The organism is Streptomyces sp. AC558_RSS880, from assembly GCF_019049255.1.
In the GTDB taxonomy this organism is placed as follows: domain Bacteria; phylum Actinomycetota; class Actinomycetes; order Streptomycetales; family Streptomycetaceae; genus Streptomyces.
The window spans coordinates 1-56182 of record NZ_JAGMUJ010000004.1 but is presented as its reverse complement, the minus strand read 5'-3'; the positions used below and the strand labels follow the sequence as shown (position 1 = coordinate 56182).

53 protein-coding genes and 3 tRNA genes (1 of these 56 cut by a window edge) are annotated in these 56182 nt (G+C 71.9%); 30 read left to right on the top strand and 26 right to left on the bottom strand.

Features of this window, described 5'->3' with window-relative positions; translation table 11 throughout:
* Positions 1-145, bottom strand: the 5' end (the start) of a protein-coding gene (locus KUM38_RS01570; protein ID WP_374227028.1) for an STAS domain-containing protein. 152 nt of this gene lie to the left of the window's left edge; only the first 145 of its 297 coding nucleotides appear in the window; it begins with the start codon at positions 143-145; the stop codon falls past the left edge of the window.
* Between the two features lie 256 nt (positions 146-401).
* Here KUM38_RS01570 and KUM38_RS01565 point away from each other — a divergent pair, with 256 nt between their 5' ends.
* Together KUM38_RS01565 and KUM38_RS01560 are read left to right on the top strand one after the other, a co-directional pair.
* Entirely contained in the window at positions 402-1082 is a 681-nt protein-coding gene (locus KUM38_RS01565; RefSeq protein ID WP_217127424.1) for an ANTAR domain-containing protein, read from the top strand.
* 64 nt (positions 1083-1146) lie between these two features.
* Complete coding sequence (locus tag KUM38_RS01560; RefSeq protein ID WP_217127423.1) at positions 1147-1305, top strand: hypothetical protein; 159 nt, start codon at positions 1147-1149, stop codon at positions 1303-1305.
* A gap of 310 nt (positions 1306-1615) precedes the next feature.
* On the opposite strand, the gene KUM38_RS01555 is transcribed toward KUM38_RS01560, so the two are convergent.
* The 3 genes from KUM38_RS01555 to KUM38_RS01545 form a co-directional block, all read right to left on the bottom strand.
* A tRNA-Ile gene (locus KUM38_RS01555) sits at positions 1616-1692 on the bottom strand.
* Between the two features lie 177 nt (positions 1693-1869).
* Positions 1870-1942 (bottom strand) — tRNA-Asn (locus tag KUM38_RS01550).
* Positions 1943-1947: 5 nt separating this feature from the next.
* A tRNA-Asn gene (locus KUM38_RS01545) sits at positions 1948-2020 on the bottom strand.
* Positions 2021-2189: 169 nt separating this feature from the next.
* Between KUM38_RS01545 and KUM38_RS01540 the strand changes: the two genes are divergently transcribed.
* The 4 genes from KUM38_RS01540 to KUM38_RS01525 all read left to right on the top strand — a co-directional run bounded on the left by KUM38_RS01540 (position 2190) and on the right by KUM38_RS01525 (position 7789).
* Positions 2190-2495 (top strand): YtxH domain-containing protein, encoded by a 306-nt coding sequence (locus KUM38_RS01540; protein ID WP_217127422.1) that lies wholly within the window; start codon positions 2190-2192, stop codon positions 2493-2495.
* Positions 2496-2555: 60 nt separating this feature from the next.
* A complete protein-coding gene (locus KUM38_RS01535) occupies positions 2556-4010 on the top strand; it encodes an FGGY family carbohydrate kinase (protein ID WP_217127421.1) in 1455 nt (484 codons plus the stop codon).
* A gap of 117 nt (positions 4011-4127) precedes the next feature.
* A complete protein-coding gene (locus tag KUM38_RS01530; protein ID WP_217127420.1) occupies positions 4128-5861 on the top strand; it encodes an ABC transporter ATP-binding protein in 1734 nt (577 codons plus the stop codon).
* Positions 5861-7789, top strand: coding sequence for an ABC transporter ATP-binding protein (locus KUM38_RS01525; RefSeq protein WP_217127419.1), 1929 nt, complete (start codon positions 5861-5863; stop codon positions 7787-7789). Before KUM38_RS01530 ends, KUM38_RS01525 begins: the two co-directional genes overlap by 1 nt.
* 43 nt (positions 7790-7832) lie before the next feature.
* On the opposite strand, the gene KUM38_RS01520 is transcribed toward KUM38_RS01525, so the two are convergent.
* From KUM38_RS01520 to KUM38_RS01490, 7 genes are all read right to left on the bottom strand, one after another.
* Positions 7833-8567, bottom strand: a complete 735-nt coding sequence (locus KUM38_RS01520; RefSeq protein ID WP_217127418.1) for a hypothetical protein — start codon at positions 8565-8567, stop codon at positions 7833-7835.
* A gap of 175 nt (positions 8568-8742) precedes the next feature.
* Positions 8743-9990 (bottom strand): RNA polymerase sigma factor, encoded by a 1248-nt coding sequence (locus KUM38_RS01515; RefSeq protein ID WP_217127417.1) that lies wholly within the window; start codon positions 9988-9990, stop codon positions 8743-8745.
* 106 nt (positions 9991-10096) lie between these two features.
* Positions 10097-12025: a DNA primase gene (gene dnaG / locus KUM38_RS01510; RefSeq protein WP_217127416.1), complete on the bottom strand. Its 1929-nt coding sequence runs from the start codon at positions 12023-12025 to the stop codon at positions 10097-10099.
* Between the two features lie 193 nt (positions 12026-12218).
* Complete coding sequence (locus KUM38_RS01505; RefSeq protein WP_254396520.1) at positions 12219-15149, bottom strand: DUF4157 domain-containing protein; 2931 nt, start codon at positions 15147-15149, stop codon at positions 12219-12221.
* 135 nt (positions 15150-15284) lie between these two features.
* Positions 15285-16550: an FAD-dependent oxidoreductase gene (locus KUM38_RS01500; RefSeq protein ID WP_217127415.1), complete on the bottom strand. Its 1266-nt coding sequence runs from the start codon at positions 16548-16550 to the stop codon at positions 15285-15287.
* A 93-nt stretch (positions 16551-16643) separates the two neighbouring features.
* Positions 16644-17918: a deoxyguanosinetriphosphate triphosphohydrolase gene (locus tag KUM38_RS01495; RefSeq protein ID WP_217127414.1), complete on the bottom strand. Its 1275-nt coding sequence runs from the start codon at positions 17916-17918 to the stop codon at positions 16644-16646.
* Positions 17919-18107: 189 nt separating this feature from the next.
* On the bottom strand, positions 18108-18875 hold the full coding sequence (locus KUM38_RS01490) for a sirohydrochlorin chelatase (protein ID WP_217127413.1): 768 nt from the start codon (positions 18873-18875) through the stop codon (positions 18108-18110).
* 212 nt (positions 18876-19087) lie between these two features.
* On the opposite strand from KUM38_RS01490, the gene KUM38_RS01485 reads away from it, so the two are divergent.
* The 5 genes from KUM38_RS01485 (at position 19088) to KUM38_RS01465 (ending at position 23277) form a co-directional block, all read left to right on the top strand.
* Entirely contained in the window at positions 19088-19792 is a 705-nt protein-coding gene (locus KUM38_RS01485) for a vancomycin high temperature exclusion protein (RefSeq protein WP_217127412.1), read from the top strand.
* 32 nt (positions 19793-19824) lie between these two features.
* Positions 19825-20073, top strand: coding sequence for a hypothetical protein (locus KUM38_RS01480; protein WP_217127411.1), 249 nt, complete (start codon positions 19825-19827; stop codon positions 20071-20073).
* Positions 20070-20471, top strand: coding sequence for a PIN domain-containing protein (locus KUM38_RS01475; RefSeq protein ID WP_217127410.1), 402 nt, complete (start codon positions 20070-20072; stop codon positions 20469-20471). Before KUM38_RS01480 ends, KUM38_RS01475 begins: the two co-directional genes overlap by 4 nt.
* A 113-nt stretch (positions 20472-20584) precedes the next feature.
* Positions 20585-22732: a molybdopterin oxidoreductase family protein gene (locus tag KUM38_RS01470; RefSeq protein ID WP_217127409.1), complete on the top strand. Its 2148-nt coding sequence runs from the start codon at positions 20585-20587 to the stop codon at positions 22730-22732.
* 128 nt (positions 22733-22860) lie between these two features.
* Positions 22861-23277 carry a gamma-glutamylcyclotransferase family protein gene (locus tag KUM38_RS01465; RefSeq protein WP_217127408.1) on the top strand — a complete coding sequence of 139 codons (417 nt, stop codon included), beginning with the start codon at positions 22861-22863 and terminating at the stop codon, positions 23275-23277.
* Here the strand turns inward: KUM38_RS01465 and KUM38_RS01460 are convergent.
* The gene (locus KUM38_RS01460; RefSeq protein ID WP_217127407.1) at positions 23274-23588 is read right to left on the bottom strand and encodes a hypothetical protein; all 315 of its coding nucleotides are present in this window, start codon (positions 23586-23588) and stop codon (positions 23274-23276) included. The genes KUM38_RS01465 and KUM38_RS01460 overlap by 4 nt on opposite strands.
* A gap of 384 nt (positions 23589-23972) precedes the next feature.
* Here KUM38_RS01460 and KUM38_RS01455 point away from each other — a divergent pair, with 384 nt between their 5' ends.
* On the top strand, positions 23973-24509 hold the full coding sequence (locus tag KUM38_RS01455; protein ID WP_217127406.1) for a hypothetical protein: 537 nt from the start codon (positions 23973-23975) through the stop codon (positions 24507-24509).
* 118 nt (positions 24510-24627) lie between these two features.
* Positions 24628-25278: a class F sortase gene (locus KUM38_RS01450; RefSeq protein WP_217127405.1), complete on the top strand. Its 651-nt coding sequence runs from the start codon at positions 24628-24630 to the stop codon at positions 25276-25278.
* Here the strand turns inward: KUM38_RS01450 and KUM38_RS01445 are convergent.
* The gene (locus KUM38_RS01445) at positions 25216-25629 is read right to left on the bottom strand and encodes a helix-turn-helix domain-containing protein (RefSeq protein ID WP_217127404.1); all 414 of its coding nucleotides are present in this window, start codon (positions 25627-25629) and stop codon (positions 25216-25218) included. The two genes, KUM38_RS01450 and KUM38_RS01445, sit on opposite strands and share 63 nt — an antisense overlap.
* A 108-nt stretch (positions 25630-25737) precedes the next feature.
* Between KUM38_RS01445 and KUM38_RS01440 the strand changes: the two genes are divergently transcribed.
* A complete protein-coding gene (locus KUM38_RS01440; RefSeq protein ID WP_217127403.1) occupies positions 25738-26646 on the top strand; it encodes an NAD(P)-dependent oxidoreductase in 909 nt (302 codons plus the stop codon).
* On the opposite strand, the gene KUM38_RS01435 is transcribed toward KUM38_RS01440, so the two are convergent.
* Positions 26636-28192: a PQQ-binding-like beta-propeller repeat protein gene (locus tag KUM38_RS01435; protein ID WP_308408878.1), complete on the bottom strand. Its 1557-nt coding sequence runs from the start codon at positions 28190-28192 to the stop codon at positions 26636-26638. The genes KUM38_RS01440 and KUM38_RS01435 overlap by 11 nt on opposite strands.
* Before the next feature lie 187 nt (positions 28193-28379).
* The gene (locus KUM38_RS01430) at positions 28380-29162 is read right to left on the bottom strand and encodes a TSUP family transporter (protein WP_217127402.1); all 783 of its coding nucleotides are present in this window, start codon (positions 29160-29162) and stop codon (positions 28380-28382) included.
* Between the two features lie 195 nt (positions 29163-29357).
* Between KUM38_RS01430 and KUM38_RS01425 the strand changes: the two genes are divergently transcribed.
* The 5 genes from KUM38_RS01425 to KUM38_RS01405 all read left to right on the top strand — a co-directional run bounded on the left by KUM38_RS01425 (position 29358) and on the right by KUM38_RS01405 (position 35973).
* Positions 29358-30575 (top strand): NAD(P)/FAD-dependent oxidoreductase, encoded by a 1218-nt coding sequence (locus tag KUM38_RS01425; RefSeq protein WP_217127401.1) that lies wholly within the window; start codon positions 29358-29360, stop codon positions 30573-30575.
* Positions 30575-33181, top strand: coding sequence for a nitrite reductase large subunit NirB (nirB, locus tag KUM38_RS01420; RefSeq protein WP_217127400.1), 2607 nt, complete (start codon positions 30575-30577; stop codon positions 33179-33181). Before KUM38_RS01425 ends, nirB begins: the two co-directional genes overlap by 1 nt.
* Positions 33178-33528, top strand: a complete 351-nt coding sequence (gene nirD / locus KUM38_RS01415) for a nitrite reductase small subunit NirD (RefSeq protein WP_217127399.1) — start codon at positions 33178-33180, stop codon at positions 33526-33528. The genes nirB and nirD overlap by 4 nt, the downstream gene beginning before the upstream one ends.
* Before the next feature lie 200 nt (positions 33529-33728).
* Entirely contained in the window at positions 33729-34685 is a 957-nt protein-coding gene (locus tag KUM38_RS01410) for an SMP-30/gluconolactonase/LRE family protein (protein ID WP_217127398.1), read from the top strand.
* A 130-nt stretch (positions 34686-34815) separates the two neighbouring features.
* Positions 34816-35973, top strand: a complete 1158-nt coding sequence (locus KUM38_RS01405) for an alkaline phosphatase PhoX (RefSeq protein WP_217127397.1) — start codon at positions 34816-34818, stop codon at positions 35971-35973.
* Positions 35974-36012: 39 nt separating this feature from the next.
* Here KUM38_RS01405 and KUM38_RS42800 read toward each other — a convergent pair whose 3' ends face one another.
* Entirely contained in the window at positions 36013-36147 is a 135-nt protein-coding gene (locus KUM38_RS42800; RefSeq protein WP_302181152.1) for a hypothetical protein, read from the bottom strand.
* A gap of 280 nt (positions 36148-36427) precedes the next feature.
* On the opposite strand from KUM38_RS42800, the gene KUM38_RS01400 reads away from it, so the two are divergent.
* Positions 36428-36889: an LAETG motif-containing sortase-dependent surface protein gene (locus tag KUM38_RS01400; RefSeq protein WP_217127396.1), complete on the top strand. Its 462-nt coding sequence runs from the start codon at positions 36428-36430 to the stop codon at positions 36887-36889.
* Positions 36890-36920: 31 nt separating this feature from the next.
* On the opposite strand, the gene KUM38_RS01395 is transcribed toward KUM38_RS01400, so the two are convergent.
* Together KUM38_RS01395 and ppdK are read right to left on the bottom strand one after the other, a co-directional pair.
* Positions 36921-37544 carry a hypothetical protein gene (locus KUM38_RS01395; RefSeq protein WP_217127450.1) on the bottom strand — a complete coding sequence of 208 codons (624 nt, stop codon included), beginning with the start codon at positions 37542-37544 and terminating at the stop codon, positions 36921-36923.
* Between the two features lie 233 nt (positions 37545-37777).
* The gene (gene ppdK / locus KUM38_RS01390; RefSeq protein ID WP_374227027.1) at positions 37778-40525 is read right to left on the bottom strand and encodes a pyruvate, phosphate dikinase; all 2748 of its coding nucleotides are present in this window, start codon (positions 40523-40525) and stop codon (positions 37778-37780) included.
* Positions 40526-40897: 372 nt separating this feature from the next.
* Between ppdK and KUM38_RS01385 the strand changes: the two genes are divergently transcribed.
* Positions 40898-42712 carry a CDP-alcohol phosphatidyltransferase gene (locus KUM38_RS01385; protein ID WP_374227026.1) on the top strand — a complete coding sequence of 605 codons (1815 nt, stop codon included), beginning with the start codon at positions 40898-40900 and terminating at the stop codon, positions 42710-42712.
* On the opposite strand, the gene dusB is transcribed toward KUM38_RS01385, so the two are convergent.
* A complete protein-coding gene (gene dusB, locus KUM38_RS01380) occupies positions 42713-43867 on the bottom strand; it encodes a tRNA dihydrouridine synthase DusB (RefSeq protein ID WP_217127394.1) in 1155 nt (384 codons plus the stop codon). It lies immediately after the preceding gene.
* Positions 43868-43974: 107 nt separating this feature from the next.
* Between dusB and KUM38_RS01375 the strand changes: the two genes are divergently transcribed.
* On the top strand, positions 43975-45420 hold the full coding sequence (locus KUM38_RS01375) for an MFS transporter (RefSeq protein WP_217127393.1): 1446 nt from the start codon (positions 43975-43977) through the stop codon (positions 45418-45420).
* Positions 45421-45621: 201 nt separating this feature from the next.
* Entirely contained in the window at positions 45622-45864 is a 243-nt protein-coding gene (locus KUM38_RS01370) for a hypothetical protein (RefSeq protein ID WP_217127392.1), read from the top strand.
* 42 nt (positions 45865-45906) lie between these two features.
* Here KUM38_RS01370 and KUM38_RS01365 read toward each other — a convergent pair whose 3' ends face one another.
* Positions 45907-47289, bottom strand: a complete 1383-nt coding sequence (locus KUM38_RS01365) for a glycine--tRNA ligase (RefSeq protein WP_217127391.1) — start codon at positions 47287-47289, stop codon at positions 45907-45909.
* A 160-nt stretch (positions 47290-47449) separates the two neighbouring features.
* Between KUM38_RS01365 and KUM38_RS01360 the strand changes: the two genes are divergently transcribed.
* From KUM38_RS01360 to KUM38_RS01345, 4 genes are all read left to right on the top strand, one after another.
* The gene (locus KUM38_RS01360; RefSeq protein WP_217127390.1) at positions 47450-48490 is read left to right on the top strand and encodes a metal ABC transporter substrate-binding protein; all 1041 of its coding nucleotides are present in this window, start codon (positions 47450-47452) and stop codon (positions 48488-48490) included.
* Between the two features lie 23 nt (positions 48491-48513).
* The gene (locus KUM38_RS01355; RefSeq protein WP_217127448.1) at positions 48514-49281 is read left to right on the top strand and encodes a metal ABC transporter ATP-binding protein; all 768 of its coding nucleotides are present in this window, start codon (positions 48514-48516) and stop codon (positions 49279-49281) included.
* Positions 49281-50183 carry a metal ABC transporter permease gene (locus KUM38_RS01350; RefSeq protein WP_217127389.1) on the top strand — a complete coding sequence of 301 codons (903 nt, stop codon included), beginning with the start codon at positions 49281-49283 and terminating at the stop codon, positions 50181-50183. Before KUM38_RS01355 ends, KUM38_RS01350 begins: the two co-directional genes overlap by 1 nt.
* Positions 50184-50245: 62 nt before the next feature.
* Positions 50246-50668, top strand: a complete 423-nt coding sequence (locus KUM38_RS01345) for a Fur family transcriptional regulator (protein WP_217127388.1) — start codon at positions 50246-50248, stop codon at positions 50666-50668.
* Between the two features lie 24 nt (positions 50669-50692).
* Here the strand turns inward: KUM38_RS01345 and KUM38_RS01340 are convergent, their stop codons facing one another.
* From KUM38_RS01340 to KUM38_RS01315, 6 genes are read right to left on the bottom strand one after another with little or no spacing between them, the layout of a single operon-like run.
* A complete protein-coding gene (locus tag KUM38_RS01340) occupies positions 50693-51055 on the bottom strand; it encodes a hypothetical protein (RefSeq protein WP_217127387.1) in 363 nt (120 codons plus the stop codon).
* Positions 51052-51582 carry a YcxB family protein gene (locus tag KUM38_RS01335; protein WP_217127386.1) on the bottom strand — a complete coding sequence of 177 codons (531 nt, stop codon included), beginning with the start codon at positions 51580-51582 and terminating at the stop codon, positions 51052-51054. Before KUM38_RS01335 ends, KUM38_RS01340 begins: the two co-directional genes overlap by 4 nt.
* Positions 51583-51614: 32 nt before the next feature.
* Positions 51615-52454 carry an isoprenyl transferase gene (locus KUM38_RS01330; RefSeq protein WP_217127385.1) on the bottom strand — a complete coding sequence of 280 codons (840 nt, stop codon included), beginning with the start codon at positions 52452-52454 and terminating at the stop codon, positions 51615-51617.
* Between the two features lie 39 nt (positions 52455-52493).
* Entirely contained in the window at positions 52494-53240 is a 747-nt protein-coding gene (recO, locus tag KUM38_RS01325) for a DNA repair protein RecO (RefSeq protein ID WP_217127384.1), read from the bottom strand.
* Between the two features lie 21 nt (positions 53241-53261).
* A complete protein-coding gene (locus KUM38_RS01320; protein WP_217127383.1) occupies positions 53262-53477 on the bottom strand; it encodes a hypothetical protein in 216 nt (71 codons plus the stop codon).
* The gene (locus tag KUM38_RS01315) at positions 53474-53683 is read right to left on the bottom strand and encodes a hypothetical protein (RefSeq protein WP_142195460.1); all 210 of its coding nucleotides are present in this window, start codon (positions 53681-53683) and stop codon (positions 53474-53476) included. Before KUM38_RS01315 ends, KUM38_RS01320 begins: the two co-directional genes overlap by 4 nt.
* A 115-nt stretch (positions 53684-53798) precedes the next feature.
* Between KUM38_RS01315 and KUM38_RS01310 the strand changes: the two genes are divergently transcribed.
* The 3 genes from KUM38_RS01310 (at position 53799) to KUM38_RS01300 (ending at position 55745) form a co-directional block, all read left to right on the top strand.
* Positions 53799-54632, top strand: coding sequence for a helix-turn-helix transcriptional regulator (locus KUM38_RS01310; RefSeq protein ID WP_217127382.1), 834 nt, complete (start codon positions 53799-53801; stop codon positions 54630-54632).
* Positions 54614-54892 (top strand): DUF397 domain-containing protein, encoded by a 279-nt coding sequence (locus tag KUM38_RS01305; RefSeq protein WP_217127381.1) that lies wholly within the window; start codon positions 54614-54616, stop codon positions 54890-54892. The genes KUM38_RS01310 and KUM38_RS01305 overlap by 19 nt, the downstream gene beginning before the upstream one ends.
* Before the next feature lie 118 nt (positions 54893-55010).
* Positions 55011-55745, top strand: a complete 735-nt coding sequence (locus tag KUM38_RS01300; RefSeq protein ID WP_217127380.1) for a DUF4328 domain-containing protein — start codon at positions 55011-55013, stop codon at positions 55743-55745.
* Positions 55746-56182 lie beyond the last annotated feature (437 nt).

Below are 56182 nucleotides of genomic sequence, written 5' to 3'. Positions count from 1 at the left end.
CGAACGTCACCTCGGACAGTTCCAGGTAGTACACGGCCTCACCCTCGCGCACCGCCTGCTCCAGCACGCGCTCCCAGATCGTATGCGTGGCCAGGCCGATCTCCCCGGCCGCGCGGACACCGCGGCCGCCCTCCAGTGGGCGCACCGTCAGGCACGGCGCCGGAGTCCCGGGCCCGTACGGCGTCCGGTGGTGATCGCCCAACACCCGTCTCCCCCCGCTCCCGGACCTGCAGGTACCCCGTCGGTTCCCCGCCACTCCCCCGGCACGGTGTGTAGGACGCCGCAGGGTGGGCAGGCGCACCCCCAGCGCAACCGGGACCGTGCGCAGCCTACCGCTCCCGGTGCCGGCCGGACCTCACCCGAACGCCCCGACCCCCCACGAGGACCGACAAGGCGGTGACATGACCTCCATGGCATCCCTCCCTCTTCCCGGAAGGCCGGACACCTTGGTCATAGGCGGTCACACGGACGCGGACCGGGTGCTGCTCACCCCGCGCGGCGAACTGGTCCGCGGGTGCGCCCGGATCCTGGCGGAGAAGCTGGCGCGGCTGCCCGCCGGCACGGCCCGCGTCGACGTGGACATGAGCGGCGTGCACTTCATGGACACGGCGGGACTGGAGTTCCTGGAGGTGCTGCGCGACCACGGCCGGCGGCGGTCGGTGCCGGTCACGGCCACCCGCTGGAACGACCAGCCGCGCCGCATCCTGGAACTCGCCGGCCTCGACACCACGGACCCGCTGCGCTCCCCGGCCCCGGAGGGCGCGCCGTCGCCGACCGTCTCGGCGGTGGCGCTGGAGCGGGAGGAGCGGCTGCACCTGCTCGAGGAGGAGGTCGAGCAGCTGCGCCGGGCGATCGTCTCCCGTCCGGTGATCGACCAGGCCCGCGGCATCCTGATGGCCACGTACGGCTGCACCTCGGACGAGGCCTGGCACATCCTGCGGGAGGCGTCCCAGCTGTCCAACACCAAGCTCCGCGCGGTCGCGGAGGCGCTCACCGCCGGAGCGGAGGCGGAGGGCGCTCCCCCGCCCGAGGAGGTCCGCTCCGCCCTGTCCCGGGCCCTGGCCCGCCGCTCGTCACGATGACACCGGCCCGCGCGGGGTACCCGGCGACGGACGACCACCGGCCCCGTGATCGGGAGGCAGCATCATGAGCGAGCTGAGCGAACACACTCCGTCCCAGGCCGAGGGCGACCGGGACGACGACGAGTGGACCACCCCCGAGGTACCGCACTCGACCCCGTCCCAGGCGGAGGGCGAACGCGACCCGGCGGACGCGCCGACGGCCGGCGACGGGACCGCCGAGTAGCAGCACGGCCGGCGCCCGTCACCGGAGCCGGTCCGCCGGTCCTGTTCCGGGGCGGCGGTCCCTGCGAGGAACGCCGACAGCATGAGACCGTCACCGAACAGGTCCGGTGTGGCGAACGGGCCGGTGAGTCCGGCCCGTTGTCATGGTGGGCACATCCACCGCTTCATCCCGCTCCCGCGGGGTGGCGCCGCCGGACCGTACGGCCGGCTGCGGGGAGCCCCTGCCACGCCGCACCCGCCGGCGGGACGGAGCCCGGCCGGCTTCCTCCGGTGGGGGCCGCCGCCCGTGAGGGCTCGTCCCGCGTAGGTGATGGTGGGGCGGGTGGGACTCGAACCCACGGCCGACGGATTATGAGTCCGCTGCTCTAACCGGCTGAGCTACCGCCCCATAACGGCGTGTCGCGTACATGTGTGCGCGCCGTCTGCCGCAGCATAGCCGCTCATACGATCTCCTGCTTCGGATGGTCGGCTGCGTACGGTCTTCGTGACCATGGAGACTTCACCGAGCCCCGCACGGTTCCCCCGGACATGAAAAAGGACCCCTGCGGGGTCCTCGTTCAGCATGCTCCCCCGACTGGACTCGAACCAGTAACCTGCCGGTTAACAGCCGGCTGCTCTGCCAATTGAGCTACGGAGGACCGAGCTCCCCCGACTGGACTCGAACCAGTAACCTGCCGGTTAACAGCCGGCTGCTCTGCCAATTGAGCTACGGAGGAATGCCTCGTCGCATCGAACGCATCCGCCTGGGTATTCGCCAGGGGGCGCGCGCTCGCTGCGACACATACATTAGCGCAAGCAGGGGGGTGCTCCGCCAATCGGTACTCCCCGGCGCCGTCGCCGCACCGGAAACCTACGCAGACTGGAACAACGGGAAGGGTGGCCGACATGCGTTACCGGCTCACGTTCGTCGCCGGAGTCGTCCTGGGTTACGTGCTGGGCACGAAAGCCGGACGCGAGCGCTACGAACAGATGAAGAGGTCCGCGCAGCAGTTCACGCAGAACCCCGCCGTCCGCAACACCGCGGAGAGCGCGGCGCAGCAGGGCCGCGAGTTCGCGGACAAGGCGTACCACGCGGTCAGCGACAAGGTCGGCGACCGCATGCCCGACTCGGTCGCCCAGCGGGTCCGCACGCTGCGCGAGCGCACCGCCCACGGCCCGGCCGAGGACGACTGGGGCACCAGCAACACGTAACGGCGGAACCTGTGAGCGCCCACGCCCCACCCACCCCTCCTCATACGGCAAAATCGCCGTATGGGGATAGTCGCCGGACTGGACAGCGCGCCAGACTTCACTCGCATCGTCGTCTGTGACACGGACACCGGAGCCGTGCTCAGGCAGGGATACGCCCAGCATCCGGTACAGAGCGCCGACGGCGGTGGCCGTCCCTCCGACGTCGACCCGCAGGCCTGGCTGCTGTCCCTGGGCGAGGCCGCGGGCGGTGGCCTGCTGGAGGGCGTGCAGGCCATCGGCGTCTCCGCGCAGGCGAACGCGCTGGTGCCGCTGGACGCGCAGGGCAACACCGTGCGGCCGGCGATGACCGGCGGCGACAAGCGGGCGCAGGTCGCGGCGGCGGACCTCATCGACGCGTTCGGCGGGCGCGAGGCGTGGGCGCAGGCCGTGGGCTGTGTGCCGGGGGCCGCGCAGCCGGTGACCAAGCTGCGCTGGATGGCCCGCAGCGAACCGGAGAACGCGGCGCGTACCGCCGTACTGCTGCAGGCGCACGACTGGCTGGTGTGGCAGCTCCTCGGCCGGCCGGTGCGGCGCACCACCGACCGGGGCGGGGCCTCCGGCACCGGGTACTGGGCGGCGGCCACCGGCGGCTACCGGCCCGATCTGGTGGAACTGGCGCTCGGGCACCAGGCGATGCTGCCCGAGGTGATCGGCCCGGCGGAGGCGGCCGGTACGACACCGGAGGGGCTGCTGATCTCCGCCGGTACGGGCGAGACGATGGCGGCGGCGTTCGGGCTCGGCATCGGGCTGGGCGACGCGGTGGTGTCGCTGGGCGCGTCCGGGTCCGTGATGGCCGTGCACCCCGAGGCGCTCGTCGACCAGTACGGGATGATCACCTCGCTGGCGGACGCGACCGGCATGCACCTGCCCGTCGTCACCACCCTGAACGCCGTGCGCGCCCTGCGCGGGACCGCCGAGCTGCTCGGGGTGCCCGACCTGGAGAGCCTGTCCGACCTGGCGATGAAGTCGACGCCGGGGTCGCACGGGCTGGTGCTGCTGCCGTACCTGGAGGGTGAGCGCACCCCGAACCTGCCGCACACCGCGGGGACGCTGGCCGGGCTGCGGCGCGAGTCGATGAAGCCGGAGCACCTGGCGCGGGCCGCGTTCGAGGGGATGCTGTGCGGGCTCGGGGACGCGCTGGACGTGCTGCGCGGCCGGGGCGTGGAGGTGCGGCGGGTCTTCCTGCTGGGTCCGGCCGCGGAGTTGCCAGCCGTGCAGTCGGCGGCGCCCGCGCTGTTCGGGGCGCAGGTGGTGGTGCCGCAGCCCGCGGACTACGCGGCGATCGGCGCGGCCCGGCAGGCGGCGTGGGCGCTCGGGGCGTCGCAGGGCACCCTCGATCCGCGCACCCCGCCCGTCTGGCAGGGCCCGGTGGCGCAGGTGCTGGATCCCGGGGAGGACCTGGCGGTGGGGCAGGCGGTGCGCCAGCAGTACGTGTCGGTGCGCGAGCAGACGCATCCGGGGGCGTTCCACCTGTAGCCCGGGCCGGTGCGTCAAGCCGGTGGATTAATTCGGTTGAGGTAACGCGGGTGGAGTGTTCGACGATAGGGGCCACGGGCAACCAACGCCCCCGCCGACCACTCCGAGAGACTCAGCGTGCTCATACGACTCCTGCGGACCCATCTCCGGCCCTACAAGAGACCCATCGCCCTGCTGGTGCTGCTGCAGTTCCTGCAGACCTGCGCCTCGCTCTACCTGCCCACGCTCAACGCGGACATCATCGACAGCGGTGTCGTCGAGGGTGACACCGGTTACATCCTGAGCTACGGCGCCCTGATGATCGCCGTCTCGCTGGTTCAGGTCGTCTGCAACATCGGTGCCGTGTACTACGGCGCCCGGACCGCGTCGGCGCTGGGACGGGACGTGCGCGCCGCCGTGTTCGACCGGGTGCAGTCGTTCTCCGCGCGTGAGGTGGGCCACTTCGGCGCGCCCTCGCTGATCACCCGTACGACGAACGACGTCCAGCAGGTGCAGATGCTGGTCCTGATGACGTTCACCCTGATGGTGTCGGCGCCCATCATGTGTGTGGGCGGCATCGTGATGGCGCTCGGCCTGGACGTCCCGCTGTCCGGGGTGCTGGTCGCGGTGGTGCCGGTGCTGGGCCTCTGCGTGACGCTGATCGTACGGCGGCTGCGTCCGCTGTTCCGGACCATGCAGGAGCGGCTCGACACGGTGAACCGGGTGCTGCGCGAGCAGATCACCGGCAACCGGGTGATCCGCGCCTTCGTACGGGACGCGTACGAGCAGGGGCGGTTCCGGACGTCCAACACCGAACTGACCGATGTCTCGCTGCGCACGGGCAATCTGCTCGCGCTGATGTTCCCGGTGGTCATGACGGTGGTGAACCTGTCGTCGATCGCGGTGGTGTGGTTCGGCGCGCACCGCATCGACGACGGCGGGATGCAGATCGGCGACCTGACCGCGTTCCTCGCCTATCTGATGCAGATCGTCATGTCCGTGATGATGGCCACGTTCATGTTCATGATGGTGCCGCGCGCCGAGGTGTGCGCCGAGCGCATCCACGAGGTGCTGGACACGTCGTCGAGCGTGGTGCCGCCCGTCGCGCCCGTCACCGAGCTGCGCCGGCACGGACATCTGGAGATCCGGGGCGCGGGCTTCCGCTACCCGGGCGCCGAGGAGCCGGTACTGAAGGCCGTCGACCTGGTGGCGCGGCCCGGTGAGGTCACGGCCGTGATCGGTTCCACCGGCAGCGGCAAGTCCACGCTGCTCGGTCTGGTCCCCCGGCTGTTCGACGCGACCGACGGGGAGGTGCTGGTGGACGGCGTGCCCGTGGCGGACGTCGAGCCGCAGCTGCTCGCGAGGACGGTCGGACTGGTGCCGCAGAGGCCGTACCTCTTCGCGGGCACGGTGGCGACGAACCTGCGCTACGGCAATCCGGACGCCACGGACGAGGAGCTGTGGCACGCGCTGGAGGTGGCGCAGGGCAAGGACTTCGTGGAGCGTCTTGAGGGCGGCCTCGACGCGCCGATCGCGCAGGGCGGGACGAACGTCTCCGGCGGTCAGCGCCAGCGGCTCGCGATCGCCCGGACGCTGGTGCAGCGCCCGGAGATCTACCTCTTCGACGACTCCTTCTCCGCGCTCGACTACGCCACCGACGCGGCCCTGCGGGCGGCTCTCGCACGGGAGACGGCCGAGGCGACCGTGGTGATCGTCGCCCAGCGGGTGGCGACCATCCGGGACGCCGACCGGATCGTGGTCCTGGACGAGGGCCGGGTCGTCGGCACCGGCCGGCACCACGAACTGATGGCGGACAACGAGACCTACCGGGAGATCGTGCTCTCCCAGCTGACGGAAGCGGAGGCTGCCTGATGGCGGGGCCCGGAGGACGGATGATGGCCGGGGGCGGCCCCGACCAGCGGACGATCGACTTCAAGGGGTCGAGCACACGGCTGATCGCCCGGTTCAAGCCCGAACGCCTCACGATCCACGGGCTGCTGGCCTGCGTCGTCCTGAGCGTCGGCCTCAGCGTGATCGGGCCGAAGATCCTCGGCGAGGCGACCGACCTGGTCTTCTCCGGCATCGTCGGACGCGAGATGCCGGAGGGCGCCACCAAGGAACAGGTGCTCGACTCGATGCGGGAGCGCGGCGAGGGCGATGTCGCCGACATGCTCCGCAGCACCGACTTCACCCCCGGCGAGGGCATCGACTTCACGGCGGTCGGCAACGTCCTGCTGTTCGCGCTGGCGGTGTTCGGGGCCGCCGGACTGCTGATGGCGGTCGCGACCCGGCTGGTGAACCGGGCGGTCAACCGCACCATGTTCCGGATGCGCGAGGACGTGCAGACGAAGCTGTCGCGGCTGCCGCTGTCGTACTTCGACAAGCGGCAGCGCGGTGAGGTGCTCAGCCGCGCCACCAACGACATCGACAACATCGGGCAGACGCTCCAGCAGTCGATGGGACAGCTGATCAACTCGCTGCTCACCATCATCGGCGTGCTCGCGATGATGTTCTACGTCTCCTGGATCCTCGCGCTGGTCGCGCTGGTGACGGTGCCGCTGTCGTTCGTGGTCGCCACGCGCGTCGGCAAGCGGTCGCAGCCGCACTTCGTGCAGCAGTGGCGCTCGACCGGCACCCTCAACGCGCACATCGAGGAGATGTACACCGGGCACACCCTGGTGAAGGTGTTCGGGCGGCAGGAGGAGTCGGCGAGGAAGTTCGCCGAGGAGAACGACGCACTGTACGAGGCCGGGTTCAAGGCGCAGTTCAACAGCGGCGTCATGCAGCCGCTGATGTTCTTCGTCTCGAACATCAACTACGTGCTGGTGGCGGTCGTCGGCGGCCTGCGGGTCGCGTCGGGCACGCTGTCCATCGGTGACGTGCAGGCGTTCATCCAGTACTCACGGCAGTTCTCCATGCCGCTGACGCAGGTCGCCTCGATGGCGAACCTGGTGCAGTCGGGTGTCGCCTCAGCGGAGCGGGTCTTCGAACTGCTCGACGCCGAGGAGCAGGAGGCGGACGCCTCACCGGCCGAGAAGCCCGAGCGGTTGCGCGGACGGGTGGCGCTGGAGCACGTGTCGTTCCGGTACGACCCCGAGAAGCCGCTGATCGAGGACCTGTCGCTGACGGTCGAGCCGGGTCACACGGTGGCCATCGTCGGCCCGACGGGCGCCGGCAAGACGACTCTGGTGAACCTGCTGATGCGGTTCTACGAGGTGTCCGGCGGGCGGATCACGCTCGACGGGGTGGACATCGCCCGGATGTCCCGGGACGAACTGCGCGCCGGGATCGGCATGGTGCTGCAGGACACCTGGCTGTTCGGCGGCACCATCGCGGAGAACATCGCCTACGGTGCGGCGCGCGAGGTCACCCGGGAGGAGATCGAGGAGGCGGCTCGGGCGGCGCACGCCGACCGGTTCGTCCGGACGCTGCCCGACGGGTACGACACGGTGATCGACGACGAGGGCAGCGGGGTCAGCGCCGGTGAGAAGCAGCTCATCACGATCGCCCGGGCGTTCCTGTCGGACCCGGTGATCCTCGTCCTGGACGAGGCGACGAGCTCCGTGGACACGCGTACGGAGGTGCTGATCCAGAAGGCGATGGCGCAACTGGCGCACGGGCGGACGTCGTTCGTGATCGCGCACCGGTTGTCCACGATCCGGGACGCGGACACGATCCTGGTGATGGAGAACGGCGCGATCGTCGAACAGGGCGCGCACGAGAAGCTGCTGGCGGCGGACGGGGCGTACGCCCGCCTGTACAAGGCGCAGTTCGCCCAGGCGGTGGCGGAGGTCGACTGACGCGCGCGTCCCGGGCCGGTCCGGGGACGCGCGCGTCCCCGGATCAGCCCGTGCCCGCTGCCTCCGTCAGCTTCTTCAGCTGGGCGGTGATCACCTCGTCCGGGGCCTCGCCCGCCTTCTTGTTCGCGACCGGGCTCTTCCAGCTGAAGACGGCGACGTGGGGGCCGCTGCGCACCACCTGGCACCAGTGCGCCGTGCCGGACAGCTCCCGCTGGTAGGCGACCGCCTCGTCGCCCGGGCCGGGGTCGGGGTCGGCGAGGGCGGTGACGGTCGGGTTCAGGCCCATGTCGTCCTCGTACCCGGTGCAGCCCTTCGCCGCCTCGCGGACGCGGGTGAGGAGTTCCTCGGCGTCGGCCGCCTTGGCGTAGGCGTACAGCGCGATCTCGGTTTCCTGGATGTCCGTCTTCGGGTGGACGGAGCGGGCCGCCGCCGCGGCCGGTGCCGGTTCGGGTGAGCGCAGTCGGATGTCCTCGATGGGCTGGCAGGCCGCCGGGTCGGCCGGTTTGCCCTTGGTGCCGAGGACGGTGCCCTGCTTGAAGACGGTGAAGGTGTAGTCGGGCAGGTCCGCCTCGGCGACCGCCGCGCTCTCCAGACCGGCCGCGTCCAGCGGGCCGCCGCCCGCCTTCCCCTCCGAGGTCCCCTTCCGCGAGCTCTCGGCCGCGGCATCGCTGCCGCCGTCCGTGGACTCCTCGTCGCCGCCTCCGCAGCCGGCCAGCAGGGCCGCTGCCGCCAGCATCGCCACGGCCGCCGGAACCCGCCGCAGTCCGTCCACTCGCATGCTCACTCCTCAGACACCTGTGCCCGGCACGTCGGTACCGAGGTCACATCCAGGGAGACGGTGGCAGAACACAACGGGTGCGGCGTCAGTGAAAAGACGTATAACCCCTACGCATGCGGCCAGTTGAAGGGCGGGGGCCGTTCCGTCGAGGCGTCGCGGCAGCCGCGCGGCGCAGTCAGTCCAGGTAGCCGCGCAGCTGGTCGGCGAAGGCGTGGTCGCGGAGCTTGTTCAGCGTCTTGGACTCGATCTGCCGTATCCGCTCGCGGGTCACGCCGAAGAGGCGGCCTATCTCCTCCAGCGTGCGCGGACGCCCGTCGACGAGGCCGTAGCGGAGCTGGACGACCTTGCGCTCGCGTTCACCGAGGGTGGAGAGGACCGCCTCCAGGTGCTCCTTGAGCAGCAGGAACGCGGCCGACTCGACCGGGCTCGCGGCGTCGCCGTCCTCGATGAGGTCGCCGAGCGCCACGTCCTCCTCCTCGCCCACCGGCGCGTGCAGCGACACCGGTTCCTGCGCGAGCCGCAGCACCTCGCCGACCCGCTCGGGCGGCAGGTCCAGCTGCGCGGCGACCTCGTCCGGCGTCGGCTCGTACCCACGCTCCTGCAGCATCCGCCGCTGCACCCGCACCACCCGGTTGATGAGCTCCACCACGTGCACGGGCACGCGAATGGTCCGGGCCTGGTCGGCCAGCGCCCGGGACATGGCCTGCCGGATCCACCACGTGGCGTATGTCGAGAACTTGTACCCCCGCGCGTAGTCGAACTTCTCCACCGCCCGGATCAGCCCGAGGTTCCCCTCCTGGACCAGGTCGAGCATGGTCAGCCCGCGGCCCACGTACCGTTTGGCGACGGACACGACGAGCCGCAGGTTCGCCTCGATCAGCCGCCGCTTGGCCATCCGGCCCATGACGACGAGCCGGTCCAGGTCGACGGCGAGCCGGCTGTCCAGATCGGGGGTGAGCCGCAGCTTCTCCTCGGCGAACAGCCCCGCCTCGACACGGCGGGCGAGCTCGACCTCCTCGGCGGCGGTCAGCAGCGGGATGCGGCCGATCTCGCGCAGATACTGGCGGAACAGGTCCGAGGAGGGGCCGCCGGTCTCGGTCCGGACCGGCGCGGGCGGTTCGGCGGGTTCGGCCGGTTCCAGAGCCTCGGCCGGGGGTTCGGCCGGCTCGGGCGGGGTCTCGGGGTGGTGCGCGGCGCGGCTCTGCGCGGGCATGGCGGCGAGAACGCCGGCGTCGGGCTGGGTGAGGGTCTGGGTCTGCACGGGGGCGACCTCCAGGATGATCGCTGCCGGGGGGTGGGGCAGCGGTACTTCGGGGACGGAATCGGCGGCCTCGCCGCTGTCCGTCCCGTACGCGATGAGCGGACCCGCGGATGTCCGGGACCCGTCGGTGACGGATCGGCCGCGCTCCGAGGACTCAGGCACCGGGTCCAGTGTGGGGTACGACACATCGTCCCCACGAGGGGCGTGCGATGACTTTTTGCGTCCGGTCGGTGACCGGCCGATTACCCGGGCCCGCCCCCGGCCGCCCTCACAGCGCGGCCGCGCCGTGCTCCCGCAGGGCCTGGTCGTACTGCTGGAGGACCCACAACTCGTTCTGCACGGCGGCCAGTTCACTCGGGTCGCCGTGGGTGCTGAGCCGGGTGAGGCGGCTGGCGACATCACTGATGCGGCGCTCGACCGCACGGCGCCGGACGGTGACCAGCTGGGCGCCCGCGTAGGTCTCGTCGACCTCCTTGACGCCCCGGTGCAGCATGATCGCCTCGACGGCGAGTTCGGTGACCATGGCGCGGACGGTGTCGTCGGGGGCCGCCTCGCGGACCCGGATCAGGTACTCCTGCGGGTCCTGGGTGCCGTACTCCGCGCCGCCCGCGTCCAGGATCGCCTGGCGTACGGCCGCGTAGGGCGGGGCGGTGAACTCGTCGACGCCGTACGCGTCGAAGGCCGGGGAGACCAGCTCCGGGCGCTGGAGGGCGAGCTTGAGCAGTTCGCGTTCGGTGGCGAAGACCGGGTTGCGGAGGTTGAGGGCGGGGCCGCGCGGGGCGGCCTGGGCGGTGGCGTACTGCTGGGGACCGCCGCCGCCCCCGCGCTGCCGGTGGTCCGGCGCCGGGCCCTTGCCGCCGCGTTCGCGGGCCCAGCGGGCGAGCTGGGCGACCCGCTTGACGACGAACTGGGTGTCGAGGATGCCGAGCATCCCGGCGAGCTGGACGGCGACCTCGTGCTGGGCGCCGCTGTTCTTGATGCGGGCGACGATCGGGGCGGCCTCGTCGAGGGCGGCGGCGCGGCCGGCCGGGGTGTCGAGGTCGTAGCGGCGGACGATCTGGCGGAGGGCGAACTCGAAGAGCGGGGTGCGGGGTTCGGCCAGGTCGGCGACGGCCTCGTCGCCCTTGGCGAGGCGCAGGTCGCAGGGGTCCATGCCGTCGGGGGCGATGGCGATGTAGGTCTCGGCGGCGAACTTCTGGTCGTCCTCGAAGGCGCGCAGGGCCGCCTTCTGGCCGGCCGCGTCGCCGTCGAAGGTGAAGATCACGCGCGCGCTGCCGTTGTCCATGAGCAGCCGGCGCAGGATCTTGATGTGGTCGCCGCCGAAGGCGGTGCCGCAGGTGGCGATGGCGGTCGTGACGCCCGCGAGGTGGCAGGCCATGACGTCGGTGTAGCCCTCGACGACGACCGCGCGGGACGCCTTCGCGATGTCCTTCTTCGCCAGGTCGATGCCGTAGAGGACCTGGGACTTCTTGTAGATCGCCGTCTCGGGGGTGTTGAGGTACTTGGGGCCGGTGTCCGCCTCGTAGAGCTTGCGGGCGCCGAAGCCGACGACGTCCCCGCCGATGTCGCGGATGGGCCACATCAGCCGGCCGCGGAAGCGGTCGATGGGGCCGCGGCGGCCCTCCTGGGAGAGGCCGGAGAGGATCAGCTCCTTGTCGCTGAAGCCCTTGCCGCGCAGGAAGCGGGTGAGGTGGTCCCAGCCCTGCGGGCTGTAGCCGACGCCGAAGTGGACGGCGGCGGCCTGGTCGAAGCCGCGGTCGGCGAGGAAGATCCGGCCGGTGTCCGCCTCGGGGGAGGTCGCGAGCTGTTCCGCGTACCACTCGGCGGCGATCTTGTGGGCCTCGACCAGGCGGATGCGCTCGCCGCGCTGGTGGGTGGGGTTGTACCCGCCCTCCTCGTAGCGCAGGGTGATGCCGGCCTGTCCGGCGAGGCGCTCGACCGCCTCCGAGAAGGAGAGGTGGTCGATCTTCATCACGAACGTGATGGTGTCGCCGCCCTCCTGGCAGCCGAAGCAGTGGAAGAGTCCCTTGCTCGGGCTGACCTGGAAGGACGGCGACTTCTCGTCGTGGAAGGGGCAGAGTCCCTTGAGGTTCCCGCCGCCCGCGTTGCGCAGCTGGAGGTACTCGGAGACGACGGCGTCGATCGGGACCGCGTCCCGAACCGCCTTCACGTCCTCGTCATTGATCCGTCCAGCCACGCGTAGATTCTACGGGTGCGCCAGGACGTCTCCGGGGCGTGGAGCGCCCCGGAAGGGACGCGGAGCTGTGACATGGGCGGCTCCGCCACGTGGGCGCGACCGGCCACGACGGCGCCGCGGCCGCGACGGACGGAGGGATCTCCGAGGAGGTCCCCGGTGTCGTACGCGGTCTTCGGACCGGTCCGGCGCGCCCTCACACCTCCGTCGCGTAGACGTGCTCGTACCAGTCGCTGCCGCCGTTCGCCGGATTGTGACCCGGGTCGTGCCTCCACTCGCTCCTGTCCACCCTGAAGCTCGCGCCCGGCATGAGCAGGACCTCCGACTCGTCGCCCTGGTAGTGGTGGAAGGGTTCGACGTCACGGCCGTACTTCCCGGTGAGCGTCAGCTCCAGGAGGATCCGGTGCGTCTTCGTGCCGGAGACCCGCTGGCCGCGCATGAAGCCCAGCGCCACGTCCTCCCTCCTGCTGGTGCTGTCGAAGGAGCTCGTGAAGACGGAGCCCGGCCGGTAGTTCAGCGCGGCCTGCTTGCCGAGCCGGTAGACCGACTCGTCCCCGCCGAGGTTCCAGTCGCCGCGGAAGACGGTGCCCCTGACGGGAGGCAGCCGGTTCAGCGCCTCCACCGTCATGTCGGCGTGCATCTTGAGCTCCTCGAAGAGCACGGGGGCGATGACCTCGATGCGCGCGTCGATGACAGCCATCGCCGCCTTCTTGGCCACCGGGTCCGTGCCCCAGGCGGCCGCGAGCTGCGGCCCGATCACCAGATCCTCCTCGAGGGTGGCCACCGACTCATGGGCGCTGTCCTGGGCGGCCCAGCTGAGCTGGCTCTTGATCTGCCGCAGTGAGACGGCCTCGGCGCCGGCGGTGGCCATGCCGACGGTGCCGTACGGCGCGTACCCCTCGGGCAGCAGCCGGCTGCGCACCACCGCGTTGATCATCTGGTGGGCACCGCCGGTGTACGCCTTCAGCGCGGTCGCGTGGGCGGGCTTGAACTTCTCCGCGACGGCCTCGGTGGAGGCGCCGTTGTTGTCCGCCTTCCACTGGGCGATGCTCGGCGTGGGCACGGTGTCGCCCGCCACGAAGGCGTTGTACTTCCCCAGCGCCTCGCCGGCCGCGAGCTCGCCGGGTTCCATGAAGCCGCTCGCCGCGGGGTCGGTCGCACGCGGCTTGTTGGCCTCGGCGAGGTACATCAGCTCGTGCGGGAACTGTCCGTCGACGCAGACGTTCCGCCGCAGCTCCTCCTCCGTGAAGGGCGCGATGTTCTGGTACATCAGCGCCGCGCCCCTGCCCGCCCGGGCCGCGGACTCGCCCGGCCCCTTGACCCCGGCCGCCCAGGAACCGCGCAGGATCTCGTAGAGCGAGTGGTCCCAGGACGGCAGCATCCAGCCCATCACGGCCATCCGGTAGTCGAAGACGTCCACCCCGGGCACGTTGATCCACTGGAAGGTCTTGAGCATCCGGGTCGTGGTCCCGGACATGCCGGCGACGGTCGGGATGCCGCGCGCGGCGTTCTCCTTCGGCCAGGACTCGTTCTGCTGGATCTCCCAGTAGGCGGTGCCCTCGTCCCAGGGCAGCTTGTCGTCCATACCGGGCTTGCCGGCGAACGCCAGCTCGCGCGCGCTGAGCGGGGCGCCGCGGTCCGCGTAGTCGCGGGGGGTCTTGCGGTTGGCCTCCTTGTCGGCGTCGCTTCGCTTCTTGCGCGGGCTCTGGCTGCTGATCATTTCGCGGGTGTCGCCGACGAAGGTCTCCGGGGCCGACTGCCACAGCAGGTTGCCCAGCGCGTACGGGTCCTTCTCGTAGTTGTAGCCCTTGCCCACGAGGTTCGCCGCGGCCCACATGGGCAGCCGGGACCAGCCGTTGAGGAACGCGGAGTGCTTCTTCAGTTCCTCCTCGTTCATGCCGAGGGTCGACGCGAGCTGCGGCTTGGGTCCGATGATGCCGTTGAGGATCTTCTTGAGCGAGAGTTCCGCTCCCTGGTTGTAGTAGGCGGCGTTGTAGACGGCCGTCATCAGCTCACGGAGGTTGCCGTCCCGGGAGAAGAAGTCCTTGATCTGGTCGGTGGTCATCCCCTCGCCCACCTGCCCGGCGCTCGTCCTGTCGTTCTTGAAGAACGCCTTGTTGGCGAGTGCCGGGTCCTTGTGCTCCGCGTGGGCGTAGGCGATGAGCAGCTGCTTGAGCCGGTTCACGGTCTTGCGTGCCGCGTCGAGCGCCCTCGGATGCCTGAAGGAGTAGGCGCCCAGCCGCTTCTCGAACTCCTCGGCCGACGCCTGCCAGTCCGTCTTCGCGTAGTACTGGGCGTGGTCGAAGGGCGCCTCGCCGCCGGCGCGCTGTACGGCGATCTCCCCGTCGGAGTGGGCGGGAGCGGCCGCCGCCCGCTGCACGGGCGCCGCCTCGGTGGGTGCGGGACCGGCCAGGACACGGCGGGCGTTCTCCTCCGCCGCGCGTTCGAAGCGGTCGGAGGGGTCCGAGACCCTGAGCCCCGAGCCGTTGTCGGTGCCCGCGACCGGCCCCTGACGCTGCTGGATGACGTGCGTCAGCTCATGGGCCAGGGTGTGCCGGTCCGCACCGCCGGCGCCGATGACGACATGGCTGCCGGAGGTGTAGGCGCGGGCCCCCACCTCGGCCGCCGAGCGCTGGGCGGCCGCCCCGGTGTGCAGCCGCACGTCGGAGAAGTCGGCGCCCATCCGCGCCTCCATCTCCGTGCGGACCGCCCCGTCCAGCGGCCGTCCGGCGGCGCGCAGCACGTCCGGCACGGACGAACGCTGCACCGGCGCGGACTCGTCGTGACCGCAGGAGGGCCCGTGCGCGTGGCGCTGCACGGGAGCGGGGTCGTCGTGGCCGCGGGAAGGGCCGTGCGGGGGACGCCCGACCCGCCGCTGCCGCTCCAGCGCCTGGACGACGGCGGCGTTGCCGGCCGCGCGCTGCAACGCCAGCAGCTGCCCCGTGACCGCCGGGCCACCGGACCCGGCCGGACCCACCGGTGCGGTGAGTCCGATCGGCCCTGCGGATCCGGAGGACACCGCCGGGCCGGAGGACACCGCCGGACCGGCGGCGTCGGCCGCGCGTGCGGCAGCGGGCGCGGTCCGGGCAGGACGAGCGGCGGTGTCCTGCTGGTCTCGTGAACGCATGCTCCGATCATCGGCCATCCCACCCCGGGGGTTCCAGGCCTCACGCTCCCGAATTCACTTGCCCACGGCGGGACTTGTGCCGCACCCGGACCGCCGGCGAACCTGCCGGAAAGATTCGGGAACCGTACGGGAACACTAGGCGCCGACGTTCTCCAACGGCATGTGCGGATCCGCCAGCGCCTCCGTGTCCACCCGCGCGCCGGAGCGGATCAGCCTCTGGATCGGATCCGTGACATCCCACACGTTCACGTTCATCCCCGCGAGCACGCGCCCCTCCTTCACCCAGAACGCGATGAACTCGCGCTTGCCCGCATCGCCCCGGATGACCACCTGGTCGTACGAGCCGGGCGGCGCCCATCCCGAGTACTCCATCCCCAGGTCGTACTGGTCGGTGAAGAAGTACGGGACGCGATCGTAGGTCTCGTCCCGCCCGAGCATCGAGCGGGCGGCGGCCGGTCCGCCGTTCAGCGCGTTGGCCCAGTGCTCCACCCGCAGCCGCGTGTCGAAGAGGCCGTGCGGGAAGGACGCGACGTCGCCGGCCGCGTAGATGTCGGGGTCCGACGTCCGCAACCGCTCGTCGACGAGGACGCCCCCGCCGGCCGCGCGGTCGGCGAGCTCCAGTCCCGCCGCCTGCGCGAGGGAGACCCGCGGGGCCGCGCCGATCGCCGCGAGGACGGCGTGCGCGGGGTGCTCCTCGCCGTCGTCGGTGCGGGCGGCGAAAACCATGCCGTCCTGACCGGTGATCTCGGTGAGCGTGGCACCGAAGTGGAAGCGGACGCCGTGCTCGCGGTGCAGCTCGGCGAAGAGCTGGCCGAGCTCGGGGCCGAGGACCGAGTGCAGCGGGGTCTCGCCGCGGTGGACGACGGTGACCTCCGCACCGTACTGGCGGGCCGCCGCCGCGATCTCCAGGCCGATCCAGCCGGCGCCGGCGATCACCAGGTGGCCGTTGTCGCGGCCGAGGGAGGTCAGGACGCCCCTGAGGCGTTCGGCGTGGGCGAGGCGGCGCAGATGGTGGACGCCCGCGAGGTCCGTGCCCGGGATGTCCAGGCGGCGGGGCTCTGCGCCGGTGGCGAGCAGCAGTTTGTCGTAGCGGACGACGGTGCCGTCCTCGCCGAAGCGGACGGTCTTCGCGGTGCGGTCGACGGCGTCGACGGTCTGGCCGAGGTGCAGTTCGATGTCGTGGCGCGCGTACCAGGCGGGCTCGTGGACGAAGACGCTGTCGCGTTCGTCCTTGCCGAGGAGGTAGCCCTTGGAGAGGGGCGGACGCTCGTAGGGGTGGTCGCGTTCGTCGCAGATCAGTATCACCCGGCCGGTGAAGCCCTCCGCTCTCAGCGTCTCGGCCGCCTTCGCGCCGGCCAGGCCGCCTCCGACGATGACGAATGTCTGATCCGCGTCGACCACGTCGTTGCCTCCTCGTAAGGGTGTCGCCACCTGCGAGCGTCCCGCACTCGGGGTGTTGCCGGAAGGGGGAGTGCCCCGATCAGGCCATACAGCTCATGCCTGCCCCGTGAGACGGGCGTGAAGCGAGCGGGCCGAGGCGTCGGTGAGCGACGCGATCTGGTCGACGATCACCCGCTTGCGGGCGCGGTCGTCCGGAGCCCGGTCGAACAGGGTGCGGAACTGGGGGTCCAGGCCGTCGGGGGCGCGGGCGGTGAGCGCCTCGGCCAGTTCGAGGACGACGATCCGCTGGTCGGCGCGGAGCAGCTCCTGTTCGGCGCGCTGCATGACGTACCGGTCGGCGACCGCCTTGAGGACCGCGCACTCCATGCGGGTGCTGCGCGGTACGACCAGCTCGGCACCGTACCGGGTGAGGCGCCCAGCCCCGTACGCCTGGCGGGTGGCGCCCTCGGCCGCGAGGCAGAAGCGGCCGATGAGCTGGCTGGTGGCGTCCTTGAGGCGGGCCTGGGCGACCGCGGTGCCGTCGTAGCCGTGCGGCCACCACTCCTGGTCGAGGAGGCGGTCGAGGGCCTCCGCGAGTTCTTCCGGGTCGGTGCCGGCGGGGACGTACCGGCCGACGGCGACGGCGAAGACGGCTTCCCGCTCCGGGGCGGCGTGCAGGCAGTTCGGGTCGATGTGGCCGGCGTGCAGACCGTCCTCCACGTCGTGCACCGAGTAGGCGACGTCGTCGGACCAGTCCATGACCTGGGCCTCGAAGCAGACGCGGGTACCGGGGGCGCCCTCGCGGACCCAGTCGAAGACGGGGCGGTCGTCCTCGTAGACCCCGAACTTCGGGGAGGCCGGGTCGGTGGGGTGGGCGCCGCGGGGCCAGGGGTACTTGGTGGCGGCGTCGAGGGCGGCGCGGGTGAGGTTGAGGCCGACGGAGCCTTCGGGGGTGAACCGTTTGGGTTCGATGCGGGTGAGGAGGCGGAGCGACTGGGCGTTGCCCTCGAAGCCGCCGCAGTCCTCGGCGAACTCGTTCAGCGCCTGTTCGCCGTTGTGGCCGAAGGGCGGGTGGCCGAGGTCGTGGGAGAGGCAGGCGGCCTCGACGAGGTCGGGGTCGCAGCCGAGGGCGGCGCCGAGCTCGCGGCCGACCTGGGCGCATTCGAGGGAGTGGGTGAGGCGGGTGCGGGGGCTGGCGTCCCAGACCTGGCTCCGCTCTCCCGGGGTGACGACCTGCGTCTTTCCGGCGAGGCGGCGGAGGGCCGCGGAGTGCAGGACGCGGGCGCGGTCGCGTTGGAAGGCGGTGCGGCCGGGGCGTTTGTCGGGTTCGGGGGCCCAGCGGGCGACGGACGTCGGGTCGTACGCGGCGGGGGGTGCGGTGCCTTCCATGGCATGACAGTACGGGGAAGGTGTGACAGTCGGGGGGCGTGGTCGAGTGGTTCGCGTGCGGTGGGTTTTTCGCCCCCGACGCCCCTTCCCTTCCCGTCCCTGGGGGCCGCGCCCCCAGGCCCCCCTTTGCGCCCACGCGGCGGAGCCGCATGTCGGCACGGCCCCGCGCCCCTTCGGTGCCGAGCCTCCTCAGGAAGCCGACGCCAGTTCCAAGGGTGTGGTGGACGGAGTGCGCAGCGCCTGGTCGTAGCGGTGGAGGAGGAGGTGGGCCATGGCCGGGTGGGTGCCCAGGGGGGCGGACGCGATCCCCGGGGCCGCTGCCGCGCACTCCGTGGCGAAGCGTCCGGGGGCGGTGAAGTAGGAGGCGACGGCCACGCGGTGGCGGCCCCGGGCGGCCAGGGCGCGGACGGCGTCGGGGACGGTGGGCGCGGCGGCGGAGGCGTAGGCGGGGATCACGGGGACGCCGAGACGGTCGGCGAGCAGGCGCGCGGTGCGGCCGGTGTCGACCCTCGACTCGGGATCGCGGGACCCTGCGGCGGCGAGCACGACCCCGCTCGCGCGGCGGGTCGCCGTGTCCGCCGGGGTGCGCCAGCCGGCCTCGGTGAGGCGGGCGTGCAGGGCGTCCACGAGCAGGGGGTGCGGGCCGAGCGGCGCGGCCACGCGCGTGTGCGGCCGTGCCCCGGCGGCCATCTCGGGGATGTCCCGCTTGACGTGGTAGCCCCGGCTGAGCAGCAGCGGTACGAGGACGGCGGCCCCGGTGCCGTGCGCGTCCAGCTCGGCGAGGGTGTCGGGGAGCAGGGGCGCGTTCAGCTCGATGTGGCCCAGGTGCACGGGCAGGCCCGGCCGCAGCGCGCGGACGCGGTCCAGGAGCTGCCGTACGGTGCCCAGCGCGCGCGGGTCGCGGCTGCCGTGGGCCACGACGACGAGGGAGGGGAGGTTCGTGGTGTGCGCCGTCATGCACTGATCGTGGCGGCGGCACGTTGCCTTCCCGTTGCGTGGACGTGACGGGTGTTTTCCGGCGGTTCACGATGTGGACGGCGGCGGGTGTGAGCCGGTTCCGCCGGCCGTTCCACCCCGGCCCGTGAAGCTGGTCACAGTGCGTGACGTGAACCGGAAGGCTCGGCGGGGCGTCTCTCACCGTCGAGGACCGACCGGGGAGGGCCCGTCCGATGCGCCGTTTCACAGTCCGCCGTCCGCGTCTGCCGCGCACCCGTACGGGGTGGCGGCGGCTGGTGCAGGCGGTGGCGGCGGTGTGCGTGCTGGCGCTGCTGCCGGCGACCTGGCTGCGCGTGACGACGGACGACCGGCTGCGCACCACCGCCGACGTGCCGCGCACCGACGTCGCCGTGGTCTTCGGCGCGGGCCTGTGGGACGGGGAGCCGTCGCCGTACCTCGCGCACCGGCTGGACGCGGCGGCGGAGCTGTACCGCGCGGGGCGGATCGAGGTGGTGCTGGTCACCGGCGACAACAGCCGCGAGGAGTACGACGAGCCGGACGCGATGCGCGCCTACCTCACCCGGCACGGCGTCCCCGACGCACGGATCGTCAGCGACTACGCGGGCTTCGACACCTGGGACTCCTGCGTCCGCGCGAAGAAGATCTTCGGTGTGGACCGCGCGGTGCTGATCAGCCAGGGCTTCCACATCCGCCGCGCGGTGGCCCTGTGCCGGACGGCCGGCGTCACCTCGTACGGCGTCGGCGTGGACGACCGTCACGACGTCACCTGGTACTACGGGGGCGTCCGGGAGATCTTCGCGGCGGGGAAGGCGGCGCTGGACGCCGCCTTCCGCCCGGACCCGCGCTTCCTCGGGCCGGAGGAGCCGGGGGTGGAGCGGGCGCTGGCCGACGTGCACGGTCCGGGGACGCCGGACTGACGGACCGCGCATACTTCAGTATGCTCGCATCCATGGCAGACACGACGCGCATCACGGTGACGCTCCCGACGGAGCAGGTCGCCGAACTGAAGAAGCTCACCGACAACGTCTCCGGCTACGTCGCCGAAGCGGTGGCGCGTCAGCTGCGGCACCAGTTGCTCGGGGCCGATCTGCTGCGCCATCAGGAGGAGTACGGAGCCTTCACCGAGGAGGAGCTGGCGGAGGCCCGCTCCCGGATCTTCGGGAACACCGATGTCGGCGAGTCGGCGAGCGCGGCGTGAGCGGGCACGTCGAGACCGTCGTCCTGGACTCCGAGGGCCTCTCCGCCTGGATCGCCCAGGATCGCAAGATCGCCGCGATGTTCCAGGTGTTCCATGCGGCGGGTGCCGATTTCGTCGTCGGAGCCAACACCATCGTGGAGGTGAGTCACGCACGGGTGAACACGGCCCGGCTGCGGTGGGCACTGTCCCGCGTCAGGGTCGAACCGGTGACCGAGCAGTCGGCGAAAGAGGCGGCGGAGCTGCTCAAGGCCGCCGGCCTGCACGGGCACAAGTACGCGATCGACGCGACGGTGGCCGAGATGGCACTGCGCCAGCCGGGCCCGGTGGTCATACTGACGTCCGACGTCGACGACATGTCCCGGCTGTGTGGTGACCGTATCCGGCTCGTCGGCGTCTGAACGGGGAGCCCGCTGACGCCTCACCGCGGGCCGCCGCCGGCGGGGAGGTCGCCGTACCCGGGGTGTAACAGCGGCCGGCGCGGTGCGTAACACCGACGGCGCAGCCTGGGCGTATGCGAGACACCGTGACGCCCACACACTGCCCCTACTGCGCCCTGCAGTGCGGGATGAATCTGACGCCGGCCCCCGACGGGAGAGCCGTCGAGGTGAGTGAGCGCGCGGACTTCCCCGTGAACCGGGGGGCGCTGTGCGGGAAGGGGCGTACGGCGCCCGCCGTGCTGTCGTCGAGCGTGCGGCTGACCTCGCCGCTGGTGCGCTCCGAGGGGGGCGCGCTGGTGCCGGCCTCCTGGGAGGAGGCGCTGGAGCGGGTCGCCGAGGGGCTCGGGCGGACGCGTGCGGAGTACGGGGCGGACGCGGTCGGGGTGTTCGGCGGGGGCGGACTGACCAACGAGAAGGCGTACAGCCTGGGGAAGTTCGCGCGGGTGGTGCTGGGGACCTCCCAGATCGACTACAACGGGCGGTTCTGCATGTCGTCGGCCGCGGCGGCGGGCGGCAAGGCGTTCGGGCTCGACCGCGGACTGCCGTTTCCGCTGGAGGACATTCCGCGGACCGGGTGCGTGATCCTGGTCGGGTCGAACCCGGCGGAGACCATGCCGCCGTCGCTGCGCTACTTCACCGAACTGAGGGAGAACGGCGGCACGCTGATCGTCGTCGACCCGCGCCGCACGAAGACCGCCGAGCAGGCCGATCTGCACCTGGCGCCGCGTCCCGGCACCGATCTCGCGCTGGCGCTGGGCCTGCTGCACCTGATCGTCGCCGAGGGGCGCACCGACGAGGCGTACATCCGGGAGCGCACCGGCGGCTGGGAGGAGACCCGGGCCGCCGCGATGGCGCACTGGCCGGAGTACGTGGAGCGGATCACGGGGGTGTCCGTGCCGCAACTGCGGGAAGCGGTACGGCTGTTCTGCGAGCCGGAGGCGGCGATGGTGCTCACCGCGCGTGGGCCCGAGCAGCAGTCCAAGGGCACGGACACGGTGGGCGCGTGGATCAACCTGTGCCTGGCGACGGGGCGGGCGGGACGGCCGCTGTCCGGGTACGGGTGCCTGACCGGGCAGGGCAACGGGCAGGGCGGGCGCGAACACGGCCAGAAGGCCGACCAGTTGCCCGGCTACCGCAAGCTCACCGACCCGGCGGCGCGGGCGCACGTCGCCGGGGTGTGGGGCGTCGACCCCGACAGCCTTCCCGGCCCGGGGCGCAGCGCGTACGAGCTGCTCGACGCGCTCGGCACGGACATCCGCTCCCTGCTGCTGATGGGCTCCAACCCGGTGGTGTCGGCGCCGCGCGCCGCGCACGTCGAGGAGCGGATCCGCTCGCTGGACTTCCTGGCGGTGTGCGACGTCGTGCTGTCGGAGACGGCCGCGCTCGCCGATGTCGTCCTGCCGGTGACGCAGTGGGCGGAGGAGACGGGGACGACGACGAACCTGGAGGGCAGGGTGCTGTTGCGGCGGCGCGCGATCACGCCGCCGGAGGGCGTCCGCAGCGACCTGGAGGTCATGCACGGGCTGGCCGCGCGGCTGGGCGGCGACCGGAACCTGGAGAAGGGCTTCCCGACCGACCCCGAGGAGGTCTTCGAGGAGCTGCGCCGGGCGAGTGCGGGCGGGCCGGCGGACTACTCGGGGATCACCTACCGGAGGCTGGTGGAGGAGAACGGCGTGTTCTGGCCGTGCCCGGCGCCGGGGGACCCGGTCACCGGGGACCCGGCGACCGGCGTCCACCCCGGCACCCCTCGGCTCTTCCTCGACCGGTTCGCCACCGAGGACGGGCGGGCGCGGTTCGCGCCGGTGTCGCACCGGGCGGCCGCCGAGGAGCCCGACGACGCGTACCCCGTACTGCTGACCACCGGGCGGGTCGTGGCGCAGTACCAGTCCGGTGCCCAGACCCGGCGCGTCGACGAGTTGAACGCCGCCGCGCCCGGCCCGTTCGTGGAGCTGCACCCCCGGCTCGCGGAGCGGCTCGGCGCGGCCGAGGGCGACCCGGTGGCCGTGGTGTCCCGGCGGGGGCGGGCGGTGGCGCCGGCCAGGATCACGACCGCGATCCGTCCGGACACGGTCTTCATGCCGTTCCACTGGGCCGGTGAGGGCCGCGCCAACACCCTCACCAACCCCGCCCTCGACCCGACCTCCCGGATGCCCGAGTTCAAGGTGTGCGCGGTACGCCTCGAGGCGGTGGGGGCCGGCCGGCCCGCGCCCTCCTCGCCGTAGCGGCCACGGGGCGCGGGGTGGGACCGCACGCCCGGTCGGCCGGTTCGTCCGGTACGGGCGGCCACGGGGGCGCGGGGGGCGAGAATCGTCCCCGCAAGGCTCCGCCGACCGTCCGCGCAGGTGAACCAGTGCTCCTCCCCTTCTTCGTCTACGGCACCCTCCGCCCCGGCGAGACCAACCACGACCTCTTCCTGCGCGGCCGCACCCTGCGCGAGGAACCCGGCCGGCTCCGGGACGCGGTGCTGTACGAGGGGCCGGGATATCCGTACGCCGTCGAGGAACCGGGCTCCGTGGTGAGCGGGGAACTGGTGACCGCGCTGCCGGAGGCCTACGCGGGGCTGCTCGCCGAGCTGGACCGGCTGGAGGAGTACGTGCCGGGCGATCCGCGCAACCTCTACGAGCGGGTGGCGCGGGACGTCGTCCGGGCCGCCGACGGCACGGCGGTGCGGGCCTGGGTGTATGTCGCCGCGCCCGCCGTCGCCGCCCGGCTGCGGGTGCGGGGGAAACCGATCGAGGGCGGGGAGTGGCGGGGAGCGGGAGCCTAGACACGGCCCCGCGGCCGTCGTGTCCGCGCACCCCACGGGCGCCGCGTCCGAGCCTCGTACGGCCGCCGCGCCCAGGCCTTCCGCAGCCGCCGCTCGACGGACAGGCCGCCCGGTCCGGTCAGTCCGACGCCGAGCACCCACGCGCCGATGACGACGTCCTCGCCCGCCGCGCGCTGGAAGGCCCGCTGCTCCCCGTAGGTCCTCTCGTCACCGTTCCGCGTGTGGCACAGGCCGCCGGGCTCCATCGGCGAGGGATGCTCCTCGCCGTCCGGGCCCGTGTTGATCCAGGAGCACTCGACCTCGCTGCTCATCCCGTGGCTCGTCACCCCCTGGCCGGCCTGGAACAGCCCCCGGAGCACGAGGGCCCACGTCGCCGACACCCCACCGGTGCGTGCTCTCGACGCCCCACCTCCCCGCCCCGGATCCTCGCAGACCCGCCGGTCACCCGTTCACCCCCGTGCGCCGCACCCTTCGGGTGCTTCACCGCGACCGGATCGGCGCGGCACCGGTGACCTGCTGAAACACGGTGAAGGGGGCGGCCGTCCGGGTGTGGCCCGACACCCGTTCGGCCCTCTTCCTGACGCCTGCTCAGGAAGCGGTGCGGCCCCGGTGGCACTTACCTCGGAGGGGCAGGGACGCGTCCGACGGCGGCACATGGGGGTGCCGCGGGCCGTGGCCCGCTCGAGGGAGCATCGATGCGACGTACCGCCCGGATGCCGGCCGGCACCGCGCTCGCCGTGGTCATCGCGGGGCTGCTCGCCGCGCCCGCGTACGCCGGGGAGTCCCACGGCACGCCGGCCGGAAACCTGGAGGTGTACCCGTCCTCGGTCGCACCGGGATCGCACGTCACGGTGAACACCGGGACGTGCGGCGACGGCGGGACGGCGGCGGGCGACGCCACCGCCGTGGGCGCCGGCCGGTTCACGCTGGCGCCGAGCACGCACGAACGGAACGCGATCGGACAGTTCAGGGTGCCGCCGAGCGCGCAGCCGGGAACGTACGAGATCGTCGCGACGTGTGACGGGAGCGACCGGCGGGTGGCCGGTGACCTGGTGGTCACGCTGACGCCCGACACGCAGCAGGTGGTTCCCCGGGGGAGTGTGAAGACGGGGGTCGGGGGCGCGCTGGGCCCCGACCCCGTGCAGACCGCGGCCGGTGTGACGGCTCTCGCCGTCGCCGCCGCGGGCGGTACCTGGCTCCTGCATCGCCGGGCGAGAGGCGACGGGATCTGACGGGCATCCTCCGCCGCCCGTCCCGCCGGTACCGCATGTCCCCTCCCCCTCCGGGTCCGACGCCCCTCGCGGCCCGGAGGGGGGCACGGGGGCCGACTCGAGATGAGGTCAGTCCGTCATGCGCCGCAGGTTCCGCCGGACCGGGGGTCCGGGCAACGCAGCGACAGCCGCCATCACGGTGTTCGCCCTGTGTGCGGGGATGTGGCTGCTGCGCGACGTGACCGGGACGCAGGCGCCGCCGCAGCCGTCCGCCGCCCAGGCGCACACGGAGGACGACGACCGCAGCGCGGGCCGGGCCTCGGCCCCCGCCCTGCCGCCCTCCCCGCCCGACCGCATCCGCATCCCCGCGATCGACGTGGACGCGCCCCTGACCGGCCTCGGCCTGACGGACACCGGCAGCCTCGACGTCCCCCCGGCCGACCGCGAGAACCTGGCCGGCTGGTACGAGGCCGGCGCCACCCCCGGGGAGACGGGCACCGCGATCGTCGCGGGCCACGTCGACAACGCCGACGGCCCCGCCGTCTTCTACTCCCTCGGCGCCCTGCGCAAGGGCAGCACCATCGAGGTGGACCGCCGCGACGGCGGTGTCGCGGTGTTCACGGTGGACGCCGTCGAGGTGTACGACGCGCAGGGCTTCCCCGACGGGAAGGTGTACGGCGCGGCGCCCCGCCCCGAGCTGCGGGTCATCACCTGCGGCGGGGGCTGGTCACGGACGACCGGGTACCAGGGGAACGTCGTCGTCTACGCGCACCTGACGGGCAGCCGCTGAACCGACCGGCGCCCCGCGGTCCGCCTCCCCGAGCACGTTCTCCCGCCCCCAGGCCCCGAGCGGCTCCAGCGCCGCGTTGAGGGACACCCCGCGCGGCGTCAGCGAGTACTCGACACGGGGCGGCACCTCGTCGTACTCCTCGCGGTGCACGATGCCGTCGGTCTCCATCTCCCGCAGGTGCGAGGCGAGCACCTTCTCGGTGATCCCGGGCAGCTTCCGGCGCAGCTCGCCGAAGCGGTGCGGACGTTCGCCCAGCTCCCAGAGGATGAGCACCTTCCACTTGCCGCCGATCACGTCCATCGCCGCGTCGGTCCCGCACACGTACCCGCCCGGCCGCCGTACCGTCGCCATGCCCGCCACCCCGTCCGCCTCCGCTGCCTGCACCCTTTCCCCGGGGTAAGCACCCACTTCGAAGTACGTACTTGAGCAGGTCCTTCCCCCGCGGCGAGCCTAGTCGCCATGAACGACAACACCCTTGCCACCGCCCCCGCTTCCCGCACTCCCCTGACCCTCCTCGGCGCCGGCGCCATGGGCACCGCGCTGGCCCGCGCCTGGCTCGCCGCCGGGCACCCCGTGACCGTCTGGAACCGCACCCCCGCCCGCGCCGAGGCCCTGGCCGCCGAGGGCGCCTCGGTCGCCGCGAGCGCCGCCGAGGCGGTGGCCGCGAACCGTCTGGTGGTCGCCTGCCTGCTGGACGACGCCTCCGTCGGCGAGGCGCTGGAGGACGCCGACCTCACCGGCCGGGACCTGGTGAACCTCACCACCGGGACCCCGGAGGACGGCCGCACCCGCGCCGCCTGGGCCGAGGCGCGCGGCGCCCGTTTCCTGGACGGCGGGATCATGGCGATTCCGCCGATGATCGGGATCCCGGAGTCCGGGGGCTATGTGTTCTACAGCGGCTCCCGGGACGTGTTCGAGGAGCACCGCGACACCCTCACCGCGCCCACGGGCGCCCGTTACGTGGGTACCGACCCGGGCTTCGCCGCGCTGCACGACGTGGCGCTGCTGAGCGCCATGAGCGGACTGTTCGCGGGCATCACCCACGCCTTCGCCCTGATCCGCCGGGAGGACATCTCGCCCAAGGACTTCGCGCCGCTGCTCACCTCGTGGCTCACCGCGATGACGCCGTCCGCGCACCGGACCGCCGAGCAGCTGGTGAGCGGCGACTACACCACGGGCGTGGTGTCCAATCTGGCGATGCAGTCCGCCGGCAACGCCACGCTGCTGCGCACCGCCGAGGAGCAGGGCGTCAGCGCGGAACTGCTGACGCCCTACATGGAGCTGATGGCCCGCCACGTCGCCGACGGCCACGGCGACCAGGACGGGGCGGGCCTGATCGACCCGCTGGTGCGGGCGGCTAGGGGCTGACCGCGAGCGCCGGGGGATAGGTGCCGCCGTCGGCGTTGACGATCACCCAGCCGTCGCCCGCCCGGACCAGCTGCGGGCCGCTGTCGAGCTTGAACGAGATGTCGCGCACCGTGGTGCCGTCCTCCTCGCCCACCCGGGTCCCGTCACCGGTGGTGAGCGTCCACAGACGCTGGGACTCGCCGAGGACGGCCACCCGGTCCCGGCCCGCCGGGGCGAGGGCGACGACCCCGGTGCCCAGGTCCGCGTGCCAGCGGCGCCGGCCGTCGTCGAGCGCGTAGGCCGCGACCCGCTCGGGACGGTCCGCCCCCGGCTTCGCGGCCGCCACGATCAGGTTCCCGTCGGCGACCACGGCCCGGAACACCGGCCGGGCCGCGAAGACGGGGTCGGTCGCGGTGACGGCCAGGTCCTCCTCGTCGGCGGTGAGCGGGATCGTCACCGGCTCCCGCTCCGGGTCGTCCGGGTCGCCGTAGGACAGTACGGCGGCGAGTCCGCGCTCGTCCTTCTCCTGCACCAGCAGGGTGAACGGCTCGGCGGAGAGCACCGCGGCCGCGGTCAGGTAGCTCTCGACCGGGAGTTCCCGCCGGCTGAGCTCCTTGCCGGTGGCGGTGTCGAGGGTGAGGATCCATGCCGAGTGGAAGTCGGTGTAGTAGCCGCAGGTCATGGCCACCCGGGTGGTGCCGTCGGCCGAGGAGGCCGTCACCGGCTCGCACTCGGCGTCGTCCTCACCCCCGGCCCCGGCCGCGGTGGGCTTCACGGTCCAGCGCACCGCGCCGTCGGTGAGCCCGTACCCGTGGACCGAGCGTTCACCCAGTGCCACGGCCACGCCCGCGTCGGCGCTGAGCACCCCTCCACCGCCGTACAGCGGTGTCCTCCCGGTGAGGTTCCGCTCCCACACCTTGCGTCCGCTGCTCACGTCGACGCCCCACACGGTGTCGCAGGGCTTGTCGTCCCGCTCGAAGGCGACCAGGCCGATGCCGTCGACGATCCCCTCGCTCATCGCGCACACCGACTCCCGCACGGGCGCCCGCAGCACCCACTCCCGGTCCCCGCTGCCGGAGTCGTACGCGACCAGCGCGTCGGTCCGGGCGCGTACGACCGTGCCGCCGTCCTCGCCCACCGCCCAGGCCCCGACGCCGCGCACGCTCGCGGGCCGGTCCGGGCCGGACTGCCAGGCGCGGTCGAGCACCGGTCCGCGCATCCAGAGGTAGGCCTGCCAGCCGGGCCACAGCGCGATCAGCACGCCCGCCGCGACGAGCGCCCCGGGCACGGCCTTGCCGGGGCGGATCCGCGTGAACGCGGCGAGGGCGATGGTGAGCCCGACGAAGCCCACGAAGGTGAGGACGAACGCCAGGATGAGGGTGGGCGTCGTGCCCTCCGGGCAGGGCCGGTACCTGCCGCCGCAGCTGTTGCCGGGAATGGACGTCCACCCCAGCGCGTGGAACTCCACCGCGAGCCCGACCAGCGCGCCCGCTCCGACCACCAGGGCGGCCTTCCCCAGTGGTCGCGTCCCTGACGGTCTGCCGTCCTCGGCCATCTTCTCCCCCACCCTTGTGCTGCTCCGCGGCGCTCCCCAGCACCGGCCGCCCGCGTCATGGAGCGGCGCTGGAGCCTAACCCGCCCGAGTGGATCACGTCAGCCGGGTTGATCACCGGGTGTGCCGCCCGGGCCGGCCGGCACTCGGACGCTCAGGCCGGCCGGCACTCGGACGCCCGGACCGGCCACCGCTCGTACGCTCAGGCCAGCCACTGCTCGTACGCCAGGTTCGCGACCAGCGCGAAGACGACCGTCAGCAGGACGACGCGGACGAAGCCGCTGCCCTTCTTCAGGGCCGTGTGCGCGCCGAGCGTGCCGCCCGCCAGGTTGAACACCGCCATCAGCGCCGCCAGTTGCCACAGCACCGCGCCCTGCCAGGCGAAGGTGGCGAGGGCTCCGGCGTTGGTGCAGCAGTTGACGATCTTGGCGGTGGCGGAGGCGGTGACCAGGTCGAGGTGGAGCAGGGCGGTGAGCGCCAGGACGAGGAACGTGCCGGTGCCGGGGCCGATGAGACCGTCGTAGAAGCCGATGCCGAGGCCGGCCAGGCCGATCGCGGCGAGGATCTGGCGGCGGGTCGCCGGGCCGGTGGCGGGGGCCGTGCCGAAGGCGGGGCGCAGGATCACGAAGGCGGCCACGGCGAGCAGCACCACCATGATCACCGGCTTGAGGACCTCGGTGCTCATCCCGGCCGCGAAGAAGGCCCCGGCCGACGATCCGGCGAGGGCCGCGAGGCCGATGCGTACGGCGGTCTTCACGTCGACCGGCGCCTTGCGGGCGTACGTCACCGCCGCGCCCGTGGTGCCCACGATCGCGACCGCCTTGTTGGTGCCGAGCGCGTGCGCGGCGGGGGTGCCGGCGGGCAGGCCGAGCAGCAGGGCGGGCAGGAGCAGCAGCCCGCCGCCGCCGACCACGGCGTCGATCCAGCCGGCGGCGAGGGCGGCCAGACAGAGCAGGACGACCGTGGTCAGGGAGATGTCGGGCATGGCCGTGAGCCTAGGGACGGGGTAGATGCTGCGTCCATCAAGATGAGCGTTTATTGAGGTTGGCCTCCTCACAGCCCCGCCCGGCCGCGTCCCCGGAACCCTCACATCCACCCCCTCACCCCGCTGAGGGCAGCGTTCCGCGGGGGAAACAGGGGGGATGCCACCGGGTAACACCCGCACCGCACGCTCAAGGACATGACCTCGAACGATCGTGTGGTGGTGATCGGCTCCGGCCTCGCGGGCGTACGGCTCGCCCGGCGGCTCGGCGAGCTCGGCACGCCCGTGACGCTGGTCGGCGAGGAGGAGCACCGCCCGTACAACAGGGTGCTGCTCGCCGAGGTGCTGGCCGGACGGTACAGCCCCGAGGTGATCGCCCTGCCTGCGCCCGCGGAGCTGACCCGCGCCCGGGTCACCGGCATCGACCGCGCCGGGCGGACCGTCGTCTGCGCGGACGGGGCGGTGATCGCATACGACAGGCTGGTCCTGGCCACCGGCTCCAACCCCGTACTGCCGCCGCTGCGCGGCCTGTTCACCGAGGACCACGAGCTGCCCGAGGGCGTGCACGCGTTCCGCACCCTGGACGACTGCCTGGGCCTGGCCAAGGCGGTACGGCCCGGGGTGCGGGCGGTGGTGATCGGCGGCGGGCTGCTCGGGGTCTCCGCGGCCCGCGCGCTCGCCGTGCGCGGCGCGCAGGTCGTCCTCGCCCAGCAGTCCGAGCGGCTCATGGAACGCCAGCTGGACCCGGCCGCGTCCGAGCTGGTCGCGCGGCACCTGACCGACCTCGGCGTGGAGGTGCACACCGAGTGCCGGGTGCGGGACGTGCGCTGCGTCGGCGGCGCCGTCCGCTCGGTGGAGATGGCCGACGGCTACGCCCTCGACGCCGACCTCGTGGTCCTGGCCTGCGGGGTGCACCCGCGCGCCGGCCTCGCGCAGGCCGCCGGGCTCGACGTCCGCAAGGGCGTCGTCGTCGACGACGAGCTGCGCACCTCCGACCCGTACATCCACGCGATCGGCGACTGCGTCCAGCACGCCGGCACGGTGTACGGGCTGGCCACCCCGGCCCTCGAACAGGCCGACGCGCTCGCCGCGCTGCTCGCCGGGGACACCGGCTCCCGCTACACCGGCACCCGTTCGCTGACCCGGCTCACCCTCACCGGGCCGGACAGCCCCTTCGACCTGGCCGCCTTCGGCGAGACCGAGGCGCTGCCGGGCGACGACGTCGTCCAGCTCACCGACCACACCCGGGGCACCTACCGCAAGGTCGTCGTCCGCGACGACCGCCTGGTCGGCGGGGTCCTCGTCGGCGAACTCGGCACCGTCGGCGCCCTCGCGCGCGCCTGGGAGGGAGCAGAGCCGCTCCCCTCCGACGGCGGGCCCCTGCTCCACCTGCTCACCAACGATGGAGGCTCCTGATGACCGCCACTCCCGGGGCATCCCCCACGATCGTGCTCGTCGGCCACGGCATGGTCGGCCAGCGCTTCCTCGAGGCGCTCGCCGAGCGCGGCCTGACCGCCACGCACCGCGTGGTCGTGCTGTGCGAGGAGCCGCGCCCGGCGTACGACCGTGTCCAGCTCACCTCGTACTTCTCGGGGAGGACGCCCGAGGACCTGTCCCTGACGGACCTGGCCTTCATCGAGGAGCACGGCATCGAGCTGCGCGTCGGCGACCCGGCGGAGAGCGTCGACCGCGAGGCGCGCACGGTGACGGCCCGCTCCGGGCTGGTCGTCGACTACGACGTCCTGGTGCTGGCCACCGGCTCCTACCCGTTCGTGCCGCCGGTGCCGAACAAGGACGCCGAGGGCTGCTTCGTCTACCGCACGATCGAGGACCTCCTCGCGATCGAGGAGTACGCGAGGACGTCGACGACCGGTGCCGTGGTCGGCGGCGGTCTGCTCGGCCTGGAGGCGGCGGGCGCGCTCAAGGGCCTCGGACTCACCTCCCACATCGTGGAGTTCGCACCCCGGCTGATGCCCGTCCAGGTCGACGAGGGCGGCGGCGCGGCGCTGCTGCGCACCATCGAGGAGATGGGCCTGTCCGTCCACACGGGGGTGGGCACGCAGGAGATCCTGACCGACGCCTCGGGTGCCGTCACCGGCATGAGGCTGTCGGACGGCTCCGAACTCGCCACCGACCTGGTGGTGTTCTCCGCCGGCGTCCGCCCCCGCGACCAGCTGGCCCGCGCCTGCGGCCTCACCGTCGGCGAGCGCGGCGGCATCACGGTCGACGAGCAGTGCCGCACGGTCACCGACCCGCACGTCTTCGCGATCGGCGAGTGCGCGCTGGCCGCCGACGGCCGGGTGTACGGCCTGGTGGCGCCCGGTTACGAGCAGGCCGAGACGGCCGCCGCGACGATCGCCGCCGACGAGGCGTCCTTCACCGGCGCGGACCTGTCCACCAAGCTGAAGCTGCTCGGCGTGGACGTGGCGTCCTTCGGCGACGCCCACGGCACCGCCGAGGACTGCCTGGACGTCGTCTACTCCGACTCCCGCTCCGGCCTGTACAAGAAGCTGGTCATCGGCCGGGACGGCACGCTGCTCGGCGGCATCCTGGTCGGCGACGCGGAGGCGTACGGCACGCTGAAGGCCTTCACCGGCTCCGTCCCGCCGGTCTCGCCCGAGTCGCTGGTGCTGCCGGCCGGCGCCGGGGCGCCCGTGCAGCTCGGCCCGTCCGCGCTGCCGGACGACGCGATCATCTGCTCCTGCAACAACGTCCGCAAGGGCACGATCCGCGAGGCGGTCACCGAGCACAGGTGCACCACCGTGCCCGAGGTGAAGAAGTGCACCAAGGCCGGGACGACGTGCGGCAGTTGCGTCAAGGTCCTCGGCCAGCTGATCAACGCCGAGCTGGAGGCGAGCGGCGTCGAGGTCGACAAGGGCCTGTGCGCCTGCTTCTCCCAGACCCGCGAGGAGCTGTACGAGATCGTCCTCGCCCTGCGCGTCACCTCCTTCCGTGACCTGCTCGACCGCCACGGCCGGGAGGCGGCGCGCGGCGGCGACGGCTGCGAGGTCTGCAAGCCGACGGTCGGCTCGATCATCGCCTCCCTCGCCCCGACGATCGGCGCGAGCACCCACGTCCTGGACGGTGAGCAGGCGGCGCTGCAGGACACCAACGACCACTTCCTGGCCAACCTGCAGAAGAACGGCTCGTACTCGGTCGTGCCCCGCATCCCCGGCGGTGAGATCGCCCCGGAGAAGCTGATCGTGATCGGCGAGATCGCCCGCGACTTCGGTCTCTACACGAAGATCACCGGCGGCCAGCGCATCGACATGTTCGGCGCGCGGGTGGAGCAACTGCCCGTCATCTGGGCCCGCCTGGTCGACGCCGGCTTCGAGTCCGGCCACGCCTACGGCAAGTCGCTGCGCACGGTGAAGTCCTGCGTCGGGCAGACCTGGTGCCGCTACGGCGTCCAGGACTCCGTCCGCATGGCGATCGACCTGGAGCTGCGCTACCGGGGCCTGCGCTCCCCCCACAAGCTCAAGTCGGCGGTCTCCGGCTGCCAGCGCGAGTGCGCGGAGGCCCAGTCCAAGGACTTCGGCGTCATCGCCACCGCGGGCGGCTGGAACCTCTACGTCGGCGGCAACGGCGGCGCCACCCCGCGCCACGCCGACCTGCTCGGCCAGGACCTCTCGGACGCCGAACTGATCCGCCTGATCGACCGGTTCCTGATGTTCTACATCCGCACCGCGGACCGCCTGGAGCGCACCAGCGTCTGGCTGGACCGCATCCCCGGCGGCCTGGACCACGTACGGGACGTCGTCGTCCACGACTCGCTCGGCATCTGCGACGAGCTGGAGGCCCTGATGGCCGCCCACGTCTCGCACTACCGCGACGAGTGGGCCGAGACCCTCGACGACCCGGAGAAGCTGGCCCGCTTCGTGTCCTTCGTGAACGCGCCCGACACCCCCGACCCGGTGGTCGCCTTCGTCCCCGAGCGCGACCAGATGAAGCCCGACCTGCCGCTGCTGAACATCGGCCTGCGACCCGCCGACGAGATCCTGGAAGGAAGCGCCACGCGATGACCCTGACCCTCGAGACCACCGATCTGAAGGTCCGGCTCCGCCTCGCCGACGACTGGTTCACGGTCTGCGACCTGAGCGCACTGCTCCCGGGCCGCGGGGTGGCCGCCCTCCTCCCCGACGGCCGCCAGGCCGCCGTCTTCGCCGACCGCACCGGCCGCCTGTACGCCATCGACAACCGCGACCCCTTCACCGGCGCGGCGGTCCTCTCCCGCGGCCTGACCGGCACCCACCAGGGCCGCCCCTTCGTCGCCTCCCCGCTCCTGAAGCAGCGCTTCGACCTGGAGTCGGGCCAGTGCCTGGACGACGAGACGGTACGGGTGACGGCGTACGAGGTGAAGGCGGCGTAACCGGCCGCGACGGGCCCCACGCCGGGCCCGGCGCCGCGGTCCTCACGCCGGGTCCCACTCCGGGTCTGGCACCGAGCCCCACTCCGGGTCCCGGGGCCTGTCGACTTCCTGTCGGGTTCGTGTCCCGCGTTCAGCGGGGCCGGTCCATGGAGTTTCATCGGGGGTGGTTCATCCCCCCATCCGTCACGGAGGCCCGGACCATGACCCGGAACCACCCGCAGCACATCCAGCCCTCCCGGCGTGCCGTGCTCGGCGGTGCCGCCGTCGCCGCGTTGGCGGCGGCGGCCGGCACCGGTACGGCGCAGGCGACCGGCCACCGGCCCGCCTGGCCGACCGAGTTCCCGCTGCCGGACGGCTGGCTGCCCGAGGGCATCACCATCGGCGGCGCGCCGTACGCCTACCTGGGCTCCCGCGCCGACGGCGCGATCTACCGCACCGACCTGCGCACCGGCAAGGGCGGAGTCCTCCACGAGGGCGCCCCCGGCCTCGCGGCCATCGGCCTCAAGCTGGGCGACGACGGCCTGCTGTACGTCTCCGGCGGCGGGGGCGGCACCGCCCGCACCGTCGACGCCCGCACCGGCGAGCTGCGGACGACGTACGAACTCACGGCACCCACCGGCCACTTCGTCAACGACGTCGTCCTCTTCCGCGACCGCGCCTGGTTCACCGACTCCCGCGACGCGGTCCTCTACGGCGTCCCGCGCGGCCGGGGCGGCAGCGTCCGCGCCCTGCCGCTCACCGGCGACTGGGAGCAACTGCCCGGCGTCAACAACGCCAACGGCATCGTGAGCACCCCCGACGGGCGCGACGTGATCGTGGTCAAGAGCACCCCGGGCGAGCTGTACCGCGTGAGCCTGCGCACCGGGCGCGCCACCCGCATCGCCCTGTCCGGCGCGGAGAACGTGGTCAACGGCGACGGTCTGGTCCGCGTCGGCCGCACCCTGTACGTCGTACAGAACCGCTCGAACGTCGTCACGGTCTTCGACCTGGACGCCCGCGCCACCACGGCGACCCTGCGCCGCTCGATCACCGACCCGCGCTTCGACGTCCCCGCCACCGCGGCCCGCTTCCGCGACCGCCTCTACCTGGTCAACGCCCGCTTCACCAGCCCGCAGACCCCGGAGACGACGTTCACGGCGGTGGCCGTGCCCCTGTAGGCCCCGGGGATGGTCATCCGCCGGTACGCCCCCGGTCATGAAGCGTCCATTCCGCACCCCTAGGTTCCCTGACCGCACGCCCCCGCCGCCGACCGGCGGCGGGGCGGTCACGGCACCTCTTGGAGCGGCAATGGAACGTCGTACCTTCCTTCGTGCGACCGCCGTCGGCGGCACCTCCTCCGTCCTCGGCGGGACCCTGTGGCGCGGCGCGGCGTACGCCGCGCCCGCCCAGCCCGGCAGCGGCCCGTACGGTCCGCTCGGGGCGGCGGACGCCAACGGCATCAGCCTGCCCGCCGGTTTCACCAGCCGGGTCGTCGCCCGTTCCGGCCGGACGGTCACCGGCACCTCGTACACCTGGCACAACGCCCCCGACGGCGGCGCCTGTTACGCGGACGGGTCGGGCTGGATCTACGTCTCCAACTCGGAGATCAACCCCTCCGGCGGGGCGAGCGCGCTGAAGTTCTCGGCCACCGGCGCCATCACGGGCGCGTACCGCGTCCTGTCCGGCACCCGGCAGAACTGCGCGGGCGGGAAGACCCCGTGGAACACCTGGCTGTCCTGTGAGGAGGTGGACCGCGGGTACGTCTACGAGACCGACCCGTGGGGAGTGAAGGCGGCCGTCCGCCGTGACGCGATGGGCCGCTTCAAGCACGAGGCGGCGGCGGCCGACCCGGTGCGCAAGGTCGTGTACCTGACGGAGGACGTCACGGACGGCTGCTTCTACCGCTTCCGGCCCACCACCTGGGGCGACCTGTCCTCGGGCACCCTGGAGGTACTGGTCGCCGGCAGCGGCACCAGCGGCCCGGTGAGCTGGGCACGGGTCCCGGACCCGTCCGGCGCCACCGCCACCCGCAACCAGGTGTCCGGCGCCAAGCGCTTCAACGGCGGCGAGGGCTGCTACTACGCCAATGACACCTGCTGGTTCACCACGAAGGGCGACAACCGCGTCTGGCAGTACAACGCGTCCGCCCAGACCATCAAACTCGCCTACGACGACTCGCTGGTGACGGGCGGCGGCGCTCCCCTGTCGGGCGTCGACAACGTCACCGGCGCCGCCTCCGGCGACCTCTTCGTGGCCGAGGACGGCGGCACCATGGAGATCTGCGTCATCACGCCCGACGACGTGGTGGCCCCGTTCCTCCGCATCGGCGGCCAGTCGGGCTCCGAGATCACCGGCCCGGCCTTCTCCCCCGACGGCACCCGCCTGTACTTCTCCAGCCAGCGCGGCACGAGCGGGAGCTCGTCGGGCGGGATCACGTACGAGGTGCGGGGCCCCTTCCGGTCGTGACGGAGACGACGACACCGACTGCGCCCGGCCGCCCGCCGCTCAGTCGGCCCGCACGGTAACGATGACGCTCGGCAGCGGCCCCGCCACCGCCTGCGGGTCCACCCCCAGGCCGAACTCCCGCTCCACCGCCTCCAGAGCGGCGGCGGGCCGCTGAACTCGTCGTCGATGCGGCACCGCACGGGCGGTTCCGAGCGGGCCGGCCCGTCCGCTTCACCGAGGCCCCTGACCGCGGCCACGCGGAAGTACTCGCTCCCCAACGCGTCGAACAACGTGGAAGCCATGCCGTCCCCCCCCTCCCGTCACAAAGGATCACCGGTAGCGGAGAGCTACTCTTCAGTCACGTCACGTTCGCATCACAAGCTTTTCATAGGCCCCCCACGACACGAGCCTCCCAGTAGCTTCGTCACCCTCGTACCAAGCACGCGCAATCGCCCGATCTGGGGGACTCTTCACCATGAATCCGTTCCGTACCTCCGCCGCCGCGGTCCTCGCCGCGCTCGCCCTGGCCGCCGTACCGGCCACCGCCGAGGCGCACGGCGGCAACACCCCGTTCGAGAACTGTTCCGAGGCGTACGAGAACGGGCACGCCAACATCCCCGAGACCAGCGACCACTACGGCGAGCACCTGGACCGTGACGGCGACGGCATCGGCTGCGACAAGCCGCCCGCGGACTTCGAGCCCTACGAGGAGACCGAGAGCGACACCGGCACCGGCACCGGCACCGGCACCGGCACCGGCACCGAGAACACGGGGAACACCGGTTCCGACAGCAAGGAGCAGGGCGGCGGCACCGACCTCGCCGAGACCGGCGGCAGCAACGCCACGCCGTACATCGCGGCCGGCGGTGCGGCCGTCGTCCTCCTGGGCGGCGGCGTGATGATCGCGGCCCGCAGGCGCCGCGGCGACTCCGACTGACGTCGTTCCGCGCGAAGACCGGCTCCCCTGCTCACAGGGACAGCAGCAGGGAGTCGGTCTTCCCCCGCCGGCGCCGCACATGCCCGCGCCGCCCGGCGAGGACCGCCATCAGCGTCCACGCCACGAGCCCGCCGATCAGACCGTTCAGCCGCCCCGCGGCGTCCACCTCGTCCGCCTGCTCCATGGGCGCCACGCCCTCCGGGTCGAGGAGGACATCGAGCCGGTCCCCCACCTCCAGACCCGAGCCGTCACCGTTGTAGGTGAGACGCTCCTCCAGTTCCTCCCCGTCCGCCGTGCGCAGCGTGAACCGGTGGTTGTCGCCGCCCGTCTCGTCCACACTGTCCGCCACGATCACCACGCTCTCCCGCACCCCGCGCACCTCCAACGCCGCCTCGGGCGCGTACTGGACGGCCCCGACGAGGACGAACAGCCCCGGCACGAGGGACAGCAGGGCGATCCACCCCGCGCGATGGAGCAGCGTCAGGAGGAAGGCGAACGTGAGAAACAGCGGAACCCCCACGGCGATGGGCACCCACACCCACCGCAACGCCAGGTAGGACGCCCCGGCGGTAACGGCCGCGGCGGCCCACCCGAAGAGCACCACCCCGACCGTGCGCCGGAACGACTGCCACGGATCGACGGCGTACCCGCCCATAGCGCTCAACGGCCTGATGCTGCTCCTGCGCATCCGAAACGGCACTGCGTCCCCCCTGTTCCCCGCCGTGGCGGCTCCGTAAGTTCCCGGCACCGGACCCTACACACGCGAAAGGGCGGCACCCCCGCACGGGTGCCGCCCTCTCTTTCGTGGTCCGGAGCCGTCGCCGATCGGTGAGGGTGGTCGGGTGACAGACGACGGCTCCGGGGTTCAAGTGCCCCTCAGGGGGCGGCTCAGCGGTGGTCGCTGCCCGTCGACGTGACGGCCGCGCGGCCGGCCTCCAGGCGGGCGACCGGGATGCGGAACGGGGAGCAGGAGACGTAGTCCAGGCCGACCTCGTGGAAGAAGTGGACCGACTCCGGGTCGCCGCCGTGCTCGCCGCAGACGCCGAGCTTCAGGTCGGGGCGGGTTGCGCGGCCGGCCTTCGCGGCGGCGGCGACCAGCGAGCCCACGCCGTCCTTGTCGATCGTCTCGAACGGCGACACCCCGAAGATGCCCTTCTCCAGGTACGCCGTGAAGAACGAGGCCTCCACGTCGTCCCGGGAGAAGCCCCACACCGTCTGGGTGAGGTCGTTGGTGCCGAAGGAGAAGAACTCCGCCGCCTCCGCGATCTGACCGGCGGTCAGCGCGGCGCGCGGCAGCTCGATCATCGTGCCGATGGCGAGCCTGAGCGAGGTGCCGGTGGTCTGCTCGACCTCGGCGATGACCTGGTCGGCCTCCTCGCGGACGATCTCCAGCTCCTGGACCGTGCCGACCAGCGGGATCATGATCTCCGCGCGCGGGTCGCCCTTGGCGGCCTTGCGCTCGGCGGCGGCCTCCGCGATGGCCCGCACCTGCATGGTGAACAGGCCGGGGATGACCAGGCCGAGACGGACGCCGCGCAGACCCAGCATCGGGTTCTGCTCGTGCAGCCGGTGCACGGCCTGGAGCAGGCGCAGCTCGTTCTCGTGCGGCTCCTGCCGGGACTCGGCGAGGGCGACGCGGACCGACAGTTCGGTGATGTCGGGCAGGAACTCGTGCAGCGGCGGGTCGAGCAGGCGGATGGTGACCGGGAGGCCGTCCATCGCCTCGAAGAGTTCCACGAAGTCCCGCTTCTGGAGCGGGAGCAGGGCCTTCAGGGACTCGTCGCGCTCGGCCTCGGTGTCGGCCAGGATCAGCCGCTCCACCAGCTCGCGGCGGTCGCCGAGGAACATGTGCTCGGTGCGGCACAGGCCGATGCCCTGGGCGCCGAACCTCCGCGCCCGCAACGCGTCCTCGGCGTTGTCGGCGTTGGCCCGCACCCGCAGCCGGCGCTTGCGGTCGGCGAAGGCCATCATCCGGTGCACGGCCTCGACCAGCTCGTCGGCGTCGTCGGCGCCCGGGTGCATCCGGCCCTCGAAGTACTCCACGACCGGGGAGGGGACGACCGGGACCTCGCCCAGGTAGACCTTGCCGGAGGAGCCGTCGATGGAGACGACGTCACCCTCCTCGACCACGTGCCCGCCGGGGACGGTCATCCGGCGGCGCTTGGTGTCGACCTCCAACTCCTCCGCGCCGCAGACACAGGTCTTGCCCATGCCGCGCGCGACCACGGCCGCGTGGGAGGTCTTGCCGCCGCGCGAGGTGAGGATGCCCTCGGCCGCGATCATGCCGTCCAGGTCGTCGGGGTTGGTCTCGCGGCGGATCAGGATGACCTTCTCGCCGGAGCGCGACCACTTCACGGCGGTGTACGAGTCGAAGACCGCCTTGCCGACCGCCGCGCCCGGGGAGGCGGCGATGCCGCGTCCGACCTGCTCGACCTTGGCGTCCTCGTCGAAGCGGGGGAACATCAGCTGGGCGAGCTGGGCGCCGTTGACGCGGGTGAGCGCCTCGGCCTCGTCGATCAGGCCCTGGTCCACCAGCTGCGTGGCGATGCGGAAGGCGGCGCCCGCCGTGCGCTTGCCGACGCGGGTCTGGAGCATCCACAGCTGTCCGCGCTCGATGGTGAACTCGATGTCGCAGAGGTCCTTGTAGTGGTTCTCCAGGGTCTCCATGATCTGCATCAGCTGGTCGTACGACTTCTTGTCGATCGACTCCAGCTCGGCGAGCGGCACGGTGTTGCGGATGCCCGCGACCACGTCCTCGCCCTGCGCGTTCTGCAGGTAGTCGCCGTAGACGCCCTGCTGGCCGCTGGCGGGGTCCCGCGTGAACGCGACACCCGTGCCGGAGTCCGGGCCGAGGTTGCCGAAGACCATGGAGCAGACGTTGACGGCCGTACCGAGGTCGTGCGGGATGCGCTCCTGGCGGCGGTAGAGCTTGGCGCGGTCGCCGTTCCAGGAGTCGAAGACCGCCTTGATGGCGAGGTCCATCTGCTCGCGCGGGTCCTGCGGGAAGTCCCGGCCGGCCTCGGTCTTGACGATCTTCTTGAACTTGGTGACGAGTTTCTTGAGGTCGGCGGCCTCCAGCTCGGTGTCGACGGTGACCTTCTTGGCCGCCTTCGCCGCGTCCAGCGCGTCCTCGAACAGCTCGCCGTCGACGCCGAGGACGGTCTTGCCGAACATCTGGATGAGGCGCCGGTAGGAGTCCCACGCGAACCGGTCGTCGCCGGCCTGCGCGGCCAGGCCCTGCACGGACTTGTCCGACAGACCGATGTTGAGGACGGTGTCCATCATGCCCGGCATGGAGAACTTCGCCCCGGAGCGGACCGACACGAGGAGGGGGTTGTCGGCCTGGCCGAGCTTCTTGCCCATGGTCGCTTCGAGGGCGTCGAGGTGCGCACTCACCTCGTCACGCAGTGCCGCCGGCTCCTCGCCACTGTCGAGGTAGGTCTTGCAGGCCTCGGTGGTGATGGTGAAGCCGGGCGGGACGGGAAGGCCCAGGTTGGTCATCTCGGCGAGGTTGGCCCCCTTGCCGCCGAGCAGGTCCTTGAGGTCCTTGTTGCCCTCGGTGAAGTCGTAGACGAACTTCACGCCCTCAACGCTCGTGCCCGACCGAGCTCCATGGTGATCTTTGTTTTCCGACACGGGTCTCGACTCCTCGAGGACGCGGTGGCTGCCCTGACGGCGAGGAATGTACCCAGATCGAAGGCGCCTGGGTACGTCCACTTGTGCGTCATGTGCCTGTAACCACTCGTCCGCCAGCGGATCGAAAGTCAAAGCTTGGCAAGCCATGACGGTCGAATGTTTTCACTTCTTGAACGCATCAGCCTCCTCAGCACCCTCCCGTTCGCTCACATGAGCAACAATCTCCACGTTTGATTTCGCCCGCTGAACGATCAAGGAGTGGCACTGAGTGCCAACCTTTGAGAAGTGCAGTCGCCCAAGATCCGCTCATCTGAGCGCAACCCTTATCAAGGGTGGCGAGAATCACGCTGCCACAGCGGGCCGGATTCCACCATGCGGACCGGTCCGGCACCCGAAATCCGCCGGTCAGATGAACGCACCGGTCACCCCGCCCGTACGGAACGACGGCGGACCCGGACCCCCACGCCGGGTCCGCCTCCCACCGGGCTCGGTACGGAAGGGACCTCCGGGTTGCCTGTCTTCACACGCCTGCGCGACACACGCGACGCGCACCCCGCCGTCGCCCGCGCCCTCCGCCGGACGCTGCACGCCCTCGCCGCCGCCCTCGTCGTCGGCGCCCTCCTGATGCCGAACACCGCTCCGGCCCTCCGGCCCGACCGGTTCACCCGGATACCGGCGGAGGCGATCATCGGGGCCGTCCTGCTGCTCGCCCTGCCGCGCCGGCCGCGGATCGTCGTGGCGGCGCTGTACGGGGCGGGCATCGGCGTCCTGACCGTGCTGAACCTGCTGGACATCGGGTTCACCGAGTATCTGGGCCGCGGCTTCAACGTCGTGCTCGACTGGGGCCTGCTCGACGACGCCCAGTCCTACGTCGAGGACTCGATGGGCGGCACGGCGGCCACCGCCGCGGCCGTCGGCGCGGTCCTCCTCGCCCTGCTCATCGTGGCCGTCATGGCGCTGGCCACCGTCCGGCTCGGCGACCTGCTGGCCCGGCACCGCGCCCGCGCCGGCCGGGGCGCGCTGATCGCGGGCACCGTGTGGGTCACCTGTACCGCCCTGGGGTTGCAGATCGCCGGTGTGCCGGTCGCCTCCGACCGGGCCGCCGGGGCGTTGAAGGGGCAGACCCGGCGCGTGGTGAACACCCTGCGCGACGAGGCGGCGTTCGCGAAGGAGGCGCGGGCGGACGCCTTCGGCGCCACTCCCCCCGACCAGCTTCTCCCGGACCTGCGCGGCAAGGACGTCGTCATCGCCTTCATCGAGAGCTACGGCCGCACCGCCGTCGAGGACCCGCTGATCGCCCCCGGCATCACCCGCACCCTCGACGCCCGCACCGAGGCGCTCGCGCGGGCCGGCTACCGCGCCCGCAGCGGCTGGCTCACCTCGGCGACGTACGGCGGCAGCAGCTGGCTCGGCCACTCCACGGCCCTGTCCGGCCTCTGGATCGACAACCAGCAGCGCTACCGCACCGTCACCTCCGGCGACCGCCTCACCCTCACCAAGGCGTTCCGCAAGACCGGTGCCTGGGACACCGTCGGCATCATGCCCGGTGTGCAGAAGGCCTGGCCGGAGGCGGAGTGGTACGGCCTCGACAAGGTCTACGACGCCTTCGACCTCGGCTACGAGGGGCCGAAGTTCAGCTGGTCGACCATGCCGGACCAGTACGCCCTGGAGGCCTTCCAGCGGCTGGAGCACGGCAGGAAGCACGACAAGCCGCTGATGTCGGAGGTCATCCTCACCTCCAGCCACCAGCCCTGGGCGCCGATCCCCGAGCTGGTCGACTGGGACGACCTCGGCGACGGCTCGGTCTTCGACGCCGTCCGGAAGGCGGGGAAGAAGTCCTCCGACGTCATCGCCGACTCCACCGAGTCCCGGCAGGAGTACGGCAGGTCGATCCAGTACTCGGTCACCAGCCTCACCCAGTGGCTGGAGCGCTACGGCACCGACGACACCGTGCTCGTCCTCCTCGGCGACCACCAGCCCATCGCCCGGGTCAGCGGCCACGGCGCGAGCCGGGACGTGCCGGTGACGATCGTCGCCAAGGACCCGGAGGTGCTGGCGAAGACCGACGGCTGGAACTGGACCGAAGGGCTCAGGCCCGCCGAGGACGCGCCGGTGTGGAAGATGAGCTCCTTCCGCGACCGCTTCCTGACGGCCTACGGCTCCGTCCCGCACCCCACGAAGGGCTGATCAGCCGCCGGAGGTGTCCAGTTCCGCGTCCTCGCCGACGCCCGCGCAGTCGTAGGGGTCCTTCAGCCAGCCGTCCGGCAGCACCACCCGGTTGTTGCCGGACGTACGGCCGCGGGGCCCGTCGGCGCCGGTGGGCCAGGGCTGGTCGAGGTCCAGCTCGTCGAGCCCGGCCCGCAGCTCCTCCAGCGAGGAGGTGATCGCGAGCCGCTTGCGCATCTCGGAACCGACCGCGAAGCCCTTCAGATACCAGGCGACGTGCTTGCGGAAGTCGATCACGCCGCGCGACTCGTCGCCGATCCACTCCCCCAGCAGCGTGGCGTGCCGGACCATGACGTCGGCGACCTCGCGCAGGGTGGGCCGTACATAGGCGTCCGTACGCCCCTCGAAGGCGGCCACCAGGTCCGCGAACAGCCACGGCCGGCCGAGGCAGCCCCGGCCCACGACCACCCCGTCGCAGCCGGTCTCGCGCACCATCCGCAGCGCGTCCTCCGCCGACCAGATGTCGCCGTTGCCGAGCACCGGGATCTCCGGGACGTGCTCCTTCAGCCGGGCGATGGCGTCCCAGTCGGCGGTGCCGCCGTAGTGCTGGGCGGCGGTGCGGCCGTGCAGCGCGATGGCGGTCACGCCCTCCTCGACGGCGATCCGGCCGGCGTCCAGGTAGGTCAGGTGGTCGTCGTCGATGCCCTTGCGCATCTTCATCGTCACCGGCAGGTCCCCGGCGCCGCTCACGGCCTCGCGCAGGATCGACCGCAGCAGGTTCCGCTTGTACGGGAGGGCCGAACCGCCGCCCTTGCGGGTCACCTTGGGGACCGGGCAGCCGAAGTTGAGGTCGATGTGGTCGGCGAGGTCCTCCTCCGCGATCATGCGGACGGCCTTGCCGACGGTCACCGGGTCGACGCCGTACAGCTGGATGGAGCGCGGCTTCTCGCTCTCGTCGAACCGGATCAGCTGCATGGTCTTGTCGTTGCGTTCGACCAGCGCCCGAGTGGTGATCATCTCGCTGACGAACAGGCCCTTGCCGCCGCTCCACTCCCTGCACAGGGTGCGGAAGGGCGCGTTGGTGATCCCGGCCATGGGGGCGAGCACGACGGGCGGCTGGACCGTGTGCGGGCCGATCTGCAGGGTCGAGGTCGTGGTGGGCGCGAGCGTGGGCATTCCCCCATTGTCCCGCATGCCGAGGGGTACCCGGCACGTCGCCGTACGGAGATCATGTAACGGTCATTAGTTAACCGCACTATCGAAACGCGCGTACGATGGCACCCATGCCCGAGCTCAGCCACGGCCGACGCATGCTGGTGCTCGCGATCTGCTGCATGAGCCTGCTGATCGTGAGCCTGGACAACACGGTCCTCAACGTCGCCCTGCCCGCCATGCAACGGGAGTTCCACGCGAGCACCTCGGGGTTGCAGTGGACCATCGACGCCTACACGCTCGTCCTGGCCTCCCTGCTGATGCTCGCGGGCTCCACGGCGGACCGGATCGGCCGCAGACGGGTGTTCATGGCCGGTCTGGTGGTCTTCACCCTCGGCTCGGTGCTGTGCTCCCTGGCGCCGGACCTGTCGTGGCTGGTCGTGTTCCGGATGGTGCAGGCGATCGGCGGCTCGATGCTCAACCCGGTCGCCATGTCGATCATCACCAACACCTTCACCGACCCCCGCGAGCGGGCCCGCGCGATCGGCGTGTGGGGCGCGGTCGTCGGCATCTCGATGGCCGCCGGTCCGCTGGTCGGCGGGCTGCTGGTGGAGTCGGTCGGCTGGCGCTCCATCTTCTGGGTCAACCTGCCGGTGGGCCTGGCCGCGCTGCTGCTCACCTGGCGCTTCGTCCCGGAGTCCCGCGCCCCGAAGGCCCGCCGCCCGGACCCGGTCGGCCAGCTCCTGGTGATCGTCCTGTTCGGCTCCCTGACGTACGCGATCATCGAGGCCCCGCACGCCTCCCCCGCGTCGATCGCTCCGTACGCCGTCCTGGCCCTGGCCGCCCTCGTCGCCCTCCTGCGCTACGAGCCCCGCCGCCGCGAACCCCTCATCGATCTCCGCTTCTTCCGCTCGGCTCCGTTCAGCGGGGCCACGGTGATAGCCGTGAGCGCGTTCGCCGCGCTCGGCGGCTTCCTGTTCCTGTCCACGCTGTACCTGCAGAACGTGCGGGGCCTGAGCGCCCTGGACGCGGGCCTGTGGATGCTCCCGATGGCCGTCCCGACCTTCCTGTGCGCCCCGCTCTCCGGCCGGCTGGTCGGCGGCCGGGGCCCGCGCCTGCCGCTGCTGGTCGCCGGCGGCGCGATGACGGCCAGCGGGCTCCTCTTCGCCCTCTTCGAGGCCGAGACCTCCGACGCCACCCTCTTCCTCGGGTACGTCCTCTTCGGCGTCGGCTTCGGCTTCGTCAACGCCCCGATCACCAACACCGCCGTCTCCGGCATGCCGACCGCGCAGGCGGGAGTCGCCTCGGCGGTCGCGTCCACCAGCCGTCAGCTGGGCCAGGCGCTGGGCGTCGCGGTGATCGGCGCGGTGCTGGCGGCGGGGGTGGGCTCGTCGTCGTACGCGGAGGCGTTCGTGACGGCGGCGCGGCCGGGGTGGTGGATCCTCGCGGGGTGCGGCTTCGCGGTGCTGGTGGTCGGCGCGCTGACGTCGGGGCGCTGGGCCCGCGGGACCGCCGAACGGACGGCGGAGCGGCTGGAGTCGACGGAGATGCGCCGGAGTGCGGACGTGAGCGCCTGAGCAGTCGGCCCGCTCACCGCGGGCAATCGTGCCGCAGGGCGGCACGGGTGGGCGCGACAGCACCCCGCAAGCGCCGGGCTGCGCGACCCGCCCCGGCCCACAACCACGCGGCCGCGCGATGTTGCCCTCGCCGCACACTCCTTGCCGCCCCCGATCCGGGGCAGTAGAACGACGACACCCCATCCGGACTCCGGAGGAGCCATGCCGCAGATCGACACGAGCAAGATCAGCCGCTGGGACCTGCACGGCCGCGAACACGTCGTACGCGTCCAACGCACCGGCGTACAGCGGACGATCCGGTGTGACACGTGCGGCTGGCGCGGAGGCGCCCGGTTCCTCCCGTGGGTCAAGGCGCAGAAGCATCTGGCGGAGGAACACCAGGCGACGGTGGACCCGTCGAACCGGCGGGCGTCCACGACGAGGCCCCCGGTGCCGGACCACTGAGTGATCCGGCACCGGGGGCCTCGGTGCGAGCCCGCGTAGCGGCTACGCGCCGATCAGACGGGCCGCCAGGTACCCCTCGATCTGGTCGAGCGAGACGCGCTCCTGCTTCATGGAGTCGCGTTCGCGCACGGTCACCGCGTTGTCGTCCAGCGTGTCGAAGTCGACGGTCACGCAGAACGGCGTACCGATCTCGTCCTGCCGGCGGTAGCGGCGGCCGATGGCGCCGGCGTCGTCGAACTCGACGTTCCAGTTCTGCCGCAGCGCCTGCGCCAGACCCTTCGCCTTCGGCGACAGCTCCGCGTTGCGGGACAGCGGGAGCACCGCGACCTTCACCGGGGCCAGGCGGTGGTCGAGCCGCAGCACGGTCCGCTTCTCCATCTTGCCCTTGGCGTTGGGCGCCTCGTCCTCGACGTAGGCGTCGAGCAGGAAGGCGAGCATCGCCCGGCCGACACCGGCCGCCGGCTCGATGACGTACGGCGTCCAGCGCTCGCCGGCCTCCTGGTCGAAGTAGGCGAGGTCCTGGCCGGAGGCCTTGGAGTGGGCGGAGAGGTCGTAGTCGGTGCGGTTGGCGACACCCTCCAGCTCGCCCCACTCGCTGCCGCCGAACTGGAAGCGGTACTCGATGTCAGCGGTGCGCTTGGAGTAGTGGGAGAGCTTCTCCTTCGGGTGGTCGTACCACCGCATGTTCTCCTCGCGCAGGCCGAGACCGGTGTACCAGTTCCAGCGCTGCTCCATCCAGTACTCCTGCCACTTCTCGTCCTCGCCCGGCTTGACGAAGAACTCCATCTCCATCTGCTCGAACTCGCGGGTGCGGAAGATGAAGTTGCCGGGCGTGATCTCGTTGCGGAAGGACTTGCCCATCTGGGCGATGCCGAACGGCGGCTTCTTGCGCGCGGTGGTGTGCACCTGGGCGAAGTTGGTGAAGATGCCCTGGGCGGTCTCGGGGCGCAGGTAGGCGATGGAGCCGGAGTCCTGCGTCGGGCCGAGGTGGGTGGAGAGCAGGCCCGAGAACTGCTTGGGCTCGGTGAAGGTGCCCTTGTTGCCGCAGTTGGGGCAGTTGAGGTCGGCGAGGCCGTTCTCCGGGGCGCGGCCCTTCTTCTCCTCGTACGCCTCCTCCAGGTGGTCCGCGCGGAACCGCTTGTGGCAGGAGGTGCACTCGGTCAGCGGGTCCGTGAAGGTGGCGACGTGGCCGGAGGCGACCCACACGTCCGGGGCCAGGATCACGGACGAGTCGATACCGACCACGTCCTCGCGCGAGGTGACCATGGAGCGCCACCACTGGCGCTTCAGGTTCTCCTTGAGCTCGACACCCAGCGGTCCGTAGTCCCAGGCGGCCTTCGTGCCGCCGTAGATCTCACTACTGGGGAATACGAAGCCACGGCGCTTGCTCAGGCTGACGATGGTGTCGATCTTGTCGGCGGCCACGGTGCTCTCTTCATTACGACGACGGGCGACGAAGCGAGATTGCTTCCAGCGAAGTCCTCAGGCTACCGGCGTGGCCTGCCCCTCGACCAATTCGGTGCCCCCAAAGCCCTCCCACGTGCTTTGTTGACAACGGTTTCCATATTTGTTGAAAATGAGTGTCATGAACGTACGACGACACCACATATCCGCGGCCGCCCTGGCCGCGGTCACCGCCCTCGGTCTCGGCACCCTGACCGCCTGCTCCTCCGACAGCGCCGCCGCGGGCAACACCGACAAGTTCGACGTCGTCGCGTCGTTCTACCCGATGGCCTTCCTCGCCGAGCAGATCGGCGGCGAGCACGTCAGCGTCACCAGTCTCACCGAGCCCGGCCAGGAGCCGCACGACCTGGAGATCAGCGCGAAGCAGACCGCGCAGCTCCAGGAGTCCGACGCGGCCCTCTACCTCAAGGGCCTGCAGCCCACCGTCGACGAGGCCGTCGGCCAGTCCGAGGTCAAGACGAAGATCGACGCGGCGACCCTGACCTCCCTCGAGGAGCACGGCACCGAGGCCGGCGGCCACGCGGACGAGCACGCCGAGGAAGGCCACTCCGAGGAGGAGCACGCCGAGGAGCACGCCGAGGAAGGCCACGCCGAGGAGGAGCACGCCGCCGAGGACGAGCACGGCCACGAGCACGAGGGCGGCAAGGACCCCCACATCTGGCTGGACCCGGTGAAGTACGCCGAGGTCGCCGAGGGCGTCGGCAAGGCCTTCGAGAAGGCCGACCCGGACCACGCCGCCGACTACAAGAAGAACACCGCGGCCCTGGTCGAGAAGCTGAACGAGCTCGACACCACGTTCAAGACCGGCCTGAAGGACAAGAGGACCGACGTCTTCATCACCACCCACTCCGCCTTCGGCTACCTCGCCGAGCGCTACGGCCTGACCGAGGAGTCCATCAGCGGCCTGGACCCCGAGTCCGAGCCCAGCGGCGCGCGCGTGAAGGAACTTGAGAAGATGGCCAAGGCCGACGGCGTCACCACCGTGTTCTACGAGACGCTCGTCAGCGACAAGACCGCCAAGACCCTCGCCGGCGACGCCGGACTGAAGACGGACGTCCTCGACCCGCTCGAGGGCATCACCGACAAGTCCCGCGGCGACGACTACTTCCAGGTCATGGAGGCCAACCTCAAGGCCCTGCAGACGGCTCTGGGAGCCAAGTGACCGACGAACCACCGGAGGACGGCATGACCGAGCCCGTCATATCCCTGCGCGGCGTCCGCGCCGAGCTGGGCTCGCGCCCCGTCCTGCGCGGCATCGACCTCACCGTGCGCCACGGTGAGGTCGTCGCCCTGCTCGGCGCCAACGGCTCCGGCAAGTCGACCGCCGTGCGCAGCGTCATCGGCCAGGTGCCCGTCACCGCCGGCGAGATCGAACTCTTCGGCACCCCGCGGCACCGGTTCCGCGACTGGGCGCGCGTGGGCTACGTCCCGCAGCGCACCACCGCCGCCGGCGGCGTGCCCGCCACGGTCACCGAGGTCGTCTCCTCGGGCCGCCTGGCCCGCACCCGCTTCGGCCTCTTCCGCAAGGCCGACCGCGAGGCCGTACGCCACGCCCTGGACCTGGTCGGCATGGCGGACCGCGCCAAGGACTCCGTCGACGCCCTCTCCGGCGGCCAGCACCAGCGGGTCCTGATCGCCCGCGCGCTCGCCGCCGCCCCCGAACTCCTGATCATGGACGAGCCGATGGCGGGCGTCGACCTGGCCAGCCAGGAGGTCCTCGCCGAAACCCTGAGGCACCAGGTCTCCGAGGGCGCCACGGTCCTCCTCGTCCTGCACGAACTGGGCCCCCTGGAGCCCTTGATCGACCGGGCGGTCGTCCTGCGCGACGGCTGCGTCCTGCACGACGGCCCGCCCCCCAAGGCGGTCGGCCAGCACGCGCTGCCCGGCCACGACCACGTACACCCGCACGCACCGGCGGGCACCGAACCGATCCGCACGGGACTGCTGAGCTGATGGAGATCCTCGACTACGCCTTCATGCAGCGGGCGCTGCTCGCCGCCGTCCTGGTCGGCGTCACCGCCCCCGCGGTCGGCATCTACCTGGTCCAGCGCCGCCAGGCCCTCATGGGCGACGGCATCGGTCACGTCGCCATGACCGGCGTCGGTCTCGGCTTCCTGCTCAGCTGGTCCCCGGTGTGGATGGCGACGCTCGTCTCCGTCCTCGGCGCCGTCTTCATGGAACTGGTCCGCTGGTACGCCAGGACCCGCGGCGACATCGCCCTCGCGATGCTCTTCTACGGCGGTATGGCCGGCGGCGTGATGTTCATCAACCTCGCCCCCGGCGGCTCCACCACGAACCTCTCCTCGTTCCTCTTCGGCTCCCTGTCCACGGTCTCCGAGTCCGACGTCACCGCGATCTGCCTGCTGGCCGCGTTCGTGGTCGCGATCACCGTCGGTCTGCGCCGGCAGCTGTTCGCGGTCAGCCAGGACGAGGAGTTCGCCCGGGTGACGGGCCTGCCGGTGCGGTTCCTGAACCTGCTCACGGCGGTCACGGCCGCGGTCACGGTCTCCGTCGCGATGCGCGTGGTCGGCCTGCTGCTGGTGAGCGCGCTCATGGTGGTGCCCGTCGCGGCGGCCCAGCAGCTCACCCGCAGCTTCGCCGCGACCTTCGCCATCGCCGTCGCGATCGGCGTGAGCGTGACCATCGGCGGCACGGTCACCTCGTACTACCAGGACGTGCCGCCCGGCGCGACGATCGTGCTGCTGACCATCGCCGCGTTCATCGCGCTGACCGCGCTGGCCGCCCCGCTGGCCCGCCGCCGCGCCCGGGCACTGGCCGCCGCACAACCCGGCGGCGACCCCGCCGAGTGCGCCATTCCGGCCGGCCGCAAGGCCGGCGACACGGTCGGCGCCTGACTGCCCTCCGCCCGGGCTGGCACAATGGCCCGGGCAGAGGCCAGAGATGAGGAGGCATCCCCGTGACGACCGCAGGACCGCCCGTGAAGGGCCGCTCCACCCGGCAGCGTGCCGCTGTGGCGGCCTGCCTCCAGGAGGTCGACGAGTTCCGCAGCGCGCAGGACCTCCACGACATGCTCAAGCACAAGGGCGACTCCGTCGGCCTGACCACGGTCTACCGCACGCTGCAGTCCCTCGCCGACGCCGGCGAGGTCGACGTCCTGCGCACCGCCGACGGCGAGTCCGTCTACCGCCGCTGCTCCACCGGCGACCACCACCACCACCTGGTCTGCCGCAGCTGCGGCAAGGCGGTGGAGGTGGAGGGCCCGGCCGTGGAGAAGTGGGCCGAGGCCATCGCGGCGGAACACGGCTACGTCAACGTGGCCCACACCGTCGAGATCTTCGGCACCTGCGCGGAGTGCGCGGCCGCCGCGAACGCCGGCTGAGACCGCGGCGACGGCGGACCCCCTTCAGGGCAGCATGTCGCCGCGGTTCACGCAGGAGTACGAGCCGTCGTCGTTCCGGCCCACACTCTCGTGGGACCAGCAGTGCAGCATCGGCGCGAGCGTCCACAGCCGCACCGCGACGAGGGCGCCCAGGACGACGGCGGCACCCCACCCCGCGTACGACCGCCGCCCCGCGAGCGCCAGTCCGCCGGCGGCGAGCAGCGCCGCGCACACCAGCAGGTACACGGCGAGCGGCGCCAGGTTCTCCCGCAGTCCCGGGAAGGACTCCATCTCCACCGTGCTGCCGAAGGCGAGGAGCACGGCCAGCCCCGCGCAGGCGAGGACGACGGCCGCCGCACACCCGCGGGCGGCACGGGCGACCGTCATACGCGGGCGAGGTGCCGGCCGAGCAGGGCCCGCAGGCGCTGGAGGTCCTCCTCGCCGCGCAGGCCGCGCTTGGGCTCGACCTCCAGCACCAGGATGCCCGGGTCGCGGCTGAGCAGCACCAGGTGCTCGGGGGTCTCGCGGTAGCCGCGGAACAGCGTCCAGCGCTGCACCACCGTCGTGTGCTCGGTCTCGACCGTGATCCCGGCGTCGGTCACCGTGACGCGGTACTCGCCCTGCCACGAGACGGCCCGGAACACCTGGCCGGCCTGGATCCGGGGCGTGCCCCAGATCAGGACCGCGGTCAGCAGCGAGAGCGCGGTCAGCACCGCGGCGTCCGCCCCTCCGAGCGCGGTGAACGCGGCGAACCCGGTGAACAGCACGACGAACATCCACCGCACCGGCGCCACCCCGCGCACGCGTGCACGGACCTGGATGCCCTGGAGGATGTCGGCGCGCGTCGGCCGGTAGACCAGCTCGACGGCGTCGGTGCCCCTGTCCTGAACGGTGTCCCGCCCCTGGTGATCCATGAGGCGGAACCCTAACGTCCCGCGTCCGGGCGTCAGCTCTCGGGCTGCTCGCCCTTCATGGCCAGCAGTTCCTCGTTCGGGATCGCCCCGCCGAACCGCCGGTCCCGGGAGGCGAACTCCAGACACGCCCGCCACAGGTCACGGCGGTCGAAGTCCGGCCACAGCACGTCCTGGAAGACCATCTCGGCGTAGGCGCTCTGCCACAGCAGGTAGTTGGACGTGCGCTGCTCACCGCTCGGCCGCAGGAACAGGTCCACGTCCGGCATGTCCGGGTAGTACATGTACTTCTGCAGCGTCTTCTCGGTGACCTTCGACGGGTCGAGCCGCCCGGCCTTCACGTCCTCCGCGAGCGCCTGCGCGGCATCGGCGATCTCCGCGCGCCCGCCGTAGTTCATGCAGAAGTACAGCGTCAGCCGGTCGTTGTCCTTCGTCTGCTCCTGGGCGACCTGGAGCTCCTTGGCCACCGACTTCCACAGCTTGGGCATCCGCCCCACCCAGCGCACCCGGATGCCGAGCTCGTCGAGGGTGTCACGCGTCTTGCGGATGAAGTCCCGGTTGAAGTTCATCAGGAAGCGCACCTCGTCCGGCGACCGCTTCCAGTTCTCGGTGGAGAAGGCGTACAGCGAGATCGCGCCCACGCCCATCTCGACCCCGCCCTGGAGCACGTCCAGCACCCGCTCGGCGCCGACCTTGTGCCCCTCGGTGCGCGGCAGCCCCCGCTCCTTCGCCCACCGCCCGTTGCCGTCCATGACGATCGCCACATGGTTGGGGACCAGCTCCCCGGGGATCTTCGGAGGCCGCGCGCCTGAGGGGTGCGGCTCCGGCGTCCTGTACTCCCGGCGCTGACGCCCCAGGAACCCGCGTACCACCATGTGCTTCTCGTCTCCTCGTGCTGACGTTCCGTGTCGTGCTTACTTCTCGACGTACCGGAGCGAGCGCAGCCCGCGCTCCAGATGCCAGTGCAGGTAGGCGGACACCAGCCCGCTCCCCTCCCGGACGTACCGCGCCTCGCACGCGTCCGCGGTCTCCCAGTCTCCCGTAAGCAGCGCGCCGAGGAGCCCCAGGGCCTGCGGTGAGGGTACGACGCTGCCGGGCACCCGGCAGTCGACACAGACGGAACCGCCGGACGCGACCGAGAAGAACCGGTTCGGCCCGGGCATCCCGCACTTCGCGCAGTCGGTGAAACTGGGCGCGTACCCGTTGACGGCGAGGGAACGCAGCAGGAACGCGTCGAGCACGAGATGCGGCGCGTGCTCGCCCCGCGCCAGCGTCCGCAGGGCCCCGACCAGCAGCAGGTACTGCTGCACCGCCGGCTCGCCCTCGTGGTCGGTGAACCGCTCGGCGGTCTCCAGCATGGCGGTGCCCGCGGTGTACCGCGCGTAGTCGGTGACGATCCCGCCACCGTACGGCGCGATCGTCTCGCTCTGCGTGCACAGCGGCAGCCCGCGCCCGACCAGCTCGCTCCCCTTCGAGAAGAACTGCACGTCCACGTGCGAGAACGGTTCGAGACGCGCACCGAACTTCGACTTCGTCCGGCGCACGCCCCTCGCCACCGCGCGTACCCGTCCGTGACCGCGCGTGAGCAATGTGATGATCCGGTCCGCCTCACCCAGCTTCTGGGTGCGCAGCACGATGCCGTCGTCGCGGAACAGACTCATGGCATCCATTGTCGCCCACGTTCACGGCACCTCCCCCCGGCTCCGGGCATTGGCGTACGCCGTCGCCGCGCGCAGCCGCTCGGCGGGCGTGGCGTGCCGTACGGCACCGGGGTCGGCGTCCCACTCACGGCCGCCGCCGTACGGTCTCAGCTGGACGTAGGGCCCCTCATGCCCCATGACGACGCCGAGCCGCTCGGTCCTGGTGTCCACGACATACGCGCCGACGGGCGGCTTCACCGCACCACCGCCGCCGCGATCCGCCGCGCGGTCTCCACGGAACACCGCCCCAGTTCGACGAGCGGACAGGGCGCCTCCCGCGCAAGACTCACCGGGTCCAGCCCCAGTGACGGCAGGGAAATTCCGGCCTTCGCGAGTGCCGCCCGCAATTCCTTCACCACTTCCTCCGCTTCTTCGACGCAGAGCGCCGAGTGTCGTGCCTTCACGGTGATCCCCTCGCTTTTCCGTTTTCACTCTTCGCGCCTCCAGAATGCCGTGCCGCACCTACACTCGGCAGGAGGCTGTGCGCTACAAGTGCGGGTCAGCACAAGGGGGTTGGTTATGGCCAATGGTTCGCGTCAGGCGGCGTGGGAGTTCTTCGGCACGGAACTGAAGCGGCGACGCGAGGACGCGGGGTTCACGCAGGTGGAACTGGGTGTGCGGGTGTTCGTTTCGGGCGGCTACATCGGCCAGTTCGAACAGGCGATTCGCAAGCCGCAATTGGATGTGGCGCAGCGGATCGACGGGGTACTGCAAACCGACGGTATTTTCGAGCGGATGTGGCGCAAGCTCATCAAGGACCAGAGCTATACGGAGTACTTTGCGCACGCAGCCGAACTGGAACGACTGGCGACGGAAATCTGCGAGTACGCGCCGGCTGTGGTTCCAGGGTTGCTGCAAACACGGGAGTACGCGCAGGCGATGTTCCTGGCGGGCAATCCGTTCGCCACCGACGAGTACATCGAGGAACTGATCAGGGGGCGCATGGAGCGGACGCAGGTCCTCAAGGACGCCACTCGGCCTGTGTATTGGGCGGTACTGCACGAGACGGTACTGCGCGTCCCCGTGGGCGGTCCGGCGATCATGGCGCACCAGTTGGACCACATCGCGGCCATGGCGCGCGAGCGCAAGGTGCTGGTGCAAGTGCTCCCGTTCGCCGCAGGGGCGCACCCGGCCATGGGCAAGCAGATGAAGCTCATGGAGTTCGAGGACGCACCGCCCACCGTCTATACAGAGGGCGTGTTTTCGGGAAGCCTGCTGGACGAACCGGCGCTGGTGAAGCGAGTCCGGGCGTCTTACGATCACATCAGGGCCGCCGCGCTGTCGTCGGAGGCGTCCCTGCCCCTGATCGAGTCGGCTGCGGAGGACTACAGACGATGCGCGAGTTCGACCTGAGCAACGCATGCTGGCGCAAGAGCAGCTACAGCGGCGGCGACGGCGGCGAGGACTGCGTCGAAGTCGCATACGACTTCCCCGGCGCCGCCCTCTGGCGCAAGAGCAGCTACAGCGGCGGCGACGGCGGCGAGGCATGCGTCGAAGTCGCCGACGGACTTCCCGGCGTCGTACCCGTCCGGGACAGCAAGGTGGACGGTGGACCGGTGATCGTCGTCGGGTCGGCCGCCTGGACGGAGTTCATAGGCGGCATCGGTCGCTAAGAGGCCCTGACCGCAGACGAATTGATGTGGACGGCCGCTCGCCGTCCGACGTATCGTGCGTCCGCGCGCGATCTTCCGCGGGTGTTCTCCGTCTTACCGCCCGTGGGGGATCATCGCCATGCTCACATCCAAGGATGGGCTCAGCCCGCATCCACCGCTGTCCAGCGGCATGCCGCCACTCGCTTCACGTGGCCTCCTCATCGCCGTGGTGGCGGCGTTCGCGGCCGCCGCGTTCGGCGACCTGTTCGCCGTGTACACCGGTGTCCGGCTCCGCGCGGTGGTCGACGGCGACGTGACCGCGTCGAGCCTGGAGGCCGCGTACTCGTTGTACGAGAATGCGGGGCGGGTCCAGGTGGCCACGAGCCTGCTCTGCGCGGTGCTCTTCATCACCTGGTTCTTCCTGACGCGCCGCCGCACCGAGCTCCTGGCACCGAACTGGTTCCGTAAGGGCCCCGGATGGGCGATCGGTGCCTGGTTCATCCCCGTGGCCAACCTGTGGCTGCCGTACCGCATCGCGGCCGACATGTGGAATGCCTGCGCACCGCTGCCGACCGAGGGGAAATCGCACCGGTTGCCGATGTGGCCGGTGAACCTGTGGTGGGGCCTGTTCGTCGGGACGACCCTGCTCGGCCGGTACACCGCCGCACGCCTCGACATGGCCGACTCGCTCGCCGGGCTCAGCGACGCCGTGACGCTGTACCTGGCCGTCGACCTCCTGTACGCCGCCACCGCCGGGGCCGCCGTGGTGTTCACGGTACGGCTGACAGCCCTGGAGCGACTGAAGGCAGCCGAGGGACCGTACTGTGACCGTCGGTCGGGGGTTTCCCTGGACGGAGTTCATACGCACCGTTGAGCCACTCGCTTCTTTGCCAGTGTCGTGCTTCCGCGAGCCGCGTCAAGGGCGCTGCGTTCCGCTGCGCTCCACTCCGCGTCGCCTACGGCGATGGCCCTCCGGGCCACCCTTGACCCGGCTCGCTCCAGCACGAGGAAGAAGCGAGCGAGCGGCCCGGAAGAACGGGTGGCCCACGTACGCCTGCGATCCGAGGCCGGCTGCCCGGTCACCCGGGGTTCACGAACGCGCTCGCGTCTCGCCCGCACGCCGGGCCGGCTCAGCGGCCAACGGTGGGTGGGTGGCGGGATGCCACGCCAGGCCCAGCGGCCGGTGCCCAGCAGTCGCGAGAGAGTCCGGCCAGGTGGGGAGACCTTCCCTGTCCCGGCTCTGCGGGGCCAGGGGCGGGGATGCCTTGCTGAAAGGTGTGAACAATCAGCGGGCACCTGCCCTTAGAACGC

Excerpts from the sequence above, each read along its gene's own strand:
- KUM38_RS01565 (WP_217127424.1), top strand. The coding sequence starts at position 402 with ATGACCTCCATGGCATCCCTCCCTCTTCCCGGAAGGCCGGACACCTTG.
- KUM38_RS01560 (WP_217127423.1), top strand. The coding sequence starts at position 1,147 with ATGAGCGAGCTGAGCGAACACACTCCGTCCCAGGCCGAGGGCGACCGG.
- KUM38_RS01540 (WP_217127422.1), top strand. The coding sequence starts at position 2,190 with ATGCGTTACCGGCTCACGTTCGTCGCCGGAGTCGTCCTGGGTTACGTG.
- KUM38_RS01535 (WP_217127421.1), top strand. The coding sequence starts at position 2,556 with ATGGGGATAGTCGCCGGACTGGACAGCGCGCCAGACTTCACTCGCATC.
- KUM38_RS01525 (WP_217127419.1), top strand. The coding sequence starts at position 5,861 with ATGGCGGGGCCCGGAGGACGGATGATGGCCGGGGGCGGCCCCGACCAG.
- KUM38_RS01520 (WP_217127418.1), bottom strand. The coding sequence starts at position 8,567 with ATGCGAGTGGACGGACTGCGGCGGGTTCCGGCGGCCGTGGCGATGCTG.
- KUM38_RS01505 (WP_254396520.1), bottom strand. The coding sequence starts at position 15,149 with ATGCGTTCACGAGACCAGCAGGACACCGCCGCTCGTCCTGCCCGGACC.
- KUM38_RS01495 (WP_217127414.1), bottom strand. The coding sequence starts at position 17,918 with ATGGAAGGCACCGCACCCCCCGCCGCGTACGACCCGACGTCCGTCGCC.
- KUM38_RS01490 (WP_217127413.1), bottom strand. The coding sequence starts at position 18,875 with ATGACGGCGCACACCACGAACCTCCCCTCCCTCGTCGTCGTGGCCCAC.
- KUM38_RS01485 (WP_217127412.1), top strand. The coding sequence starts at position 19,088 with ATGCGCCGTTTCACAGTCCGCCGTCCGCGTCTGCCGCGCACCCGTACG.
- KUM38_RS01480 (WP_217127411.1), top strand. The coding sequence starts at position 19,825 with ATGGCAGACACGACGCGCATCACGGTGACGCTCCCGACGGAGCAGGTC.
- KUM38_RS01470 (WP_217127409.1), top strand. The coding sequence starts at position 20,585 with ATGCGAGACACCGTGACGCCCACACACTGCCCCTACTGCGCCCTGCAG.
- KUM38_RS01460 (WP_217127407.1), bottom strand. The coding sequence starts at position 23,588 with ATGAGCAGCGAGGTCGAGTGCTCCTGGATCAACACGGGCCCGGACGGC.
- KUM38_RS01455 (WP_217127406.1), top strand. The coding sequence starts at position 23,973 with ATGCGACGTACCGCCCGGATGCCGGCCGGCACCGCGCTCGCCGTGGTC.
- KUM38_RS01450 (WP_217127405.1), top strand. The coding sequence starts at position 24,628 with ATGCGCCGCAGGTTCCGCCGGACCGGGGGTCCGGGCAACGCAGCGACA.
- KUM38_RS01445 (WP_217127404.1), bottom strand. The coding sequence starts at position 25,629 with ATGGCGACGGTACGGCGGCCGGGCGGGTACGTGTGCGGGACCGACGCG.
- KUM38_RS01440 (WP_217127403.1), top strand. The coding sequence starts at position 25,738 with ATGAACGACAACACCCTTGCCACCGCCCCCGCTTCCCGCACTCCCCTG.
- KUM38_RS01430 (WP_217127402.1), bottom strand. The coding sequence starts at position 29,162 with ATGCCCGACATCTCCCTGACCACGGTCGTCCTGCTCTGTCTGGCCGCC.
- KUM38_RS01425 (WP_217127401.1), top strand. The coding sequence starts at position 29,358 with ATGACCTCGAACGATCGTGTGGTGGTGATCGGCTCCGGCCTCGCGGGC.
- nirB (WP_217127400.1), top strand. The coding sequence starts at position 30,575 with ATGACCGCCACTCCCGGGGCATCCCCCACGATCGTGCTCGTCGGCCAC.
- nirD (WP_217127399.1), top strand. The coding sequence starts at position 33,178 with ATGACCCTGACCCTCGAGACCACCGATCTGAAGGTCCGGCTCCGCCTC.
- KUM38_RS01410 (WP_217127398.1), top strand. The coding sequence starts at position 33,729 with ATGACCCGGAACCACCCGCAGCACATCCAGCCCTCCCGGCGTGCCGTG.
- KUM38_RS01405 (WP_217127397.1), top strand. The coding sequence starts at position 34,816 with ATGGAACGTCGTACCTTCCTTCGTGCGACCGCCGTCGGCGGCACCTCC.
- KUM38_RS01400 (WP_217127396.1), top strand. The coding sequence starts at position 36,428 with ATGAATCCGTTCCGTACCTCCGCCGCCGCGGTCCTCGCCGCGCTCGCC.
- KUM38_RS01395 (WP_217127450.1), bottom strand. The coding sequence starts at position 37,544 with ATGGGCGGGTACGCCGTCGATCCGTGGCAGTCGTTCCGGCGCACGGTC.
- KUM38_RS01385 (WP_374227026.1), top strand. The coding sequence starts at position 40,898 with ATGCGGACCGGTCCGGCACCCGAAATCCGCCGGTCAGATGAACGCACC.
- dusB (WP_217127394.1), bottom strand. The coding sequence starts at position 43,867 with ATGCCCACGCTCGCGCCCACCACGACCTCGACCCTGCAGATCGGCCCG.
- KUM38_RS01375 (WP_217127393.1), top strand. The coding sequence starts at position 43,975 with ATGCCCGAGCTCAGCCACGGCCGACGCATGCTGGTGCTCGCGATCTGC.
- KUM38_RS01370 (WP_217127392.1), top strand. The coding sequence starts at position 45,622 with ATGCCGCAGATCGACACGAGCAAGATCAGCCGCTGGGACCTGCACGGC.
- KUM38_RS01360 (WP_217127390.1), top strand. The coding sequence starts at position 47,450 with ATGAACGTACGACGACACCACATATCCGCGGCCGCCCTGGCCGCGGTC.
- KUM38_RS01355 (WP_217127448.1), top strand. The coding sequence starts at position 48,514 with ATGACCGAGCCCGTCATATCCCTGCGCGGCGTCCGCGCCGAGCTGGGC.
- KUM38_RS01350 (WP_217127389.1), top strand. The coding sequence starts at position 49,281 with ATGGAGATCCTCGACTACGCCTTCATGCAGCGGGCGCTGCTCGCCGCC.
- KUM38_RS01340 (WP_217127387.1), bottom strand. The coding sequence starts at position 51,055 with ATGACGGTCGCCCGTGCCGCCCGCGGGTGTGCGGCGGCCGTCGTCCTC.
- KUM38_RS01335 (WP_217127386.1), bottom strand. The coding sequence starts at position 51,582 with ATGGATCACCAGGGGCGGGACACCGTTCAGGACAGGGGCACCGACGCC.
- KUM38_RS01330 (WP_217127385.1), bottom strand. The coding sequence starts at position 52,454 with ATGGTGGTACGCGGGTTCCTGGGGCGTCAGCGCCGGGAGTACAGGACG.
- recO (WP_217127384.1), bottom strand. The coding sequence starts at position 53,240 with ATGAGTCTGTTCCGCGACGACGGCATCGTGCTGCGCACCCAGAAGCTG.
- KUM38_RS01310 (WP_217127382.1), top strand. The coding sequence starts at position 53,799 with ATGGCCAATGGTTCGCGTCAGGCGGCGTGGGAGTTCTTCGGCACGGAA.
- KUM38_RS01305 (WP_217127381.1), top strand. The coding sequence starts at position 54,614 with ATGCGCGAGTTCGACCTGAGCAACGCATGCTGGCGCAAGAGCAGCTAC.
- KUM38_RS01300 (WP_217127380.1), top strand. The coding sequence starts at position 55,011 with ATGCTCACATCCAAGGATGGGCTCAGCCCGCATCCACCGCTGTCCAGC.